At 69.4% G+C, this 55,573-nt stretch carries 61 protein-coding genes (2 of these 61 only partly in view); 49 read left to right on the top strand and 12 right to left on the bottom strand.

The features are described from left to right. The 12 genes from era to AVR91_RS25490 all read left to right on the top strand — a co-directional run. A protein-coding gene (gene era, locus AVR91_RS25545; RefSeq protein WP_016332464.1) for a GTPase Era crosses the window boundary here: on the top strand, positions 1-832 show its 3' portion. The gene continues 68 nt to the left of window position 1, outside the view; only the last 832 of its 900 coding nucleotides appear in the window; its start codon lies beyond the left edge, outside the window; the stop codon is at positions 830-832. Between the two features lie 156 nt (positions 833-988). Further along, on the top strand, positions 989-1,330 hold the full coding sequence (locus AVR91_RS25540) for a CD225/dispanin family protein (RefSeq protein ID WP_007034858.1): 342 nt from the start codon (positions 989-991) through the stop codon (positions 1,328-1,330). Positions 1,331-1,355: 25 nt separating this feature from the next. Continuing rightward, a complete protein-coding gene (locus AVR91_RS25535) occupies positions 1,356-1,706 on the top strand; it encodes a CD225/dispanin family protein (protein ID WP_016332466.1) in 351 nt (116 codons plus the stop codon). Next, on the top strand, positions 1,703-2,155 hold the full coding sequence (locus tag AVR91_RS25530; protein WP_063274622.1) for a DUF2752 domain-containing protein: 453 nt from the start codon (positions 1,703-1,705) through the stop codon (positions 2,153-2,155). The genes AVR91_RS25535 and AVR91_RS25530 overlap by 4 nt, the downstream gene beginning before the upstream one ends. Before the next feature lie 147 nt (positions 2,156-2,302). Then, on the top strand, positions 2,303-3,493 hold the full coding sequence (locus tag AVR91_RS44340) for an RDD family protein (protein WP_063274621.1): 1,191 nt from the start codon (positions 2,303-2,305) through the stop codon (positions 3,491-3,493). 55 nt (positions 3,494-3,548) lie between these two features. After that, on the top strand, positions 3,549-4,040 hold the full coding sequence (locus AVR91_RS25520) for a CD225/dispanin family protein (protein ID WP_063274620.1): 492 nt from the start codon (positions 3,549-3,551) through the stop codon (positions 4,038-4,040). A 34-nt stretch (positions 4,041-4,074) separates the two neighbouring features. Continuing rightward, positions 4,075-4,479 carry a CD225/dispanin family protein gene (locus tag AVR91_RS25515; RefSeq protein WP_063274619.1) on the top strand — a complete coding sequence of 135 codons (405 nt, stop codon included), beginning with the start codon at positions 4,075-4,077 and terminating at the stop codon, positions 4,477-4,479. A gap of 163 nt (positions 4,480-4,642) precedes the next feature. Beyond that, positions 4,643-5,404: a DNA repair protein RecO gene (gene recO / locus AVR91_RS25510; protein ID WP_063274618.1), complete on the top strand. Its 762-nt coding sequence runs from the start codon at positions 4,643-4,645 to the stop codon at positions 5,402-5,404. Between the two features lie 40 nt (positions 5,405-5,444). Continuing rightward, positions 5,445-6,266, top strand: coding sequence for an isoprenyl transferase (locus AVR91_RS25505; protein WP_007034865.1), 822 nt, complete (start codon positions 5,445-5,447; stop codon positions 6,264-6,266). Then, positions 6,263-6,685: a hypothetical protein gene (locus AVR91_RS25500; RefSeq protein WP_005158775.1), complete on the top strand. Its 423-nt coding sequence runs from the start codon at positions 6,263-6,265 to the stop codon at positions 6,683-6,685. Before AVR91_RS25505 ends, AVR91_RS25500 begins: the two co-directional genes overlap by 4 nt. Before the next feature lie 37 nt (positions 6,686-6,722). After that, on the top strand, positions 6,723-7,739 hold the full coding sequence (locus AVR91_RS25495; RefSeq protein ID WP_016332474.1) for a permease: 1,017 nt from the start codon (positions 6,723-6,725) through the stop codon (positions 7,737-7,739). Next, complete coding sequence (locus AVR91_RS25490; RefSeq protein WP_063274617.1) at positions 7,736-8,455, top strand: TIGR03943 family putative permease subunit; 720 nt, start codon at positions 7,736-7,738, stop codon at positions 8,453-8,455. Before AVR91_RS25495 ends, AVR91_RS25490 begins: the two co-directional genes overlap by 4 nt. A 71-nt stretch (positions 8,456-8,526) precedes the next feature. Here AVR91_RS25490 and AVR91_RS25485 read toward each other — a convergent pair whose 3' ends face one another. The 5 genes from AVR91_RS25485 to AVR91_RS25465 form a co-directional block, all read right to left on the bottom strand. Continuing rightward, positions 8,527-9,156, bottom strand: coding sequence for a pyridoxamine 5'-phosphate oxidase family protein (locus AVR91_RS25485; protein WP_063274379.1), 630 nt, complete (start codon positions 9,154-9,156; stop codon positions 8,527-8,529). A gap of 15 nt (positions 9,157-9,171) precedes the next feature. Beyond that, positions 9,172-10,056 (bottom strand): formyltetrahydrofolate deformylase, encoded by an 885-nt coding sequence (purU, locus tag AVR91_RS25480; protein ID WP_199754866.1) that lies wholly within the window; start codon positions 10,054-10,056, stop codon positions 9,172-9,174. Next, positions 10,034-10,693, bottom strand: coding sequence for a DedA family protein (locus AVR91_RS25475; RefSeq protein WP_063274380.1), 660 nt, complete (start codon positions 10,691-10,693; stop codon positions 10,034-10,036). The genes purU and AVR91_RS25475 overlap by 23 nt, the downstream gene beginning before the upstream one ends. 63 nt (positions 10,694-10,756) lie before the next feature. Next, positions 10,757-11,554, bottom strand: a complete 798-nt coding sequence (locus AVR91_RS25470; protein ID WP_063274381.1) for a hypothetical protein — start codon at positions 11,552-11,554, stop codon at positions 10,757-10,759. Beyond that, the gene (locus tag AVR91_RS25465; RefSeq protein ID WP_063274382.1) at positions 11,536-12,033 is read right to left on the bottom strand and encodes a DUF2505 domain-containing protein; all 498 of its coding nucleotides are present in this window, start codon (positions 12,031-12,033) and stop codon (positions 11,536-11,538) included. The genes AVR91_RS25470 and AVR91_RS25465 overlap by 19 nt, the downstream gene beginning before the upstream one ends. 26 nt (positions 12,034-12,059) lie before the next feature. Between AVR91_RS25465 and AVR91_RS25460 the strand changes: the two genes are divergently transcribed. The 7 genes from AVR91_RS25460 to AVR91_RS25430 all read left to right on the top strand — a co-directional run bounded on the left by AVR91_RS25460 (position 12,060) and on the right by AVR91_RS25430 (position 19,593). Continuing rightward, positions 12,060-13,112 (top strand): UDP-N-acetylmuramate dehydrogenase, encoded by a 1,053-nt coding sequence (locus tag AVR91_RS25460; RefSeq protein ID WP_063274383.1) that lies wholly within the window; start codon positions 12,060-12,062, stop codon positions 13,110-13,112. 137 nt (positions 13,113-13,249) lie between these two features. Then, on the top strand, positions 13,250-14,425 hold the full coding sequence (locus AVR91_RS25455) for a L,D-transpeptidase (protein ID WP_063274384.1): 1,176 nt from the start codon (positions 13,250-13,252) through the stop codon (positions 14,423-14,425). A gap of 115 nt (positions 14,426-14,540) precedes the next feature. Next, positions 14,541-15,353 carry an alpha/beta fold hydrolase gene (locus tag AVR91_RS25450; protein ID WP_063274385.1) on the top strand — a complete coding sequence of 271 codons (813 nt, stop codon included), beginning with the start codon at positions 14,541-14,543 and terminating at the stop codon, positions 15,351-15,353. A gap of 21 nt (positions 15,354-15,374) precedes the next feature. Next, complete coding sequence (gene mshA, locus AVR91_RS25445) at positions 15,375-16,679, top strand: D-inositol-3-phosphate glycosyltransferase (RefSeq protein WP_083715456.1); 1,305 nt, start codon at positions 15,375-15,377, stop codon at positions 16,677-16,679. Then, positions 16,676-17,191 carry a type III secretion system chaperone family protein gene (locus tag AVR91_RS25440; protein WP_063274386.1) on the top strand — a complete coding sequence of 172 codons (516 nt, stop codon included), beginning with the start codon at positions 16,676-16,678 and terminating at the stop codon, positions 17,189-17,191. The genes mshA and AVR91_RS25440 overlap by 4 nt, the downstream gene beginning before the upstream one ends. A 68-nt stretch (positions 17,192-17,259) precedes the next feature. Beyond that, positions 17,260-18,177, top strand: a complete 918-nt coding sequence (locus AVR91_RS25435) for a DUF4349 domain-containing protein (RefSeq protein WP_076857426.1) — start codon at positions 17,260-17,262, stop codon at positions 18,175-18,177. A 666-nt stretch (positions 18,178-18,843) separates the two neighbouring features. Beyond that, the gene (locus AVR91_RS25430; protein ID WP_043847866.1) at positions 18,844-19,593 is read left to right on the top strand and encodes a phosphoglyceromutase; all 750 of its coding nucleotides are present in this window, start codon (positions 18,844-18,846) and stop codon (positions 19,591-19,593) included. A gap of 86 nt (positions 19,594-19,679) precedes the next feature. Here AVR91_RS25430 and AVR91_RS25425 read toward each other — a convergent pair whose 3' ends face one another. Together AVR91_RS25425 and AVR91_RS25420 are read right to left on the bottom strand one after the other, a co-directional pair. Continuing rightward, complete coding sequence (locus tag AVR91_RS25425; RefSeq protein ID WP_063274387.1) at positions 19,680-20,597, bottom strand: hypothetical protein; 918 nt, start codon at positions 20,595-20,597, stop codon at positions 19,680-19,682. After that, the gene (locus AVR91_RS25420) at positions 20,594-21,241 is read right to left on the bottom strand and encodes a response regulator transcription factor (protein ID WP_063274388.1); all 648 of its coding nucleotides are present in this window, start codon (positions 21,239-21,241) and stop codon (positions 20,594-20,596) included. The genes AVR91_RS25425 and AVR91_RS25420 overlap by 4 nt, the downstream gene beginning before the upstream one ends. A 272-nt stretch (positions 21,242-21,513) precedes the next feature. On the opposite strand from AVR91_RS25420, the gene AVR91_RS25415 reads away from it, so the two are divergent. From AVR91_RS25415 to AVR91_RS25365, 11 genes are all read left to right on the top strand, one after another. After that, positions 21,514-22,746: a sensor histidine kinase gene (locus tag AVR91_RS25415; protein WP_063274389.1), complete on the top strand. Its 1,233-nt coding sequence runs from the start codon at positions 21,514-21,516 to the stop codon at positions 22,744-22,746. Beyond that, the gene (locus tag AVR91_RS25410; RefSeq protein ID WP_005167072.1) at positions 22,743-23,432 is read left to right on the top strand and encodes a response regulator transcription factor; all 690 of its coding nucleotides are present in this window, start codon (positions 22,743-22,745) and stop codon (positions 23,430-23,432) included. The genes AVR91_RS25415 and AVR91_RS25410 overlap by 4 nt, the downstream gene beginning before the upstream one ends. Before the next feature lie 330 nt (positions 23,433-23,762). Further along, positions 23,763-24,752, top strand: a complete 990-nt coding sequence (locus AVR91_RS25405; protein WP_063274390.1) for a Ppx/GppA phosphatase family protein — start codon at positions 23,763-23,765, stop codon at positions 24,750-24,752. A gap of 105 nt (positions 24,753-24,857) precedes the next feature. Further along, complete coding sequence (locus AVR91_RS25400) at positions 24,858-26,399, top strand: hypothetical protein (protein WP_083737727.1); 1,542 nt, start codon at positions 24,858-24,860, stop codon at positions 26,397-26,399. Positions 26,400-26,421: 22 nt separating this feature from the next. Continuing rightward, entirely contained in the window at positions 26,422-27,219 is a 798-nt protein-coding gene (locus tag AVR91_RS25395) for a sugar phosphate isomerase/epimerase family protein (protein WP_063274391.1), read from the top strand. Between the two features lie 141 nt (positions 27,220-27,360). Then, complete coding sequence (locus AVR91_RS25390; protein WP_016330916.1) at positions 27,361-28,191, top strand: thioesterase family protein; 831 nt, start codon at positions 27,361-27,363, stop codon at positions 28,189-28,191. Between the two features lie 24 nt (positions 28,192-28,215). Next, positions 28,216-29,025 carry a pyrroline-5-carboxylate reductase gene (proC, locus tag AVR91_RS25385; protein ID WP_063274392.1) on the top strand — a complete coding sequence of 270 codons (810 nt, stop codon included), beginning with the start codon at positions 28,216-28,218 and terminating at the stop codon, positions 29,023-29,025. A 213-nt stretch (positions 29,026-29,238) separates the two neighbouring features. Further along, positions 29,239-29,454: a helix-turn-helix domain-containing protein gene (locus tag AVR91_RS25380; RefSeq protein WP_016330918.1), complete on the top strand. Its 216-nt coding sequence runs from the start codon at positions 29,239-29,241 to the stop codon at positions 29,452-29,454. A gap of 145 nt (positions 29,455-29,599) precedes the next feature. Beyond that, entirely contained in the window at positions 29,600-29,701 is a 102-nt protein-coding gene (locus AVR91_RS25375; protein WP_007030867.1) for a 30S ribosomal protein bS22, read from the top strand. A gap of 286 nt (positions 29,702-29,987) precedes the next feature. Next, on the top strand, positions 29,988-31,037 hold the full coding sequence (locus AVR91_RS25370) for an NAD-dependent epimerase/dehydratase family protein (protein WP_063274393.1): 1,050 nt from the start codon (positions 29,988-29,990) through the stop codon (positions 31,035-31,037). Beyond that, positions 31,034-32,125: a lysophospholipid acyltransferase family protein gene (locus AVR91_RS25365; protein ID WP_063274394.1), complete on the top strand. Its 1,092-nt coding sequence runs from the start codon at positions 31,034-31,036 to the stop codon at positions 32,123-32,125. Before AVR91_RS25370 ends, AVR91_RS25365 begins: the two co-directional genes overlap by 4 nt. Positions 32,126-32,254: 129 nt before the next feature. Here the strand turns inward: AVR91_RS25365 and AVR91_RS25360 are convergent, their stop codons facing one another. From AVR91_RS25360 to AVR91_RS25350, 3 genes are all read right to left on the bottom strand, one after another. Further along, positions 32,255-33,157: an HAD family hydrolase gene (locus tag AVR91_RS25360; protein WP_016330921.1), complete on the bottom strand. Its 903-nt coding sequence runs from the start codon at positions 33,155-33,157 to the stop codon at positions 32,255-32,257. A gap of 96 nt (positions 33,158-33,253) precedes the next feature. After that, entirely contained in the window at positions 33,254-34,342 is a 1,089-nt protein-coding gene (locus tag AVR91_RS25355; protein ID WP_063274395.1) for a DUF5667 domain-containing protein, read from the bottom strand. Between the two features lie 109 nt (positions 34,343-34,451). Continuing rightward, positions 34,452-35,159, bottom strand: a complete 708-nt coding sequence (locus AVR91_RS25350) for a sigma-70 family RNA polymerase sigma factor (protein ID WP_063274396.1) — start codon at positions 35,157-35,159, stop codon at positions 34,452-34,454. A gap of 293 nt (positions 35,160-35,452) precedes the next feature. Between AVR91_RS25350 and AVR91_RS25345 the strand changes: the two genes are divergently transcribed. The 8 genes from AVR91_RS25345 to AVR91_RS25310 all read left to right on the top strand — a co-directional run bounded on the left by AVR91_RS25345 (position 35,453) and on the right by AVR91_RS25310 (position 44,133). Beyond that, the gene (locus tag AVR91_RS25345; RefSeq protein ID WP_143254092.1) at positions 35,453-36,937 is read left to right on the top strand and encodes an AMP-binding protein; all 1,485 of its coding nucleotides are present in this window, start codon (positions 35,453-35,455) and stop codon (positions 36,935-36,937) included. An 11-nt stretch (positions 36,938-36,948) separates the two neighbouring features. Continuing rightward, a complete protein-coding gene (locus tag AVR91_RS25340) occupies positions 36,949-37,185 on the top strand; it encodes a glutaredoxin family protein (protein WP_083737735.1) in 237 nt (78 codons plus the stop codon). 57 nt (positions 37,186-37,242) lie between these two features. Then, positions 37,243-38,778, top strand: coding sequence for a molybdopterin-dependent oxidoreductase (locus AVR91_RS25335; protein ID WP_063274399.1), 1,536 nt, complete (start codon positions 37,243-37,245; stop codon positions 38,776-38,778). A gap of 178 nt (positions 38,779-38,956) precedes the next feature. Continuing rightward, positions 38,957-39,784 carry a redox-sensing transcriptional repressor Rex gene (locus AVR91_RS25330; RefSeq protein ID WP_394329967.1) on the top strand — a complete coding sequence of 276 codons (828 nt, stop codon included), beginning with the start codon at positions 38,957-38,959 and terminating at the stop codon, positions 39,782-39,784. A 1-nt stretch (position 39,785) separates the two neighbouring features. Further along, complete coding sequence (locus tag AVR91_RS25325) at positions 39,786-41,093, top strand: glutamyl-tRNA reductase (protein ID WP_037332986.1); 1,308 nt, start codon at positions 39,786-39,788, stop codon at positions 41,091-41,093. Positions 41,094-41,100: 7 nt separating this feature from the next. After that, positions 41,101-42,048, top strand: coding sequence for a hydroxymethylbilane synthase (hemC, locus tag AVR91_RS25320; RefSeq protein ID WP_016330928.1), 948 nt, complete (start codon positions 41,101-41,103; stop codon positions 42,046-42,048). A gap of 60 nt (positions 42,049-42,108) precedes the next feature. Then, positions 42,109-43,641, top strand: coding sequence for a bifunctional uroporphyrinogen-III C-methyltransferase/uroporphyrinogen-III synthase (locus tag AVR91_RS25315; RefSeq protein WP_063274401.1), 1,533 nt, complete (start codon positions 42,109-42,111; stop codon positions 43,639-43,641). Between the two features lie 147 nt (positions 43,642-43,788). Beyond that, a complete protein-coding gene (locus AVR91_RS25310) occupies positions 43,789-44,133 on the top strand; it encodes a hypothetical protein (RefSeq protein ID WP_063823141.1) in 345 nt (114 codons plus the stop codon). 157 nt (positions 44,134-44,290) lie between these two features. Here AVR91_RS25310 and AVR91_RS25305 read toward each other — a convergent pair whose 3' ends face one another. Continuing rightward, a complete protein-coding gene (locus tag AVR91_RS25305) occupies positions 44,291-45,577 on the bottom strand; it encodes an Nramp family divalent metal transporter (protein WP_063274403.1) in 1,287 nt (428 codons plus the stop codon). 121 nt (positions 45,578-45,698) lie between these two features. Here AVR91_RS25305 and hemB point away from each other — a divergent pair, with 121 nt between their 5' ends. The 4 genes from hemB to AVR91_RS25285 are packed head-to-tail and all read left to right on the top strand — an operon-like array spanning position 45,699 to position 48,033. Beyond that, positions 45,699-46,670, top strand: coding sequence for a porphobilinogen synthase (hemB, locus tag AVR91_RS25300; RefSeq protein ID WP_076857424.1), 972 nt, complete (start codon positions 45,699-45,701; stop codon positions 46,668-46,670). A 10-nt stretch (positions 46,671-46,680) separates the two neighbouring features. Beyond that, entirely contained in the window at positions 46,681-47,232 is a 552-nt protein-coding gene (locus AVR91_RS25295) for a hypothetical protein (RefSeq protein ID WP_016330932.1), read from the top strand. Continuing rightward, entirely contained in the window at positions 47,229-47,681 is a 453-nt protein-coding gene (locus AVR91_RS25290; RefSeq protein WP_063274405.1) for a hypothetical protein, read from the top strand. Before AVR91_RS25295 ends, AVR91_RS25290 begins: the two co-directional genes overlap by 4 nt. Then, on the top strand, positions 47,659-48,033 hold the full coding sequence (locus tag AVR91_RS25285; protein ID WP_063274406.1) for a hypothetical protein: 375 nt from the start codon (positions 47,659-47,661) through the stop codon (positions 48,031-48,033). The genes AVR91_RS25290 and AVR91_RS25285 overlap by 23 nt, the downstream gene beginning before the upstream one ends. Before the next feature lie 340 nt (positions 48,034-48,373). On the opposite strand, the gene AVR91_RS25280 is transcribed toward AVR91_RS25285, so the two are convergent. After that, positions 48,374-48,865 (bottom strand): tryptophan-rich sensory protein, encoded by a 492-nt coding sequence (locus tag AVR91_RS25280; RefSeq protein WP_063272787.1) that lies wholly within the window; start codon positions 48,863-48,865, stop codon positions 48,374-48,376. Between the two features lie 122 nt (positions 48,866-48,987). Between AVR91_RS25280 and hemL the strand changes: the two genes are divergently transcribed. From hemL to AVR91_RS25245, 7 genes are all read left to right on the top strand, one after another. Continuing rightward, positions 48,988-50,292: a glutamate-1-semialdehyde 2,1-aminomutase gene (gene hemL / locus AVR91_RS25275; protein ID WP_063272788.1), complete on the top strand. Its 1,305-nt coding sequence runs from the start codon at positions 48,988-48,990 to the stop codon at positions 50,290-50,292. Beyond that, complete coding sequence (locus AVR91_RS25270; RefSeq protein ID WP_016330937.1) at positions 50,289-50,921, top strand: histidine phosphatase family protein; 633 nt, start codon at positions 50,289-50,291, stop codon at positions 50,919-50,921. Before hemL ends, AVR91_RS25270 begins: the two co-directional genes overlap by 4 nt. Then, entirely contained in the window at positions 50,918-51,499 is a 582-nt protein-coding gene (locus tag AVR91_RS25265) for a TlpA family protein disulfide reductase (protein ID WP_063272789.1), read from the top strand. The genes AVR91_RS25270 and AVR91_RS25265 overlap by 4 nt, the downstream gene beginning before the upstream one ends. Positions 51,500-51,635: 136 nt before the next feature. Then, a complete protein-coding gene (locus AVR91_RS25260; RefSeq protein ID WP_063272790.1) occupies positions 51,636-52,409 on the top strand; it encodes a cytochrome c biogenesis CcdA family protein in 774 nt (257 codons plus the stop codon). Beyond that, positions 52,406-53,986 (top strand): cytochrome c biogenesis protein ResB, encoded by a 1,581-nt coding sequence (resB, locus tag AVR91_RS25255; protein WP_063272791.1) that lies wholly within the window; start codon positions 52,406-52,408, stop codon positions 53,984-53,986. The genes AVR91_RS25260 and resB overlap by 4 nt, the downstream gene beginning before the upstream one ends. 5 nt (positions 53,987-53,991) lie before the next feature. Further along, a complete protein-coding gene (ccsB, locus tag AVR91_RS25250; protein WP_063272792.1) occupies positions 53,992-54,963 on the top strand; it encodes a c-type cytochrome biogenesis protein CcsB in 972 nt (323 codons plus the stop codon). Positions 54,964-55,042: 79 nt separating this feature from the next. Continuing rightward, on the top strand, positions 55,043-55,573 hold the start of the coding sequence (locus AVR91_RS25245; protein ID WP_063272793.1) for a MinD/ParA family ATP-binding protein. Its footprint extends 783 nt past the window's final position; only the first 531 of its 1,314 coding nucleotides appear in the window; its start codon is at positions 55,043-55,045; the stop codon falls past the right edge of the window.

Here is a 55,573-nt window from a genome sequence, read left to right as displayed (position 1 = left end):
GACCAACGCGCTCGTCGGCAGCAAGGTCGCGATCACCTCCAGCAAACCGCAGACCACCCGCCACGCCATCCGCGGCATCGTCCACCGCGACGACGCCCAGCTGGTGATCATCGACACACCGGGCCTGCACCGGCCGAGGACCCTGCTCGGCGAGCGGCTGAACGACATCGTCCACTCGACATGGTCCGAAGTGGACGTTGTCGGCTTGTGCGTGCCCGCCAACGAAAAAGTCGGCCCCGGTGACCGGTTCATCGCCGCCGAACTCAAGAAGATCGCCAAACGGACCCCCGTGATCGGCGTCGTCACCAAGACGGATCTCGTGAAACCCGAACAGGTCGCCGAGCAGCTGCTCGCCCTGCAGGAGGTCATGGAGTTCGCCGAGCTGATCCCGGTGTCCGCTGTGGACGGTTTCCAGGTCGGCGCGCTCTCGGACCTGTTGGTGCGGCACCTTCCCGAGGGACCGCAGCTGTATCCGGGCGGCGAACTCACCGACGAGCCGGAACAGACCCTGGTCGCCGAGCTGATCCGCGAGGCGGCGCTGGAGGGGGTCCGGGACGAACTCCCGCACTCGATCGCCGTCACCGTCGAGGAGATGCTGCCCCACGAGGGCAGAGACGACATGATCGACGTGCACGCGTTCCTCTATGTGGAACGTCCGAGCCAGAAGGGCATCATCCTCGGGCACAAGGGTGAGCGGCTCAAGGACGTCGGCGCGCGCGCCCGGCAGCAGATCGAGGGGCTCCTCGGCTCGAAGGTCTACCTCGACCTGCACATCAAGGTCGCCAAAGAGTGGCAGCGCGACCCCCGACAGTTGCGACGGCTGGGCTTCTGACTGAACGGAATGTCTCGATTCGGTCGCGGAGACCGGTTGATGATGTGGAACCGGACGGGTGACCTTAGAGTCTCAACCCTTGACTCCGGGGATCGCTGATCGGGCGGCGCGCCCGGGTCGGAGTTCGACATCTCATTCGTGAAGGGAAAGCGGTAAATGACCGACAACCAGGGCCTGCCCAACTACTCCGGCGACCCTCAGGGCGGTGGCGGCTTCAACAACCCCGGCCCGCCGCCCAACAACAACCTGGTGTGGGCCATCCTCACCACGATCCTGTGCTGCCTGCCCTTCGGTATCGTCGCCATCGTCAAGGCGAACCAGGTGAACACGCTCTGGGCGCAGGGCCAGCCCGCCGCGGCGCAGGAAGCGGCCGACGCCGCCAAGAAGTGGTCGATCATCGCGGCGATCGTCGGTGGCGTCCTCATCGTTCTGTACGTTGTCCTCGTCGTCGTCCTGGGCGTCTTCGCGGCCTCGGTGGACGTGAACAACTACCGCTGATCCCGGCGCTCGAGGGGGAGACCTCATGACCGACCAGTACCCGAACTACCCGCCCCCGGGCGGGCCACCGCCGCAGCAGCCGTATTACGGCGGCATGCCGAACTACGGACCCCCGCCGGACAACAACCTGGTGTGGGCCATCCTCTGCACGGTGTTGTGCTGCTTGCCGCTGGGTATCGTCGCGATCGTGAAGTCGAGCCAGGTGCAGACGTTGTGGTCGCAGGGCTTCCACGCCGAAGCCCAGAAGGCCGCCGACGACGCGAAGAAGTGGTCCATGTGGGGAGCGATCGCCACCGGCGGTCTTTTCCTGCTGTACATCATCTTCATCGTGGTGATGATCATCATCGGCGCGTCGGCGGGAAGCTTCACGCCGTGACGTCGTCCGTCTACACGGGATTCCCGGCGCGCGGGTTCAAAGCCAAGGCCCGCGCGCTGGGACCGCCCCTGGCCATCGCCGCCGGGGCGGGCCTCGGCTGTGTCGTCCTCTGGCTGGGCGATCCCACCACTCCGGGAGGGCCGCTTCCGGTCTGCCCCACCAAGACCCTGCTGGGCATCGCCTGTCCCGGCTGCGGCGGCATGCGCATGGTCTACAGCGCGCTGCACGGGGACATTCCCGCCGCGCTGCACTACAACGCGGTGTCCTTTGTGGTCGTTCTGCTGCTCGTCTGGAGCACCGTCGCCTGGGCGGTCGGCAGGCTCCGCGGCCGCGCGGTGGACAGCTGGCTGCACTGGCGCTGGACGCCGCTCGCGTTCGGTGTCGTGTTCGTCGTCTGGTTCGTCATCCGTAACCTGCCCTTCGCCCCGTTCACCTCGCTTTACGTGTGAGTGCCGGGCCGAGGCCCGGATCGTCGGTGGCACCGAGTACGCTCCCGCGCACCGGTCTGCTCGGTGTGTACCCATGCCGTACATTCAGCCCGGGCCGCCGCACGAGGCCCAGTGCTCCAGGGGCGAGGAACCAGCGAGGGGATTTCGATGACCACTCCCTACGGCCAGCAGCCGCCGGGACAGCAGCCGCCGCCCGGATCCGGGGACGGGCAGCAGCAGTCACCGCAGCCGCAGTCGCCGTACGGACAGCCGCCGTCGGGAGCGCAGCCTTCGCCGTTCGGACAGCAACCTCAGCAGGGTGAGCAATCTTCGCCGTTCGGCCAGCAGCCCGCGCAGGGCGAGCAGCCGTCGTCTCCGTTCGGTCAGCAGCAGCCACAGCAAGGCGAGCAGCCTTCGCCGTTCGGGCAGCAGTCGCAGTCACCTTTCGGCCAGCAGCCGAGTCAGCCGTTCGGCGCGCAGCCGCAGTCTCCCTTCGGTCAGCAGGGTCAGGCCTCGCCGTTCGGCCAGGCTTCCCAGTTCGGTCCGCAGACCACCTACGCCCACTGGGGCGTGCGCGCGGGCGCGACGCTCATCGACTTCGGCCCGATCGTCGTGCTGCCGATCATCGGCGCGATCATCGCGGCGACGGGGCTTGACACGGTCGGCCTGTTCATCGCCGGTCTCGGTTATCTCGCCGGGTTCGCCTGGACCGTCTACAACCGGTGGATCAAGATGGGCACCACCGGCCAGTCACTCGGCAAGAAGGTCCTGAAGATCAAGCTCGTCCGCGAGAGCGACGGCCAGCCGATCGGCCCGCTGATGGCCTTCGTCCGGGACCTGTGCCACAACCTGGACGGCTGGGTCTGCGGTCTCGGCTACCTCTGGCCGCTGTGGGACGAGAAGAACCAGACGTTCGCGGACAAGATCCTCAGCACCGTCGTCGTGCCGGGCGAAGCAGCCGCGGCGGCACCGTTCGGCCAGACTCCGGGATTCCCGGCGCCGCCGTCGTCTTCGCCGTTCCCCGCGCCGCCCGCGCCGTTCGGCCAGCCGCAACAACAGCCGCAGCAGCAGTCCCCGTTCGGTCAGCAGCCCCAGCAGCCGCAGCCGTTCGGACAGCAGCCGTCCCAGCCGTTCGGTCAGCCGCCGCAGGGAACCGCGGCGCCGTCACCGGAGTCCCAGCCTGAGCCGGCCCTGAGCGAGGCCGAGCCGACGCAGGTCCTTCGCCCGGGGCAGCAGCCCCAGCAGGCACCGTCAGGGTTCGACGAAGCCGAGCCGACGCAGAAGATCACCCCGGACCAGCTGAGGCAGCAGCTGCCCGGAGCGGATGGGCCGAACGGGCCCGGAACACCGCAACAGTAAGGAAAAACCGGCGGGATCCACCCGCCGGCAAATGCGACAAAAGTGGGGAACCCCGATGACGAACCCGTACGGCCAGCAGCCCGGCCCCGGCCAGCAGCCCTATGGCCAGCAGCCTCAGCCCGGATACGGACCCCCGTCCGGCGCCACGCCCGCGCCGTACGGCCAGCCTTCAGGCCCGAACCCGATGCCGTACGGCCAGCCGGCTCCCTACGGCCAGCCCGCGCCGTACGGTCAGCCGGCACCGTATGGGCAGCCTTCCCCGTACGGCCAGCCCGCTCCGGGTGGCATGCCCGGAGGCGGCGACATCAACTCGATCCCCGACTACAAGACCTGGGCGATCGTCAGCATCTTCTTCGGCGGGATCCTCGGCATCTTCGCGATCATGAAGTCCAACGAGGTCGGCACCTACAAGGCACAGGGCAACTACGCGATGGCCGAGCAGGCGTCGCGGACGACCAAGACCCTGTGCATGGTGGGCAACATCCTGGCAGGCGTCGGTTGCCTGTTCGGTCTGCTGTACATCATCATCGCCGCGGCTTCGTTCTGAGAACTCGAGTCAAGCTCTAAATCAAGAGGAACAGATGACCAACCCATACGGCCAGCCACAGCCCTACGGCCAGCAGCCGCAGGGCTACGGGCCCCCGTCCGGTGGCATGCCTGCCCCGTACGGCCAGCCGGGCTACGGTCCCGGAGGCATGCCGGGCGGCGACATGAACGCCATCAAGGACTACAAGGGTTGGGCCATCGCCTCGCTGTTCCTCGGAGGCGTCATCCTCGGCATCTTCGCGATCATGAAGTCCAACGAGGTCGGCACCTACAAGATGCAGGGCAACTACGCGATGGCGGAACAGGCGTCGCGAACCACCAAGACGCTCTGCCTGGTATCCACCATTTTGGGAGGCGTCGGCTGCGTGTTCGCGATCGTCATGATCGTCGTCATGATCGTCGCGGCATCGACAGTGAGCTGTTACAGCGGCTACTGCTGACAAGGGACATGCGGAAGGCACGAAGCGGGGGCGCCGTCGGTGCGCTCGCTTCGTGCCTTCAGACAACCCTGGACGTTCCTCTGCTGGGTCGTGGGCACCGGCTCGTCGCGACCGCACGTCCTCTGAAGCACTTCGGAGGACGTGAGATGGCAAGATGGATGGGGTGGTGAACCTCTATCGCGACACCGGAGTGGTGTTGCGGACGCACAAGCTGGGTGAGGCCGATCGGATCGTCACCCTGCTCACGCGGCGGCACGGCAAGGTCCGTGCGGTCGCGAAGGGCGTGCGTCGGACGTCATCGCGCTTCGGAGCGCGCTTGGAGCCCTTCGGGCACGTCGACGTCCAGTTCTACACCGGCCGCTCGCTCGACGTGATCACCCAGGTCGAGACGGTCGACGCCTTCGCGCTGCCGCTGGTGGCGGACTACCAGCGCTACACCGCCGCGAGCGCCATCGCCGAGACCGCGGACCGGTTGTCCGCCGAAGAAGGCGAGCCGGTGCTCAAGCTCTACATGCTCGTCGTCGGAGCGCTTCGCGCGCTCGCGGGCGGCGAACGGGACAGTTCCCTCATCCTCGACGCCTTCTTCCTGCGGGCCATGGCCTACGCCGGCTGGGCGCCCGCGATCACCGAATGCGCCCGCTGCGGCCTGCCCGGGCCGCACAAGGCGTTCAGCGTGTCCGCCGGGGGCTCGATGTGCCCGGATTGCCGGGTTCCCGGCTGTGTCCACCCCTCCCAGGAGGTGCTGACGCTGCTCGCGGCGCTCCTGCACGGCGAGTGGCCGGTGGCCGAGGCGTCGCTGCCGGTGCCGAGGCGGGACGCGTCCGGCCTGGTCGCGGCGCATCTGCAGTGGCATCTGGAGCGCCAGTTGCGGTCGCTGCCGCTGGTGGAGAGGCGTGCGCGGGAGACCAGCACGCAGGCGCAGTAGGGTCGCAGGCACAGATTTCACTCGATCAGGAGGCTCGAAGGTGCTGCGCAGGGGACGCGAGAACAAGGCGTCACAATTCGAACTTCGCGCGCCGGAGCCGCATCCGTCCGGTGCCCGGCCGCCGGAGATCCCCAAGGAACTCCTCCCGAAGCACGTGGCGCTGGTGATGGACGGCAACGGCCGCTGGGCGAACCAGCGGGGGCTGCCGCGGATCGAGGGCCACAAACGCGGTGAAGCGGTGATGATCGACGTCGCCAGCGGCGCCGTGGAACTCGGCGTCAAATGGCTTTCGGTGTACGCGTTCTCCACCGAGAACTGGAAGCGGAGCCCGGAGGAGGTCCGTTTCCTGATGGGCTTCAACCGCGACACCATCCGCCGACAGGTCGACTACCTCGGTTCGATCGGCGTCCGCATCCGCTGGGCGGGCCGCCGCCCCAAGCTGTGGGCGAGCGTCATCAAGGAACTGCAGGTCGCCGAGGAGAAGACCAAGCACAACACGGCGCTGAACATGACCATGTGCGTCAACTACGGCGGCCGCGCCGAACTGGGTGACGCCATGCGGCGGATCGCCCAGGACGTCGCCGACGGGAAGCTGAACCCGGACAAGGTCACCGAGAAGACCATCGGCAAGTACCTGTACCAGCCCGAAATGCCGGACGTGGACCTGTTCCTGCGGCCGTCGGGGGAGCAGCGGACGTCGAACTTCCTGCTCTGGCAGTCGGCCTACGCCGAGATGGTCTATCAGGACACGCTCTTCCCCGACTTCGACCGCACCCACCTGTGGCGGGCGTGCCTCGAATTCGCGAAACGGGACCGCCGCTTCGGCGGGGCCGTCGACAAGGCTTCCGAAGGGACCGCATGACCACCGAAGCAGCGGACACGGCGGCGTTGCTGACGTCGGCGCGGGAAGCCCTCGAGCGCTATCTCGAAGTCCACGTCGACGACGACGGCGCGCTGACCTTCTCGCACGCGGACGTCCCGTGCGTCATCCAGGCGACCCGGCTGGCCGAAGGGCTGACCGTGCTGAGCCTGACCTGCGTCGTCGCCTGGGATCTGCCGGACGACCCGGCGATCGCGGCCTCGGCGGCGGAACGCGCCGGACAGGGCCTGTTCGGGACGCTCGGGGTGGTGCGTTCGGAGAAGGGCATCGACATCACGCTGAGGTACGCGTTCCCGGCCGAGGGCATGGACCCCTCGCCGCTCGGAACGCTGCTCATGCTGGTCGTCTCGACGGCGTCGCAGCTGCGTTCGGACCTGCTGGGCACCGCACCCGGGGAGTGACCGCCGGAACGCTGGGTCACCTGGCATCATCGCGCGCATGGAAACCATTTCCAGAAGCGCCCCGGAGAAGAAGCCGGCCCGGCGGTTCAAGATCACCTCGATCGAGGTGCTCTGCGCGATCCTGCTGATCGCGATCCTCGGGCAGAGCTGGCTCCAGCAGGTGTTCGACGTGCCCGCGCTGCGGACCGGCTCGACCGTGTTCGTCGCCGTCTGCGTGCAGGCGCTGCCGTTCCTGGTGCTCGGGGTGCTGATCAGCGGCGCGATCGCGGCGTTCGTGCCCGCGCGGGTGCTGGAGAAGGTGCTCCCTCGCCGGGCCGGTGCGGCGGTCGGGGTCGCGGGCCTGGCCGGGGTCGCCCTGCCGGGGTGTGAATGCGCGTCGGTGCCGGTCGCGCGGCGGCTGATCGGACAGGGTGTCGCGCCCGCGGCCGCGCTGACGTTCCTGCTCGCGGCGCCCGCGGTGAACCCGGTGGTGCTGGTCGCCACGGCGGTGGCGTTCCCCGGGAATCCGGAAATGGTGTTCGCCCGGTTCGCCGGTTCGCTCGCCACCGCGATGGTGATGGGCTGGCTGTGGGCGAAATGGGGCAAGCTCGACTGGATCGCGGAGCGGGCTTTGCGGCGGCTTCCCGAAGTTCAGCACGGTTCGCGCTGGAAGACCTTCGCCGAGACCGCCCGGGCGGATCTGGTCGAGGCCGGCGGTTTCCTCGTCCTCGGCGCGATGATCGCCGCCGCGATGAACGTGCTGGTGCCCGCCAAGTGGTTCGGGGTGCTGGGGGAGCAGATCGTGCTCGGGGTGCTGGTGATGGCCGTGCTCGCCGTCGTGCTGGCGCTGTGCAGTGAGGCCGACGCCTTCGTCGCCGCGTCGCTGACCGCGATGCCGCTGCTGCCGAAACTGGTGTTCCTGGTGGTCGGGCCCGCGATCGACGTGAAGCTGTTCGCCCTGCAGACCGGCACCTTCGGCAAATCCTTCGCACTCCGGTTCGCCCCGGTGACGTTCGTGGTCGCCTTGTCCTGTGCCGTCGTTTCGGGTGTGCTGATCCTCGGAGGTGGCGCGTGAAACGCGAGACCCAGAACATCCTGCTGATCCTGCTCGGCGGCGCGCTGCTCAAGATCACCGTCAACGGCGACTACCTGCGCTACGTCAAACCCGCGCAGCAGCCGTGGATCATCGCGGGGGGCGCGGTGATGGTCGCGCTGGGCGCGGTCGCGATCGTCCGCGACCTGCTCTCCGCGCGGGCCGCCGCCGCGGTTCCCGGCGAGATCCACGAGCACAACGCCCGCTCGGCGTGGCTGCTGATGGTGCCGGTGCTGGCCGTGTTCCTGGTTGCACCGCCCGCGCTGGGCGCCGATTCGGTCACCCGCACCGAGGCCAGGGCACCGCAGAGCGCCGCGGCGAGCAACGCGGCCGCCTTCCCGCCCCTGCCCGCCGGGGACGTGGTGCCGCTGGAGGTCAACGAGTTCGTCAGCCGCGCGGGCTGGGATTCCAGTGGCTCGCTGAACGGGCGGACGGTGCGGCTGTCCGGCTTCGTCGTGCACAACGAGGGCAACACGATGCTGGCGCGGATGGTGATCGGCTGCTGCGCGGCCGACGCGTTCCCGATCACCGTGCGGATGGTGGGCGAGGGCGTGTCGGGCTTCGGGAACGACACCTGGCTGGAGGTCACCGGGACGGTCGTGCCGGGGACCGCGGTGCGGGAGAACAGCTACATGCCGGATCTGACGCTCACGTCGGTGCGGCAGGTGCCGGCGCCGAAGGACCCCTACGAGTACTGAGCCGATGCTATGAACGGTCCGTTCCTTGCAAAATTTGCAAGGAACGGACCGTTCATAGCATCGGGTGGGGCTCAGTACTGGGTCGTGAGCGCGCCTTCGGTCAGCGCCGCATCGAGCGCCTCCGCCGACACGTCCAGCTTCATCTGGTCACGGAAGATCTGGCCCGCGGTCGGCAGGCTCGACCGCTCCGGCCACGTCTCCGGCTTCCACAGCGACGACCGCAGGAAAGCCTTGGCGCAGTGCATGTACAGCTCTTCGACCTCGACCAGGATCGCCAGCGCCGGCCGCTTCCCCTTGACCACCAGGTCGTCGAAGAACGGCGCGTCCGCGACCAGTTTCGCGCGGCCGTTGATCCGCAGGGTCTCGTTCATCCCCGGCACCAGGAACAGCAGCCCGGCGTGCGGGTTTTCGAGGATGTTGGTCTGGCTGTCGAGCAGTTTGTTGCCCGGCCGGTCCGCCAGCACCAGCGTCTTGTCGTCGAGCACCTTCACCGAACCGGCGGGATCGCCGCGCGGCGAGACGTCACAGGTCCCGTCGGACGACGCCGTCGCCAGCAGGTAGAACGGCGAGTGTTCGATCAGCGTGCGCGCGTGCGGATCGAGGAAGGGGATGATCTTCCCCTTGGTCCGCTCGGCCGGGTGGCCGAGGTGCTCACGCAGCGCTTCGAGCGTCTCGATCACTTTGATCTCTGAGGTCCCCATGGCGACAGTGAACCACTAGAAGACGACAGTCCGGTTCCCGTGCACCAGCACACGCCCCTCCAGATGCCACCGCAGCCCGCGCGCCAGCGTCACCTTCTCGATGTCGCGGCCCTTGCGGACCATGTCCTCGACCGAGTCGCCGTGGTCGACGCGGATGACGTCCTGGTCGACGATCGGGCCCGCGTCGAGATCGGCGGTGACGTAGTGGCAGGTCGCGCCGATGAGCTTCACCCCGCGCGCGTGGGCCTGGTGGTACGGCCGCGCGCCGACGAACGACGGCAGGAAGCTGTGGTGGATGTTGAGCGCCCGCCCGGCCCACGCCTCGCACAGCTCCGGCGGCAGGACCTGCATGAACCGGGCGAGGACGACGGCGTGCGGGTCGTGCTCGTCGACGAGTTTCCGTACTTCGGCGAACGCCGGCGCCTTGGCGGCCGGGTCGCCGGCGGGGAACGGCACGTGGTGGAACGGGATGCCGTGGGCGCGGGTGATGTCACCCAGTGAAGCGTGGTTGCCGATGACGGCGGCGACGTCGACGTCCAGTTCGCCGGACGCGACGCGGCCGAGCAGGTCGTAGAGGCAGTGCCCGGCCTTGGAGACGAGGATCACCGCGCGGCGGCGCTCGCCGGTGTCGCTGACCTGCCAGCTCGACTCGCTCGAAAGCGACTCCGCGACCTCGGCGAAGCGCGTGCGCAGCTCGGCGGCGTCGAACGGAAGCGAATCGGCGCGGACGACCTGGCGGGTGAAGAACCAGCCGGTGTCCGGGTCCGTGTGATACGCCGCTTCGACGATCCAACCGCCGTGCTCGGCGAGGAAACCCGAGATACGGGCGATGATGCCGGTGCGGTCAGGGCAGCCGAAGGAGATCACATAGCGACGTTCAGGGTTCGACACGCACACCATTGTCGCTGGTCCCGGCCGCCGCGCGGCGCCGGGTCAGAATGCGCACCCGGACCCGCCGCCCGATCTCGATCGCCGCGACCAGCAGCAAGCCGAGCGCGAAGGAAAGCAGAAGGCCCTTCTCCGGTTCGTCCGCGAAGGCCGCTCCGCCGACGAGCCCGATCAGGACGCTGTACACCGCCCAGATGCCCGCGCCGAGGGCGTCGAGCGCGACGAACTTGCGTGGCGGATAGCCGAGGCTGCCGTTGGCGAGCCCGCTCGCGACGCGGCCGCCGGGCAGGTAGCGGGCGGCGAGGATCAGCAGGACCGCGTTGCGCCGCACCTGGATCTTCGCCCATTCGTAGCGTCGGACCCCGTCCGGACCGCGCTGCAGGCGGGCGAGTGCCCGCGGGCCCGCGGCGGCGCCGACGGTGTAGCCGAGACAGTCGCCCAGCCAGGCCCCGAGCGCGGCGATCAGCGCGAGTAGCGCCAACAGCGGGAAGTCCGTGCCGATCAGGACGGCGACGGTGATGACGGTGGTCTCGCTCGGCATGAACGGCAGGAGCGCGTCCAACCCGGACACGAGGAACACGATCACCCACAGCCAGGGCGATCCGAGCGTGCCCTCGAGCAGCCCGGTGACGTACTCCAGCAGTTCCACGGTTCCATGGTGATCACCGCAGGTCGCTTTGGGGTGACGGAGCGGGGTTCGACCGGTGAATTCCTAGTCCGGAGCCACGGATGACCACGGCACCGTCAGTTCACCCAGCCGCCACCGTGACGGCCGGTTCAGCACCGGCCAGCCCCGGGCGGTGAGCAGATGGACGGCGTGCGCCCAGCGGGCACGGACGCCGAAGTTCTGATGCGGCGCGGCCGTCGCCCAGCAGATGTCCAAAGTGGACAGTAGTTCGTGAACCCGTTCGCCGGGAACGTTGCGGTGGATGAGGATCTTGGGCAGTCGTTCGGCCACTGTGGACGGACGTTCCAGGCTGGCGAGATGGACCGACAGGGTCAGCGTGCGCGGCCCGTCGTGCCCGACGGCGAGCCAGGTGCTCAGCCGTCCGATCTCGTCGCAGGTGCCCTCGACGAGGAGCCCGCCCGGTGCCATCGCGTCCAGCATGAGCGACCAGGCGCCCGGGACCTCGGCTTCGTCGTACTGCCGCAGGACGTTGAACGCGCGCACCAGCACCGGTCGCGCCCCGGCCAGCTCGAAGCCGCCGCGCCGGAAATCCAGCCACGGCTTGTCGACGGCGGACTGCGCGACGGCGACCCGTTCGGCGTCCAGCTCCAGGCCCAGCACGCGGACGTCACGACGGACCGTGCGCAGCCATCGCGCCATCTCGACCGTGGTCACCGGTGAGGCGCCGTAGCCGAGATCCACCACGAGCGGCTCGTTCGCGCGGCGCAGGAGCCGCGTCACCCCCGGATCGCTCGCGAGCCACCGGTCCACCCGGCGGAGCCGGTTCGGGTTGGTCGTGCCGCGGGTCGGTGCCCCGACCGGTTTCAGCGCTCGGCCAGCCATTTCGCGACGAATTCCGCCTCGCGCTCCAGCAGCTTGGTGACCTGTTCGGCGATCACGCCCTCCAGCTTTCCGCCGACGAACGGGATCCGCACCTTGACCTGACCGCTGTTGACCAGCGTCGTCCGCTCGCCTTCGGCGGTCAGCGACGTCTTCGCGGTGATCTCGCCCGGCACGCCCGAGACCGCCGCCGTCGCGGTGCCGGTGTAGCCGTCCCCTGCCGCCTTCCAGCTCTGCTCGCGCTCGACGATCAGGTCGCCCCGGTGCAGTGTCCGCACGGCCGACGGGAGCTTGTCCGAGCTGATGCCCTGACGCAGCTTGTAGCGCACTCCGTCCTCGGCCGGGACGTACTCCAGCAGTTCCGCGTCGTCGCCGCCGATCTCCTCCAGCCGCGCCCGCAGCGCGGCCTCGCCGGCGACCGCGTCGAACGTGGTCGCGAGGTCTGCGGAGAACGCCGAACGGTGCTCGATACGGGAGGCCATGGCGCCAGACAGTACCGTTCACGGGCGTGAGCACTGCCGAAACTCCCACCCTCGCCGACCACACCACGTTGCGCCTCGGCGGTCCGGCCCGGCGTTATGCCGAGGCGAAGACCGTGCAGGCCCTGGTCGACGCGGTCCGCGAGGCCGACGAAGCGGGCGAGCCGGTCCTGCTGCTCGGCGGCGGTTCGAACCTCGTCGTCGCCGACGACGGTTTCGAGGGCACGGTGCTGAAGGTCGGCAACACCGGCTGGACACGTGACGGAGATCTCGTCGAGGTCGCGGCGGGTGAGAACTGGGACGGTTTCGTCGAGGGCCTGGTCGCCGAGGGCATCGGCGGGCTCGAATGCCTCTCCGGGATCCCCGGTTCGGTCGGCGCCACGCCGATCCAGAACGTCGGCGCGTACGGCTGCGAGGTGGCCGAATCCCTGGTCTCGGTCGATCTCTACGACCGTGCCACCCGCGAAATCCGCACGCTGACCGTCGAAGAGCTCGGTTTCGGGTATCGCACGTCGATCCTGAAGGGGACCGACGCGGGCGTCGTGCTCACAGTGCGTTTCAAGGTCAACGAAGACGGCCTCTCCGCCCCGATCCGCTACGCCGAACTCGCCCGCACGCTTGGCGTCGAGATCGGAGACCGGGTCCCGGCGGCCGAAGCACGCGAAGCGGTCCTCGGGCTGCGTCGCGGCAAGGGCATGGTCCTGGACGCCGACGACCACGACACCTGGAGCGCGGGCTCGTTCTTCACCAACCCGATCATCGGCGAGGCACGGCTGGCGAAGGTGCTGGCGGGCATCGTGGATGTCGTCGGCGAGGACGTGCGCGTGCCGCAGTACCCGGCGCCCGGCGGCACGAAGCTGTCCGCGGCCTGGCTGATCGAGCGGGCCGGGTTCGCGAAGGGCCACGAAGGGCCCGGCGGCCGGGTCTCACTGTCGACGAAGCACACGCTCGCGCTCACCAACCGGGGCAAGGCCTCGACCGAGGACCTTCTCGATCTGGCGCGCGAAGTGCGCGACGGAGTCGAGGCTCGCTTCGGCGTTTCGCTGCACCCTGAACCCCTGCTCATCAACTGCGCGCTTTGACCGAACAACCCCACGCCACCCTCGTGCGTCTATCCCTCTGAGGGGCGAGGGCGAGTTCCGTCGCCGCGGGTAACGTCGGAGAGGTTCCCGGCGCTGAGCGGGTAGAGGCTCGCGGGGATCTTCATGGGAGGTACACGGTGATCGAACGGCGCACGGTGTTCAAGGCCGCGCTCGCCGCGGGGGCGGCCATGCTGGCCGCCGCCTGCTCCAGCGAGGAAGGCGGGAGTGCCAAGCCGGAAGGCAGCGGTGGCGGAGAGCAGAACGCCGCCCCGGTCGCGAAGATCACCGCCGAACCCGCCGCCGACGCCAAGGACGCCTCCGTGGTGACGCCGGTCGTGGTGAAGGTCGCCGACGGCAAGCTCACCGAGGTCAAGGTCACCGGCGACAGCGGCAAGGACGTCAAGGGCGAGCTTTCCGCCGACGGGCTCACCTGGACCAGCACCGAGGTCCTCGGCTACGGCAAGACGTACACGTACGCCGCGAAGGCCACCGGCAGCGACAACAAGCCCGCCGAGTTCAAGGGCTCGTTCAGCACGGTCAAGCCGGCCAAGGAGGTTCGCGCCACGCTGAACCCGACCGACGACGCCGAGGTCGGCGTCGCGATGCCGATCAGCGTGAAGTTCGCGTCCCCGGTCAAGGACAAGGCTGCTGCCGAGAAGGCGCTCAAGGTGAAGACCGACAAGGACGTCGAGGGCTCCTGGGGCTGGCTGTCGGATACGCAGGTCGACTGGCGGCCCAAGGAGTACTGGCCCGCGAACATCAAGGTCAACGTCGAGGCGAAGCTCTACGGCGTCGCGCTCGGCGGCGGCGCGTACGGCAAGGCCGACGTGACCACCGAGTTCAAGATCGGCCGCAACCAGGTGGTCAAGATCAACACCCCGGACCACGTGATGAAGGTCTACCGGGGCGGGGCGGAATCGGCGAGCTACCCGTGCTCGAACGGCCTGGACTCCGACGTCCAGCGCAACACCCCCAACGGCACGTTCATCGTGATGACGAAGGAGCCGATGGCGCGGTTCGACAACGCGCGCTACGGCTACACCAACGTCAACAAGAAGTGGTCCTGCCGGATCTCGAACAACGGCGAGTACATCCACGAGAACCAGGACAACGCGGCGAACATCGGCAAGGCCAACACCTCGCACGGCTGCGTGAACCTGCTCGAAGCGGACGCCAAGAAGTACTTCGACTCGGCGATGATCGGCGATCCGGTCGAGATCACCGGTTCGAAACTGGGCAGCCCGACCAAATCGGACGTCAAGGACTGGTTCTACGACTGGAAGTCCTGGAAGGCCCTCTCGGCGATCAAGTAACCAAGTGACAAGGGCGCCGGTGGCCGTTCGGTACAGGTGGTCGTGAGTGGCGTTTCGCGTTCTAACCCGAAACGCCACTCACGACCAACCCGGCCGACCTCCTAGGCTGCGGTGCATGAAGACCGAGGTAGTCGGCTACGGCGGGACTCGCATCGGCTTATGGGTCGAGGGCGCCGAGAACACCCGTCCGATCGTGTTCGTGCACGGCTGGGCCCAGTCGGGCCGGGCCTGGGCGCCGCAGTTGGCGGATCCCGCGCTCAGCGAGCGGTTCCGCCTGGTCGCGATGGATCTGCGCGGTCACGGGGATTCCGAAGTGCCCTCCGCCGGCTACGACGATCCGCGGGTGTGGGCGGAGGATCTCGCCTCCGTTCTCGACTTCGCGGGCGAAGACGCGATCGTCGTCGGCTGGTCCTACGGCGGGCTGGTCATCACCGACTACCTCCGGGTGCACGGCTCGTCGAGGCTCAGCGGCGTCGTTTTTGTGGGCGCTATCACAGAAATCGGCAAGAACCGCCCCGGCGGCAAGGTCGGGCCCGCGATGCGCGACGCCATCCCGGCGGTGCTTTCGGACGATCCGGCGGTCGCGATTCCGGCGTTGGTGCAGTTCAGCGCGCGGATGACGGCGGCCCCGGTGTCCGGCACGCTCACCCAATCGCTGCTCGGCGCCTGCCTTTCGACGCCGCCCGCGGTGCGCTCCGCGCTGTTCCGGCGTGACGTCGGGAGCGAGGACGTCCTTCGCGATCTGGACAAACCGGCACTTATCGTCCATGGTCTCGCCGACGCTGTGATCGATCCGACGGCGGCGGAGTACGCGGCGGGGAAGATTCAGGGGGCCGTCGTGCGTTGGCTACCTGAGGTGGGGCATCTGCCGTTCGCCGAAGCGGCGGACGAGTTCGGTGAACTGCTGCGCGGGTTCGCCGATCAGTAGGACTTCGGGAGTGTTGACCAGGTGACGATCCCTCTGCACGGGTTCGACGCCGCGCCCAGGCGCGTCGCGGTGCTGTCGTTGCACACTTCTCCGCTGGAACAGCCGGGTACCGGCGACGCCGGGGGCATGAACGTCTACGTGAGCCAGACGGCCACCGAGATGGCCCGCCGGGGCGTCGAGGTCGAGGTGTTCACGCGGGCCACGTCCTCGGATCAGCCGCCGATCGCCGAACTGGCGCCCGGCGTGCTCGTCCGGCACATCCCGGCCGGGCCGTTCGAGCCGCTGGGGCGCGACGAGCTGCCCGCGCAGCTGTGCGCCTTCACCGCCGGGGTGCTGCGGGCCGAGGCGTTCCACGAGCCGGGCTACTACGACCTCATCCATTCGCACTACTGGCTCTCCGGCCAGGCGGGCTGGCTCGCCCGCGACCGCTGGGGCGTGCCGCTGGTGCACACCGCGCACACCCTGGCGAAGGTCAAGAACGCCGCGCTGGCCGAGGGGGACACCCCCGAGCCGCGCACCCGCGTGATCGGCGAGGAGCAGGTCGTCGAGGAGGCGGACTGCCTGGTCGCGAACACCCGCGTCGAGGCCCGCGAGCTGATCGAGCTGTACGAAGCCGACCCGCACGCCGTGCACGCGATCCCGCCCGGCGTCGACCTCGACCGCTTCACACCCGGCTCCCAGGCCGCCGCGCGACGCGCGCTCGGCCTCCCGACCGACGCGATCGTGCTGGCCTTCGCGGGCCGGATCCAGCCGTTGAAGGCGCCGGACGTCCTCCTGCTGGCCGCGGCCGAAATGCTGCGTGAGCGGCCGGAGCTGGCTTCGCGGCTGGTGGTGCTGATCGTCGGCGGCCCGTCCGGGACCGGGCTGGAGCAGCCGCAGGCCCTGCGCGAACTGGCCGTTTCCCTCGGGATCGAGGCGCAGACCCGGTTCATGCCGCCGCAGCCCGGCCAGTCGCTGGTCGACGTCTACCGGGCGGCCGACATCGTCGCCGTGCCGAGCTACAACGAGTCGTTCGGGTTGGTCGCGCTCGAAGCGCAGGCCTGCGGGACGCCGGTGATCGCGGCGGAGGTCGGCGGGCTGCCGGTCGCCGTCCCGCACGGTGTCTCCGGGTTGCTCGTGCCTTCGCACGACGCGAAGGACTGGGCGGGCGCGCTCGCGAACGTCGCGTTGCGGCCCGATCGGCGTGCCGAGCTTTCGGCCAACGCCGTCGTCCACGCGCGGCGCTTCTCCTGGCGCCGGACGACGGACCGCCTGCTGGACACGTACGCTCAAGCGACCGGCGCGTTCCGGCGTGCCCTCGAACAGCGCGCGGAGGTGGCGGTTTGACGCTCGACGAGACCTTGCGGTCCTCTTTGGACAATGCGGGCCTGAAATACGACAGGCGTGGCGAGGGAAAGTATTTCGTCACTTTGCCCGGCACCAAGAAGCTGCAGACCAACTGCTGGCTGGTCGCCGGTGACCACGCTTTCGCCGTCGAGGCCTTCGTCTGCCGCCGTCCCGACGAGTCCCATGAGGACGTTTACCGCTTTCTGTTGCGCCGCAACGCGAAACTGTACGGCGTGCACTACACCGTGGACGCGATCGGCGACATCTACCTGGTCGGCCGGTTCGGGCTGGACATGGTCACCGAGGCCGAATTGGACAAGATCCTCGGGCAGGTGCTGGAGGCCGCCGACGGCGATTTCAACACCCTGCTGGAACTCGGGTTCGCCGAATCGATCAAACGCGAATGGGACTGGCGAGTCTCGCGCGGCGAATCGCTGGCGAACCTTCAGGCGTTCAAACATCTCGTCGAGCCGTCGAACGGTCACGAGCCAGGGGCCTTGACCGACTCGTGACCCGGACGGTGCAACGGCACCGTCGTCCGTTCCGTCTCTTTCCGCAGCACTGGAGGGAGACGGTTTTCATGCACAAGAGGTTGAGATGGGTGGCGGCCGCCGGCATCGTGCTGGCGCTGGCGGGCTGCTCGGCGAACGATTCCGGCAGCAGCGAGTCGGCCGCGATGCCGATGTCGGCCGACACCAAGCAGGCGGCGCCCAAAGAAGGGGTGCCGAACAAAGAGGCGACCGACAGCAAGGCGGGTTCGGGTAAGGCGCCGGCGCCCGCGGGGCAGCCGGGGATCACCGACCGCAAGCTGGTGCGCACGGCGAGCCTGGAGCTCGCCGCCCCGAACGTCGCGGACGTGATCTCGCAGGTGCGCGTCATCACCCAGGGCGCCGCCGGCTACACCGGGCAGGAGAGCACGCAGGAGAAGCGGGCGTCGGTGAACGTCATCGTGCCCTCCGAGCGCCTCGACGGCGTGCTGGACCAGCTCGCGAAGCTCGGGAAGCAGCAGAAGCGCGAGGTCACCGCGACGGACGTGACCGAGCAGATGGTCGACGTCGAATCGCGGCTGGCGACCCAGCGGGCGAGTGTGGAGCGCATCCGCGCGCTGCTCGCGAGGGCGACGTCGGTTTCGGAGATCGCCTCGGTGGAGAGCGAGCTGACGAGCCGGGAAGCCGAACTAGAGTCGCTCCAGAAGCGGCGCGAAAGCCTGGCGGGCAGTGTCGCCATGTCGACGATTTCGTTGCAGGTGAAGGCGGAGACGGTCGCGGCGGCGGAGGAGTCCCGCAGCGGGTTCCTCGGTGGGCTCGCCGACGGCTGGGACGCGTTCCTGACCTTCGGCGGCGGCCTGCTGACCGTGCTGGGTGCGATGGCGCCGTTCGTTCTGGTCTTCGGTGTTCCCGCGGCCGCGCTGGTGTGGTGGCTGCGCAAGCGGCGGCGTCCGGCGGAACCCGCGATGGCGACCGCGTCGGATCTCCCGTCCGCGCCCCCGCTGGACTGAAGGCCGGCCAGGGCCCGAGGCCAGTGCCGGCGACGTCACGTGACTGAACGGACGACACGCGTGATCCGGCGGACGACACACGTGACTGGACGGACGACACGATCGCGACCGGAGTGTCGTCCGCTCAATCACGCGTGTCGTCCATCCCAGCACGCGTGTCGTCCCTTCGGCCACGCCAAACCGCCGCCCCGGCACCGGCAGGGGCTACCTGTCGCGAACGAGGTCCCCGAAAAAGAACAGGCGGGACGGCTCGAGGGAGGGGGGAGTCGCGATCTCGAGCCGCCCCGCTGAAGTTCCCGCCAAGGTGGACCCGGTGACGAGGGGGATGCCAACGGGGCCGGCGGGCGCCGCGACTCGGCAGGGGGGAGACGAGTCGCGGTCGTCACCCGCGTCGAGCCGGGGAGTGCGTGGAATCCGGCCGCGCGGGACTTAGTCAACCTGTCAGATCTCCACCTGTAATCACAAGACTACCGGTTACTCCGTTCGAGTGAACTTCGAAAACCGGGATAACGGAGTGCAGCCTGTTTTCCGGGGATCGGGACTTGTTGGCGACCCGTCTTCTGGACGGGTGAAGGTGTTACTCGCGGGTAACGCACTCTCCGTAGAAATAAAGCCAAGCGCGGCCCTCTGACCGGCGCTTCCGCTCACTCTGGCAGGCTGAACCCCATGGCTGAGCTTGGGACTCTGGTGCTGCTGCGTCACGGGCAGAGCACATGGAACGCCGAAAACCTGTTCACCGGCTGGGTGGACGTGCCGCTGTCGGAGCAGGGCGAGCAGGAGGCGCGCAAGGGCGGGCAGCTGCTCGCGGAGTCCGGCCTGCTGCCGGATGTCGTGCACACCTCGCTGATGCGCCGCGCGATCTCGACCGCCAACCTGGCGCTCGACGCCGCCGACCGGCACTGGATCCCGGTGAAGCGCGACTGGCGCCTCAACGAGCGCCACTACGGCGCGCTCCAGGGCAAGAACAAGAAGCAGACCCTCGACGAGTTCGGCGAGGAGCAGTTCATGCTCTGGCGCCGCTCCTACGACACCCCGCCGCCGCCGATCGACCCGGCCGACGAGTTCAGCCAGGTGGGCGACGCGCGCTACGCCGACCTCGGCGACGCCGCCCCGCTGACCGAATGCCTCAAGGACGTCGTGGCGCGGCTGCTGCCGTACTGGGAGTCCGAGATCGTGCCGGATCTGCGCGCGGGCAAGACCGTGCTCGTCGCCGCGCACGGGAACTCGCTGCGGGCGCTGGTGAAGCACCTCGACGGCATCTCCGACGACGCGATCGCCGGGCTCAACATCCCGACCGGCATCCCGCTGCGCTACGACCTCACCGAAGACCTCAAGCCGGTCACCGTGGGCGGGACCTACCTGGACCCGGAGGCCGCCAAGGAAGCCGCGGCCGCCGTGGCGAACCAGGGCCGGTAGCGCGCTCCGGTACCAAATGTCATGAAAGGGTCGTTCAGGACGTTTTTCGTCCTGAACGACCCTTTCATGACATCCGGGGCAGGGCGTCAGGGGAGGGCTTGGACCGACTCGACGCCCGCCGCCTTCCAGCCCTCGGGCAGCCGCTGGAGACGCAGGACGAGCGGCAGGTACTTCTTCGTCGTCTGCCCGGCCGCGTCCGTGACGTCCGACGTCGCGAAGAGCAGCACGCTCGCCTTGTCGTCCACGACCTCCATGACCGCGGTGGCCGGGTTCGGCGCCAGCGACGCCTTCGTGCCCCCGGACCGGATCTGGTTCAGCCGCCCCGCCTTGTCCTGCTGGAACTGGGTCAACAACTGCCCGGTCGACACGGACTCGTAGCGGGCGTACGTGCCTTCGGGGTCGGCCGGATTCACGTTCAGCAGGGCTTCCGCGACACGCAGGGCACCGTCCCGCGCGGAATCCCGCACCCGCGCGAACACCCGGTCACCCGCGCCCGGCTTCTCCGCCGCGGGCGGCGTGTCCGCCGGGTTCACCTTGATCTCGCCGATCCGCCAGCGGTCACCCTCGCGGACGGTCACGAGCAGCACCGACGCGACGCCCTTGCTGGTGGCACCGGCCCTGGTGCTGCTCTGGTCAAGGATGGTCAGCACCCGGGCCTTGTCCGGTGTCTGCTCGACCGCCGCCGAGAGGATCACCCTGGTCACGAGCTTGACCGGCTCGGCCGATTTCCGGACCTCGGCGAACAGCTTCGCCAGCTCGTCGCGCGCGCCCGGCGTCAGGTGGTCGGCGAGCGCCTTCTCGTAGGCGGGCACGGCCGTGCTGTCGTAGGAGAACGTCGCTTCGGCGGCCGTCTTCACCGCCGCGAGCACCGACGCCGTCTTCGCCGGATCGACCAGCGCGATGTTCGACGGCGGGGTCTCCGGTTCGGGCCGGGCGGTACCGGAGACCGTGGTGGTGCAGCCCGCGAGCGCGAGCAGCACGGCCAGCCCTGCCCAGCGCTTCACAGGAGACCGAGTTCCCGTGCCCGCGCGTCGACCTGCAGCCGCGATGTCACGCCGAGCGCGACCAGCAGCTCCGAGACGCGGCGCTGATAGGTGCGCACGCCCATGCCGAGGCTCTTCGCGGCCTTCTCGTCCTTGCAGCCGGTGGTCAGGAACTCGAGGATCTGCGGTGCCTCCATCCGGATGTCGGCGAACCGCGCGTCGAACGTCTCCAGGGTGGCGGACGCCCGCCAGGCGGTTTCGAACAGCGAAAGGATGCCCTGCACCAGCTCGGGGCGCGAGATGACGCTGTACGAGCGCACCGCCTTGCCCTCGTCGCCCGCCATGATCGCGACCCGCTCGTCGAGCAGGATCGTCTCGTTGATCTCCTCGGTGCCGATCCGGATCTGCGCGCCGAGACCGGAGAGACGGTGCAGGTGCTGCGCGGTCTGCTCGTTCAGCAGGACACCGGGGCGGTACAGCTTGCGGATCCGCTTGCCGTGCACCAGCCGTTCGCCCTGCCGCGTGAGCGACGGCCGCGAAAGCGCCCAGGTGTAGAGGTCGTCGGCCGCGCACGCGATGTCGGTCGCCGCGACGAACAGATGAGCCGTCCGGTCGAACAGCTCTTCTTCTCCGCGAATCAGGGAGATGTCACTGACGAGTTCCACGGCGACAGTCTTCCAACATTCCCCGGGGGCTGTGACGGGAACGTCGCTATTCGCCCGCGGATAATCACGACGAAAGTCGGGATCCGGGCATCACACGGCGACGATGTCCCCGGTTCGGGTGACCCGCCTCACCCAGGAGATCTCGGCCGGGGATCGGTCACGTGAACGGCGGCTGACCTGCAGGCGAACAGGGTGTCCCCAGGTGTCATAGGCATCACGAGTACGCGGCCGGGACTAGGCCAAAAGACTACCCGCGCGCTTACGATTCCCCTGTGACCACGCCTGTTGCACTCGCCCTGGCCGTCGGCGGACTGATCGTCGGTGTGGTTTTCGGCTTCCTGATCGCGAGGGGCCGCGCCCGCCGCGAGGAGCGGCGACCGACCGGTCCCACCGTGGCCGAACTGCTGGAACGCCTCGTGCGGTCCAGCAACAACGGCGTCGTCGTGCTCAACAAGTTCGGCGACATGGTCCTGCACAACCCGCGCGCCTACGAGCTGGGACTGGTGAAGGTCAACCAGGCCGATCCGCGGGCCCGCAAGGCCGCCGAGCAGGTGGTCGAGACCGACGAGCCGATGGAGATCGACCTTTCCCCGCTGGAGGCGAGGGGCCGCCAGCCCGAGGCCGTCCTCGGCGAGGTCCGTCCGCTCGGCGACGGGTTCACCGTGGTCGAGGCCGTCGACCACTCCGAGGCGATCCGGCTCGAAGCCGTCCGGCGTGACTTCGTCGCGAACGTGAGCCACGAGCTGAAGACGCCGGTGGGCGCGATCGCGCTGCTCACCGAGGCCGTCCTCGACGCCGCGGAGGACACCGAGGAGGTCCGCCGCTTCGGCGGCAAGATCCTCCGCGAATCGACCCGGCTCGGCCAACTCGTCACCGAGCTGATCGCGCTGTCGCGGCTGCAGGGCGCCGAGCGGCTGCCCGACCTGAACGTCGTCGAGGTCGACGCCGTGGTCCGCGAGGCGCTCGGCCGGACGACGCTTTCGGCGGAATCGGCCGAGATCACCATCACCACCGACGCGGCCAGCGGGCTGCTCATCGAGGGCGACCGGACGCTGATGGTCACCGCGCTGTCGAACCTGCTGGAGAACGCGGTCGCGTACTCGCCGGCGGGCAGCCCGGTGTCGATCAGCAGGCGGCTGGTCGACGGCAAGGTCGAGATCGCGGTGACCGACCGCGGCATCGGGATCGCCGAGGACGAGCAGCAGCGCGTCTTCGAGCGGTTCTACCGCGCGGACAAGGCGCGGTCGCGGGCGACCGGCGGCACCGGGCTGGGCCTGGCGATCGTCAAGCACGTGGCCGCCAACCACGGCGGTTCGGTCGGCCTGTGGAGCCGTCCCGGCACCGGGTCGACCTTCACCCTGCGCATCCCCGCGCACATCCCCGCCGAACCGGCCGCGCCCGTGAAACAGGCTCCGCCGGTGTCCCGGCCGGAGAAGACCCCCGAGCGGACACCCCGTCTCGTGGCAACAGGGCAAGAAAGCCCCGACCATGGAGGAAACCTGTGACGAGGGTTCTCATCGTCGAGGACGAAGAGTCGTTCGCCGACCCGCTCGCGTTCTTGCTCCGCAAGGAGGGCTTCACCGCCGCCGTCGCCGTGACGGGGCAGCAGGCGCTCGAGGAGTTCGACCGCAACGGCGCCGACATCGTCCTGCTCGACCTCATGCTCCCCGGCATGAGCGGCACCGACGTCTGCAAGCAGCTCAGGCAGCGTTCCGCGGTACCGGTGATCATGGTGACCGCGCGCGACAGCGAGATCGACAAGGTCGTCGGGCTGGAACTGGGCGCCGACGACTACGTCACCAAGCCGTACTCGGCCCGTGAGCTCATCGCGCGGGTGCGCGCGGTGCTGCGCCGCGGCGGCGAGCCGGGCTCCGAAGGCGACCTCGCCCCGCTCGTGCTGACCGCCGGGCCGGTGCGGATGGACGTCGAGCGGCACGTGGTGACCGTCGACGGCCAGGAGGTCTCCTTGCCGCTCAAGGAGTTCGACCTGCTCGAGTACCTGCTGCGCAACGTGGGCCGCGTGCTCACCCGCGGGCAGCTGATCGACCGGGTGTGGGGCGCGGACTACGTCGGCGACACCAAGACGCTCGACGTCCACGTGAAGCGGCTGCGGTCGAAGATCGAGCCGGACCCGGGCTCGCCCCGGCATCTGGTCACCGTCCGGGGCTTGGGCTACAAGTTCGAGACGTGAGCTGAAGGCCCGGCAAAGTGGTCAAGGGGTCGTGAGTGTTTTTGGTCGTTAGAACGACCAAAAACACTCACGACCCCATCGGAAACGGTACGAATAGGCATCAAACGGACATTTGCCTGTCGGAAAGTGTCCTTTGTGGACACCATTCGTCCAGGTCAAGCCTCCTGCTGTCTGCCCGTTCGGAGATCGAGTTCGGGACCGAGCGCTGCGAGATCACGACTGCCTTCGCCGATGGTCGATCGGGTAAGAGGCCTTCACGGGCGGACCGTGCGATACAGATCACGGTTACGGTTTCGTGACCTGATGTGGGGGCGGGTACCGTAGACGCTCGTGCGCCTAGGGGTACTCGACGTCGGTTCCAACACCGTCCACCTGCTCGTGGTCGACGCCCACCGTGGCGCCCACCCGACCCCGATGCATTCCGAAAAGGCCGTCCTCCGCCTCGCTGAGCAGATCACCCGCAACGGCGACCTGAGCCGCGCGGGCGCGGACAGCCTCGTCCGCGCGGTCGAATCGGCGAAGGCGGCGGCGGCCCGGCTGGGCTGCGAAGAGGTCATGGCGTTCGCCACCTCCGCGGTCCGCGAAGCCAAGAACGCCCCGAAGGTGCTGGCGAAGGTCCAGGAACAGACCGGAGTCGAACTCCAGGTGCTTTCCGGGATCGACGAGTCCCGGCTCACCTTCCTCGCCGTCCGCCGCTGGTTCGGCTGGTCGGCGGGCAAACTGCTCGTGCTCGACATCGGCGGCGGCTCGCTCGAGGTCGCGATGGGCCGCGACGAGGAGCCGGACCTGGCCGAATCGCTGCCCTTGGGCGCGGGCCGGACCACCCGGACGCGGTTCCAGAACGACCCGCCGTCCCGCTCGGAGCTCATCGCGACTTCGGTGTGGCTCGAAGAACAACTCGCCCCGCTCGCGAAGAAGGTCGCCAAATTGGGTGAACCCGATCGTGTCGTGGCGACCTCGAAGACGTTCCGGTCGCTCGCCCGGCTGACCGGAGCGGCGCCGTCGGCCAGCGGGCCGCATGTGCGCCGTACCCTGACCGACACCGCGTTGCGCCAGCTCATCGCGTTCATCTCCCGGATGACCGCACAGGACCTGGCCCAGCTCGAGGGGGTCAGCGCGAGCAGGTCGCATCAGCTGGTGGCCGGCGCGCTCGTCGCACAAGCCACCATGCGGGCGCTTTCCCTGGAAGAACTGGAGATCTGTCCGTGGGCGCTGCGAGAAGGTGTCATCCTTCGACGGCTGGACCATTCGAACGGTGCGGACGAGACTGTGGGCGGCAGCGCCCGACTGGACTTAGTCGACGGAGAACGGGCACGGTGAAGAGGTGACGGAAATGCGGATGACGGTGGATAGCGCGCGCGACGCCGCCGATGCCCCGTCGCGTGCCGGTTCGCAACGGCTGGAGCGCGCATTGGACAGCACGGTATGACGGACGAGACAGAGAGCGGCCAGCCACAGAAGACCGTGGCGGAGCTGCTGGCGCAGCATGGAGCCCAGCCCGAAGGCGGGCGCCGCAGGCGACGCCGCGCGGCCGACGACGAGGACGACGCTCCCGAGACCACTCGCGGACGGCGCGCGCCGTCGGTGAGCGACACCGCGCCGCAGGCGATCATCGACAGGGTGTCCGGCGACACCCCGCCGCCTGCCAACCGTCCCCCGCGCCGCGCGCGCCCGCAAGACTCCGGAGCGCGTCCGCTCCCGCAGCCGCAGCAGGACTCCGCGCCGCTGCCGGTGCCGCCGAACGCCCCGACCAGGCAGACGCCGCCGGTGCGCCCGCCGCAGGAGCAGAGCGGCTATCAGCAACGTCCGCCGCAGCAATCCGGTCAGTTCGTGCGGCCCACGCCGCCGCCGGAGCAGAGCGGTTACCAGCAGCGCCCGCCCCAGCAGTCGGGTCAGTTCGTGCGGCCGACGCCGCCGCAGGAGCAGTCCGGCTACCAGCAGCGTCCGCCGGACTCCGAGGGCCTGCCCCCGCGCGGCCGTCCGCGGCCACCGGGCCAGGAGGAGACCCGCGGCGCGGTGCCGCCGGTCCGCCGCCGTCCCGAGCCGCCCGCCGGGCCCCCTTCTTCGGGGCTCTCCGCGAGGCTCGACGGTGGCCTCGACGCCCCGGCCGAAGACGTCCAGGACCAGCTGGGACCGATGGCCAGCGGTGCTTTCGCGACGCCGCCCGCCCAGCCGGCGCGGCGCCGTCGTCCGGCCGCCCGGCCACCCCAGCCGAAGGCCGAGCCGAGCACCGAACAGTTCGCCGCGGTCGGCGAAGAGGCCGCGCCCGAACCCGAGCCCCCCGTGGAATCCTCCGCGTCGGCGGCACCGCCCGCCGGGCTCGCCGGCTGGCGCAAGCGCAGGCAGAAGGTGCAGTCCGAGGACACCGAGATCGGCGGCATCCCGCCGGTACCGCCCCCGGTCGCGCCCGTCGAGCCGGACCCCGAGCCCGAACCCGACCCGTTCGACGGAGGCCCCCCGACCATGGGGCATCCCGCGCCGATGCCCTTCGTGCCGCCGCACTCCCTCGACGACCGTGACCGTCAGGACAACCTCGACGAGTACGAGCGCGAGTTCGCCGACCCGGCGTATCCGGACGGCGGCCCGGACTTCGGCCGCGACGACTACGGCTACCGCGCGGACGAGTACGAGGACGACTACGACGACGACCAGGCCGAGGAGGCCGCCGAGGACCTCGAGCCCGCGGCGCCCGCCGAGAAGGCCTCGCCGGGGAAGCAGTGGCTGGCGCTGGCCGGTCAGCTCGCGCTCGGCGTCGTCGGCGGCGCCGCGGTCTGGCTGGGCTTCAACTGGCTGTGGGTGAACCTTCCCGCCGCCGCGCTGGTCGCCGCGTTGCTGGTGATCGTCGCGCTGGTGTGGATCGTCCGGAAGATCCGCAAGGCGGAGGATCTGCAGACCCTGGTGCTCGCGGTGCTGGTCGGACTGGTGGTGACGGTCTCACCGGCCGCACTCCTGCTGGTCGCCCGTTAGCGGTCTCGGGAAGAATGCCGGGATGGTTCAGCAGGTTCCGGTAGGCCTCTCGACGGCGTCCGTCTGGCCGTTGCGGGCGGGAGTGGCGTTCGAGCTGGCCGCCGACCTCGGCTACGACGGTGTCGAGGTGATGGTCTGGGCCGATCCGGTCAGCCAGGACGTCTCCGCGTTGCGCCGGTGGTCGCGGCGCACCGGGGTGCCGGTGCTGTCGATCCACTCGCCGTCGTTGCTGATCACCCAGCGCGTGTGGTCGCCGGACCCCGTGGTGCGCCTGCGGATGTCGGTGGAAGCCGCGCAGGAGCTGGGCGCGCGCACGGTCGTGGTGCACCCGCCGTTCCGGTGGCAGCGCCGCTACGGCGACGCGTTCGGGGACCTCGTCGACGAGCTCGAAGAGGCCAGCGGCATCGAGATCGCGGTCGAGAACATGTTCAAGGTCCGCCCGCCCGGTGGCTCGCGGACGTCGCGGGTGTCGGCGTTCCGGCCCTCGATCGACCCTACGGACGTAGGGTTTCGCCACTACACGCTCGACCTGTCCCATACAGCGGCAGCCGGGATGGACGCCCTCGCGCTCGCCGACCGGATGGGTTCCGGGCTCGCGCACGTCCATCTGGCGGACGGCACCGGACTCCCGAAGGACGAGCATCTGGTGCCCGGACGCGGCATCGAACCCTGCGCCGAACTGCTGGAAAAGCTCGTGAGCAGCGATTTCTCCGGACAGGTCGTGCTGGAGATCAACACCCGGCGATCGCCGAGCGCGGCGCAGCGGTCGCGAGACCTCGCGGAGTCACTCTTGTTCGCGAGGCTGCACCTCGGTCAGTGACAAAGATCGTCTCCAGGTGCGCAGAATCATTCCTCCCTGCGCTCGAGGCGCTGGTACACGTAAAGTTCCGACCGTGAACCAGCTGCGCTTGTTGATCTCCCGCACCCCGATGGATCGGCTCGTGGCCTGGGTCAGTGCTCGGTGAGCGCGACCGACGAAACGAGCACCTCCTTCGACGAGGCATGCGCGACGAGATCACTGGGTGACGGCACGTTCACGGCGGTACTCCGGACCGAATGGTCGATCGGTGGACACCCGCACGGCGGCTTCCTGATGGCCTTGATGGCGCGGGCCGCCCTCTCGTTCCTTCACGAACGCGGAGAGCCGCCGTCCGAGCCGCTCGCGATCAGCGCGGAGTTCCTGCACCCGCCGGCGGTGGGGCCGGTGTTGCTGCGCATGGACGTCCGGAAGGTCGGCAGGCGCGCCTCGGTCGTCGGGGTCCTGCTGGAGCAGCGGGGACGCAGCTGCGTCGAGGCCAGGGTGACCACCGGACGGCTGCCGATGCGGCGGCCGGAGTGGACCGACGTCCCGGCCATGGCCGCGGAACCGCCGCCCGGCGCGGTGCCCGTGACCGGTGAGACCTCCGAAGGTCTCTTCAACCTCGCGAAGGGCTGCGAAGTCCGGCTCGACCCGGCGAGTGTCGGCTACCTGCACGGCCGGATCGGTGATCCGCCGCGGATGCGGCTGTGGGTCCGGCCCCGGCACGGTCTCGCGGACCCGTACTTCGCCCTGCTCGCGAGCGACGTGAACCCGCCGGTGGTCTACAACCTCGGCCGGGTCGGCTGGGCGCCCACCGTGCAGCTGACCGCGTTGCTGCGCACCCGGCCGGCGCCGGGCTGGCTGCGGGTGATCGTCCAGAGCCAGTCGGTGCACGAGGCCTGGTTCGATTCGGACGCCCTCGTGGTCGACTCGCAGGGCAGACTGGTCTGCCAGGCACGGCAGCTGGCGCTTGCCCCGGCGCCTGGAGCCTGACGGCCGTTTGGCACGCTGAACGGCATGAGCGTGATCGCGGTTCTGGGTGCCGGGAAGATCGGGGAGGCCCTGCTCTCGGGCCTGCTGCACGGCGGGCACAGCCCGGACGACCTCCTGTTCACCGAGCGGTATCCGGCGCGCGCGGCGGAGCTGACCGAGCGCTACGGCGTGCACGGGGTCGGCGTCGCCGACGCCGCCCGCCGGGCCGACGTGCTGGTCGTCGCGGTCAAACCGCAGGACATCGAGCCGGTGCTGGACGAGCTCGCGCCGCTGCTCGGCAAGGAGTCGCTGGTGGTCTCGCTGTGCGCGGGCCTGCCGACCGCCCTGTACGAGCGCAGGCTGGCCGACGGCGTCCCGGTGGTGCGGGTCATGCCGAACACCCCGATGCTCGTCGGAGAGGCGATGAGCGCGGTCTCCGCGGGCGCGCACGCGACCGCCGAGCACATCGCGGTGGTGAAGGACCTGCTCTCGCACGTCGGGCAGGTCGTCGAGGTGCCCGAGTCGCAGCAGGACGCCGTCACGGCACTGTCCGGCTCCGGGCCCGCGTACTTCTTCTACCTGGTCGAAGCCATGATCGACGCCGGGATCCTGCTCGGCCTGCCGCGGGCGCTCGCCGGGCAGCTGATCATCCAGTCGGCGGTCGGGGCGGCGAAGATGCTCGCCGAGTCCGACGAGCACCCGGTGCTGCTGCGCGAGGCCGTCACCTCGCCCGCCGGCACGACCATCAACGCCATCCGGGAGCTGGAGAAGCACGGCGTCCGTGCGGCACTCCTGGCCGCCATCGAGGCCGCGAAGGACCGCTCGACCGAGCTGGGGCGCGCCCACGAGGGCTGAAGGGGACTTTCCCCGCATAACACGCGGCGAAGGACGCTTTCAGTGCATAAGACGCGGTGAAAGCGTCCTTCAGCCCCCGGATACGGGCCCATCCCGGTGACTCGCGTCGCTTTAGCCACACGTGTCCCGCTACTCTCAGGAGAGCACGTGCGTGTCGATACCACAGGTGGGGAAGCCTCGTGGCGCGACACGTGTCGAAGGACACGGTGAATCATGCCGCCGAACAAGAAGGATGACCTGCCCTCAGTGGGCCAGGTCCAGTTCCTGACGGTCGCCGAGGTGGCCACGCTGATGCGGGTCTCCAAGATGACCGTCTACCGCCTCGTTCACTCGGGCGAGCTGCCCGCGGTGCGCGTCGGGAAGTCGTTCAGAGTGCCCGAAAAGGCCGTACACGAGTATCTGCAGGGCGCGTACTTCGACGTGGGCTGAGGCTCGGTCCGCGGAGCACAACGTGCCCGCCCGAGGGCGTCTTCCGGGGCGCGAGTACCCTGGAAGACCGCTCGTGCCTGTGCGCTCCACCCGTTGGACGCTGCGCCGGGCAGCGTGACCGACGACGAAGGAAGGAGCGCTCACGATGGGCTCTGTGATCAAGAAGCGCCGTAAGCGCATGTCGAAGAAGAAGCACCGCAAGTTGCTGCGCCGGACGCGCGTTCAGCGTAGGAAGGCCGGCAAGTAAGACACAGCCGGTGAATGGCCCGTCCAGTTTCTGGACGGGCCATTCCCATTTAGTGGGCGGATTCCGCCCATTCGAGTGAGACGTGCATCCCCTCTGCGAGCAGCGGGTTAATAGCATGTAAGCGACGACTCGACTACCCCTAATGAGCGGTAACATCTCAAGGGCAGCCGCGCGATGCTTCCAGTGAGTGCAGGTACGCGCACACTCGGTCGATGGACCAGCACTCAAGGTCATCAGGACCCCGTGATCGAAAGTCCGAGAACCGCCCAAAGCCGCAGGGAGTCCTATGCCGTCGAACATCGTGCTCGTGACCGGGGTCGGGGGAGACCTTGGCGGGAAACTGCTCGCCAGACTCGGCAACAATCCGGGGTTCGAGCGGGTGATCGGCGTGGACACCACGCCCCCGCAGAAGTCGGTACTGCAGCGCATGGGGCACGCTGAGTACGTCCGCGCCGACATTCGCAATCCACTGATCGCCAAGGTGATCAGCACGGCCAAGGTCGACACCGTGGTGCACGCCTCGTGCACCGCGCATCCGGCGGGCCCGGCTCGCCGGACGGCGATCAAAGAGGTCAACGTCATCGGCACGATGCGGCTGCTGGCGGCCTGCCAGCGCTCGCCGCTCGTGCGCAAGCTCGTGGTGAAGTCGACGGCCGCCGTCTACGGCGCCGGCGCGCGCTCGCAGGCCGTGTTCACCGAGGATTCGGAGCTCATCCCCACCTCGGCCAGCGGCTACGCGAAGGACGCCGTCGAGATGGAGGGGTACGTCCGCGGGCTCATGCGCCGCCGTCCCGACATCACGACGACGCTCCTCCGGTTCGCCAACATCATCAGCCCGGAGATCGACACCGTCCTCTCGCGCTACTTCGCGCTGCCGGTCGTCCCGACCGTCTTCGGCTACGACGCGCGCATCCAGCTGCTCCACGCCTCGGACGCGCTGGCCGTCTTCGAACAGGCGACACTGGACGACGCGCCCGGCGTGTTCAACGTCGGATCCGAAGGGGTGCTCACCCTCTCTCAGGCGATCCGGCGCGCCGGGCGGGTGGAGCTGCCGATGCCCAGCGGCGTCGTGCCGTCGGTCGGCAAGCTGCTGCGCGGAGCGCGGGTGGTCGACTTCTCGGCCGACCAGGTGCGGCTGCTGAACTTCGGCCGCGTCGTGGACATCACGAAGCTCAAGAAGGACTTCGGCTACACCCCGCGGTGGACGACGCGGGAAGCGTTCGACGACTACATCACCGGCCGCGGGCTCCGGCCCGTGGTGGACGGCGGCAAGCTCGCCGGATTCGCGGGCAAGGTGCTGGTGGCCGCGGCGACCGGGCAGGCGGCGCACCGATGAGCAGGCCACACGAGAACTCTCACGAAGGCGAGGCGGAAAACGTGAGCGGCGCTGAAGCGCAGGTCATCCCGTTGCACGGCCCCGGCAGAGAGAAGCCGGACCCGGCAGCCCAGGCGGAACGGGATCTTCGCGAGTCGGAAGAAGCGCAGGAACATCTGGACTCCGAACGCCGGGCCGACGCGCCCGTCGTCGAGTTCCCCGGGGTGGCGCGGGTCTCGCCCGCCCGGACGCGGCCCGCCGACGCGGACCTCCTCCCGGATTCGCTCAGGACGGCGTTGGCGTTCGTGCGTGACCGGCTGACGGGTGACTACACCGTCGACGAGTTCGGCTTCGACGCCGAGCTCACCGAGACCTTGCTGTTGCCGCCGCTGCGCGCGCTCTACGAGAAGTGGTTCCGGGTCGACACGTTCGGCGTCGAGAACCTGCCCGCCGACGGCGGCGCGCTGCTGGTGTCGAACCACTCCGGCACGGTGCCGCTCGACGCGCTGATGACCGCCGTCGCCGTGCACGACCACGTCCCCGGCGGCAGGCACCTGCGCGGCCTCGGCGCGGATCTGGTGTTCCAGCTGCCGCTGATCGGCTCGTTCGCCCGCAAGTCCGGGCAGACGCTCGCCTGCAACGCCGACGCGGAACGCTTGCTGCGCAAGGGAGAACTCGTCGGCGTCTGGCCGGAAGGGTTCAAGGGGATCGGGAAGCCGTTCTCTTCGCGGTACAAGCTGCAGCGGTTCGGCCGCGGTGGTTTCGTCTCCGCCGCGCTGCGGACCGGGGCGCCGATCATCCCCGTGTCCGTCATCGGCGCGGAGGAGATCTATCCGAAGGTCGGGGACATCAAGCTGCTCGCGCGGGTGCTCGGCCTGCCGTACTTCCCGGTGACGCCGTTCTTCCCGCTGCTCGGCCCGCTCGGCGCGATCCCGCTGCCGACGAAGTGGAGCATCGAGTTCGGCGAGCCCATCCGCACGGACACCTACGACGCGGACGCCGTGGACGACCCGATGCTGGTGTTCACGCTGACCGACCAGGTGCGGGAGTCGATCCAGCAGTCGCTGTACAAACGCCTCTCGCAGCGGAAGAGCGTCTTCAAGGGCTAGAACCCGTCATTCGCGTGATCAGACCCGTAACTCGCGTGATTGGGGCCGCAACTCACGAGTTGCGGCCCCAATCACGTGAATGACGGCTTCAGACACGTGAGTTACGGCTTCAAGCACGCGAGTGACGGATCAGCGCTTGCGGTAGGCCATGCCCGCCGCGACGGCACCGGCCACGGCACCGACACCGAGCACCGACGGCACGCCGATCTTCGCGGCCTTGCGTCCGGTCCGGAAGTCACGGATCTCCCAGCCGCGTGCCCGCGCGACGTCGCGAAGACCGCCGTCCGGGTTCACCGCGACCGCGGTCCCGACGACCGACAGCATCGGGACGTCGTTCTGCGAGTCCGAGTACGCCGTGCAGCGCTTGAGATTCAGCCCTTCGCGTGACGCCAGCGCGCGCACGGCGTGGGCTTTCGCGCGGCCGTGCAGCAGGTCGCCGACGAGACGGCCGGTGTAGACGCCGTCCTTGGTCTCCGCGACGGTGCCCAGCGCGCCGGTGAGGCCGAGGCGCCGCGAGATGATGGCGGCGAGTTCGATCGGGGTCGCGGTGACCAGCCAGACACGCTGTCCGGCGTCGAGGTGCATCTGCGCGAGCGCCCTGGTGCCGGACCAGATCTTGTCCGCCATCAGCTCGTCGTAGATCTCTTCGCTGATGTCGGTCAGTTCCTGCACCGTGCGACCGGCCACAAAGGACAGTGCGCGCTCGCGGTGGGTCTTGATGTCCTCCTTGTTCTCCCGGCCACCGAGCCGGAATTTCACCTGCTGCCAGACGAATCCGGCCAGATCGGCGGACGTGAAGAACTTGCGCGCGGCCAGCCCGCGGGCGAAGTAGAAGATCGACGCGCCCATCATCATGGTGTTGTCGACGTCGAAGAACGCGGCCGCCGTCAGGTCCGGCGGAGCGGGCGGCGCGGGCGGTTCGAGGGCTTCGGCGGACGCGGTCGCCATGGCGGCCTCGGCCGACGCCTCGCCCGCGAGCTCGGCCAGCCGTTCGAGCTCTTGACTCTTATCCCTGCCCCGCCAAACTGACACGCACACCGCCTCCGGAATCCCAGGTGCCTGTGCACAGCGTAGCGAGCGGCCGACCACGCTGTCCCGGGTGTGGCGCCTGCCTCACGTGACACCGAGTCAGCCGATGATTATCGGCGGTAACCCCGGGATGAGCGGCGGAATGGAAACCAGCGGCGGCTTCGGCGTGGTGGTGGTCGTCGGCAGCGGCGGCAGGTTCGTGGGGCCGGGAACGGGCACCACGGGCGGCGGCGTGCCTCCGGTCGGCGGCGCGAGCGGTCCGGTCGGGGCCGCGGTGTCCACGGCGGACGACGGCGGAGCAGAGGTCACCGGCGCCGGCGACCCGGTCGGTGCCGACGACGGCGGGGAAGACGTCACCGGCGGCAGGACCGCGTGGGGGGAATCGGGGTCGCGGACGCAGTCACCGGCGGCCGGGACCGCGCCCAGTTCGTCGGAAGAGCCCGTGGTGATCGTGTAGCAGACCAGGCGCGAGCCGAGATCCGTCGTGCGCTCCTGGACCTTGTCGAGCAGGGCACGGGCCGCGGAGAACTTGTCGCGCGCCTCGGCGGGCGCGTGCTCGACCTGGAGACCGAGCCGGTCGGACTGGTTCCGCGCCCAGGTGCGGAGTTCGGCGAGCCGGGTCTGGCCGCCCTGATCGGTGACGAGCGCGGTCAGCCGCGAGACGCCGGCGCGCAGATCCGTCTCGAAATCGGTGAGGCCGGTGAAGTAGGCGTCGGTGGGCGCGCCCTGCCGCGTCAGTTCGTCGAGCTCGCCGACGCGGTTCGCGGCGAACTCGAGATGCTTCTTCGCCTTGTCCTGCTCGTCGAAGGTGAGCCCGAGCGAGGCCGATTCACCCGCTCGTTTGATGCCGTAGAGCGGATCGCCCGGCAACGCGTCCTTGGACAGCAACAGGGTGATCCCGCCGAGGGCCAGCACGAGCGCGACGGCGGCCGCGGCGAGATTGGCGACGGCGTGACCACGTCGCTTCGGCGCGGCTTCGGCTTCGGCGAGGCGTCCGGCGATCTCGTCGCGGATCCGCTGCCGGGTCTCCGCGTCGGGGGCGCCGCCGGCGCCGAGTTCGCGCAAGCCGCCGACGAGCGCGAGTTCGTGCGCGAACTCGTCGTCGTCCGGGGATGCGGTGCCGTCGACAAGGTCGGCGAAGCGGTCACCGTCCGCCCGCTCCCGCGCGAACCATCCCGGCACGCCCACGGCGAAGTCTCCATCTGCTCAGCCCGGTCCTGACACCGGTCTGGCAGTGAAAACGAGCGGGGACGCCCAAGGGTTACGGCAAGGCCGGGTGAGGGACAAATATGGAACTTTAACGCAGTCCCGTGGGCAGAAGTTGTGCCAAACGGCGTACCGCGCGGTGCTGAAGGGCCTTGATGGCGCCCTCGTTGCGCTTCATGATCGCGGCGGTCTCGGCGACCGAAAGCCCCTGCATGAACCGCAGCACGATGCACTCGCGCTGGTCCTCGCCGAGTTCGGCGACGCACCGCAGCAGTTCGGCGCGGGTGGCGCGGCTGATGGCCTGTTGTTCCGGGCCCGCGACGGCCTGCACGCCGACGTTCCCGATCGGCGCTCCGTTGGGCTCGGCGACCTCGTCGGTGACGACCTCGAGGCGGAACCGGCTCGACTTCACGTGGTCGAGGATGATGTTGCGCGCGATGGTGACGAACCAGGCGCCGACGTCACGTCCCTGGTAGCTCACCGACGTGATGCGGCGCAGCGCCCGGAGGAACGTCTCGCTGGTGACGTCTTCGGCCAGGTCCCGGTCGCCGAGGCGGAACAGGACATAGCGGTAGACGACGTCTACATAGCGGTCGTAGAGCCGCCCGAACGCGGAGGTGTCGCCACCCTGTGCGGCGCTGACCAGCTCCCAGGCTTCGGCCTTCGCGGCTTCGGCGGCGGCATCGTTCTCGGCGGTGTCGCTGACTTTGGGCCTGGGCGACGCCGCCGCGGGGAAACCGCTCCGGCGGAGGATGTGGCCCGCCAGCATCGAGACGGGATTGGGCGCGGGAAGAGTCACGGTTCACCTCCCGTTCCGGACAGGGAGCACCGGCCCGCATGTCCCACCGCCGCGTGGGCCTGCAAGATCTGCACGTCCGGACTCCCTTTCTCACCATCGAGTGATCAACACCACTCGACGACGCACAGCAGCATACGTGTAGTTACCGCGAAGTAGGTAGCGGTGCCGGGGTTACGGAACTGCGACGAAAGCGAGTGACCCCCATGACGGTGGCCGGGATGACAAACTGGCAACGCCGTCCACACCAGGGAAGAGGTTCGCAGTTGAGCGCGGAGCAGGTTGCCGATGCAGGTGTGCCCACTTTGCTCGCCGAGGCCGCTCGTCAGTGGCCTGGCAAGGTGGCCGTCCAGGAGACCGGCGGAGGCGTCGCGCTGACCTGGTCCGAACTCGACAACGCCGCCCACGCGCTGGCCCGCGCCCTGCTCGACGCGGGAATCGAGCGCGGTGACCGGGTGGCGTTGCGGCTGCCGACTTCGGCCGCGTTCGCCGTCTCGCTGTTCGGGGCGCTCCGGGCGGGCGCGGTGGTCGTCCCGGTCTCGCCGCAGGGGCCGGCCGCGGAGCTGAACGGGCTGCTGGAGCACAGCGGCGCGCGGCTCGTCCTCGAACGCGAACCCACCGACGAACTCCCCGACGGGGTGACAAGCCTCTCACCGCCCGTTACCTCGGATGGAGCAGCCGAACCGGTCGACGCGTCCGGCGCCGGTGAGGACATAGCGGTCATCTCGTACACCTCCGGCACGACCGGCCCGCCGCGCGGCGTGATGCTGTCGCACCGGGCGCTGCTCGCGAACCTCGACCAGCTGAGCCGGATCACCCCGGCGCCGCTCGTACACGGCGACCGCGTGCTCATCACCATCCCGCTGTTCCACGTCTACGGCCTCGGCCCCGGACTGCTGCAGACCACGGCGGTCGGCGCGACGGCGATCCTGTCCGAACGGTTCCTCGCCGAGCGCACGCTGGCCGACTGCACCGAGTACCGGGTGACGTCGATCGCCGGCGTACCCGCGATGTACGCCGAATTCGCCGCGATGGACCCCGAGGAACTCGGGCAGGGCCTGTCCACCGTCCGGCGGATGACCTCGGGCGCGGCACCGCTGCACCCCAAGATCCTCACCGCCCTCCGCGGCGCCACCGGACTCGACGTCTACGAGGGCTACGGCCTCACCGAATGCGCGCCCGTGGTCACCACGACCCTGGTCACCGGCTACCCGAAGCCCGGTTCGGTCGGACGGCCGCTGCCCGGCGTCGAGCTCCGGCTGGTCGACAGCGACGGCGACGCGGAGCCGGTCCCGCTGGACCCGGACGACCTCGGCGACGCCTTCGACGAGGACGGCGGCACCGGCCTGGTGTCGATCCGCGGCGCGAACCTGTTCTCCGGCTACTGGCCCGACGGCTCGCACGGTCCCGACGAGGACGGCTGGTTCCGCACCGGCGACGTCGGCTACCTCGACACCGACGGCGACCTGCACCTGGTGGACCGCGCCAACGACCTGATCATCGTGAACGGTTTCAACGTCTTCCCGCACGAGGTCGAGAACGTGATCTCGATGCTGGACGAGGTCGTCGAGGCCGGCGTCGTCGGCGTCGTCGACGAGCGGACCGGTGAGGCGGTGAAGGCCGTCGTCGTCCCCGCGCCCGGCGCGTCGCTCTCGGAACAGCAGGTCGTCGAGCACTGCGCCGAGCACCTGGCCGGGTACAAGGTGCCGCACACCGTCGAGTTCGCCGAGTCGCTCCCGCATTCGGCCACCGGAAAGCTGCGCAGGATGCGCCTCAGGTAAGGATGGGACGCATGGCGCACCACGTGACCGTCATGACCCGCACGGGTTGCCACCTGTGCGAGGTCGCGGAACAGGACATCGAGCGGATCTGCGGCGAGCTGGGCGTCGACTGGTCGGCCCAGGACGTCGACAGCGACCCCGAATGGCGGGCCGAATACGGCGACCGCGTCCCGGTGATCCTCGTCGACGACGCCGAGCACGGCTACTGGCGCGTCGAAGAGGACAGGCTCCGGAAAGCACTGGCGTAACAGTCTCGTAAGGGCGATCGGCCGACCTTCGAGCCCAACTGTGACGAAGATGGAGTCGTGGACGACGAACGCAGGCTCACCTTCCCGCAAGCCGCGCTGACCGGTCTCCTGTCCCTGGTGGCCGCACTCGGCGTAGGGCACCTCGTCGCGGGATTCGTCGGGTACACGGCTTCGCCGTTCGTCGCCGTCGCGAACTTCGTCATCGACCACAGCCCGCACGCGGTCGTCGCCTGGGCCGAGCAGACGCTGGAGACCTGGGACAAGCCCGTCCTGAAGATCGGCCTGGCCGTCGTGCTGGTGCTGTTCGCGCTGCTCGCCGGGCAGCTCTCGCGCCGGACGCCGCTGCCGGGTCAGGTGATCGTCGGTGTGCTCGGCGCGGCCGGTGTCGCCGCGGTCTTCGTCCGCACCGACCTCGGGCAGATCGCGCTGCTGGCGCCGGTGGTCGCCACCGTCGTCGCGCTGATCGTGTTCACGCGGCTGCATTCGTTCTTCCGCCCGAAGGTGTTCTTCGACGAGCGTGAAGGCGAAGGCCCGGACCGGCGGAAGGTGCTGATCACCGGCGCGTCCGTCGCGGCGGGGGCCGGCGTCGCCGCGCTGACCGGCCAGATCGTCGGGACCAGGAAGAACGCGGAGGAGTCGCGGGCCGCCGTCGGCAGGCTCGTCGCGGCGAGGACCGCGCCGCCGATCCCGCCCGACGCGGATTTCGCGAAACTCGGCACCCCGCCGTATCTCACTCCTTCGAAGGATTTCTATCGGATCGACACGGCGCTGGTGGTCCCGCAGGTCCGCACCGAGGACTGGAGCCTCCAGATCCGCGGGATGGTCGACCGCGAAGTCACCTATCGGTATGAAGATCTCCGCTCGCGGCCGCTGATCGAACGCGACGTCACCCTGTGCTGCGTCTCCAACGAGGTCGGCGGCCCGTACATCTCCAACGCGCGCTGGATCGGCATCGACCTCCGGGATCTGCTGAACGAGGCGGGCGTGAAACCCGGCGCCGAGCAGATGTTCGCGACCAGCGTCGACGGCTGGACCTGCGGAACCCCGGTCGAAGCCGCCCTGGATCCGCGACGTGGCGCGATGCTCGCCCTCGGCATGGACGGCGAACCGCTCCCGATCGAGCACGGTTTCCCCGCGCGGATCGTGATCCCCGGGCTCTACGGCTACGTCTCCGCCACGAAATGGGTGACCGAGCTGGAGATCACCACCTGGGACGAGCGCCAGGCGTACTGGCTCGGCCGCGGCTGGGCCAGGGAAGCGCCGGTGAAGACGCAGTCGCGGATCGACGCGCCCGGCTCGGCGGTGAACGCGGGCAAGGTCGTGGTGTCCGGGACCGCGTGGGCGCAGCACACCGGCGTCGCGAAGGTGGAGGTCCGGGTCGACCAGGGGCCGTGGAAGGAAGCCGTGCTGTCGGCGGAGACGTCGAAGGACACCTGGCGGATGTGGTGGACCGAGGTCGACGTCGCCGCTGGTCAGCACGAGATCGCCGTGCGGGCGACGGACCAGTCGGGCTACACGCAGACCCAGGAGATCGCCGGAACGGTCCCGGACGGCGCCACGGGCTGGCACAAGGTGACGGTCAACGCCCGCTAGAGAGACTGACCACAGCGTTCACCTGTGACTTTGTGCCTGCGTTCACAAGTGGCTACCGTAGATACGTCGCCTCCGAAAGCGCCCGGCATCGAACCGGACTCAGCGCGGCGGGTCAAGAGCCGATTTCCAGGTTCGGGCGATTCATGTCGTCAGCAGGGACCAGAGGGAGCGGACAAGCGTGGTGTCGCAACGAGGCCGGCGCACCCGGGTGACACCGGACGCCGACAACGCGCCCACCGCGGAGATGCCGGCCGTCGAGGCCACCTCCGAACCGGAAGCCGTCCGCGCGAAGTCGATCCCCGAAGCCGCCGTCGCCCGCCTCGCCGTCTACCTCCGTGTCCTCTCCGGGCTGGCCGAGCAGGGCGCGACGACGATCTCCAGCGAGGAGCTCTCGCAGGCCGCGGGCGTCAACTCCGCGAAACTGCGCAAGGACCTGTCCTACCTCGGCTCGTACGGCACCCGCGGCGTCGGCTACGACGTCCAGGTGCTGGTCAGCCAGATCGAGCGCATCCTCGGCCTGACCCGCAAGCACAAGGTCGCCGTGGTCGGGATCGGTAACCTCGGGCACGCGCTGGCCAACTACGGCGGGTTCCCTGGCCGCGGTTTCCCGGTCGAGGCGCTGTTCGACCTCGACCCCGATCTGGTCGGCGTCCCGGTCGGCGGCCTCCCGGTCTCGCATCTCGACGAGATCCCCAAAGTCTGCGCCGAACGGCAGATCTCCATCGGCGTCATCGCCACCCCGCCCACCGCCGCGCAGTCGGTCTGCGACCGGCTCGTCGCAGGTGGGGTGCAGTGCATCCTGAATTTCGCCCCGGTGGTGCTGCAGGTTCCGGCACATATCGAGGTTCGCAAGGTCGATCTCGCCGTCGAGCTGCAGATCCTGTCATTCCACGTCGCTCGTCGCGCCGATCTGGCCGCTAACGGCAACGGCGGAGCAGACGGTGGCCCCGGGGGCGCCGACAATGGCAGCGTGAACGGCCACGGCAACGGAATGGTGGTGCGCTGAAATGAGCGTGTTGGCGGTCGGGCTCTCGCACCGCAGCGCCGAGCTGAACACCCTGGAGCGCGTCGCGGTCCCCGCGACCGACGTGACCAAGGTGCTCCACGAGCTGCAGCAGGCCGAGCACGTCAGCGAGGCGATCCTCGTCTCGACCTGCAACCGCATCGAGGTCTACGCCGTCGTCGAGACCTTCCACGGCGGCCTGAACGACGTCTCCGACGTGCTCGCCCGCCAGGCCGGGATGCAGCCGGCGGACCTCTACGACTCGCTGTACGTGCACTACGCGGGCGCCGCGATCGAGCACCTGTTCTCGGTCACCTCGGGGCTGGACTCGATGGTCGTCGGCGAGACGCAGATCCTCGGCCAGATCCGCTCCTCCTACGCCACCGCGCGGGAGGCGGGCACCGTCGGCCGCACGCTCCACGAGCTGATCCAGACGACGCTGCGCGTCGGCAAACGCGTCCACACCGAGACCGGGCTCGACCAGCTCGGCGCGTCGGTGGTCTCCGAGGCGCTCGCCGCGGCCGGCGACATCGCGGGCAAGCACGCGCTGATCATCGGCGCCGGTTCGATGGGCGCGCTGACCGCGTCCCAGCTGCGCAAGTCCGGGATCGGCGAGATCACCATCGCCAACCGCACCGAGGCAAGGGCCGCCCGCCTCGCCGCCGCGAGCGTCGAGCAGGGAGTGCCCGCCAAGGCCGTCCAGATGAGCGGGATCGCGGACGCGGTCGCCGAGGCGGACGTCGTCGTCTGCTGCACCGGCGCGCAGGCCGCGGTCTTCACCGCCGCACACGTCCCGGCCCGTGCCGGGCGCCCGCTGGTCGTCTGCGACCTCGGCCTCCCGCGTGACGTCGACCACGACGTCGCCGCGCTGGCCGACGTCACCGTGGTCGACCTCGAAACCATCCAGCGCCGCATGCGGGAAGCGGGCACCCCGACCACCGAACGGCAGACCGCGAAGGCCACCGGCATCGTGCTCGACGAGGTGCGCGAGTACCTCGCCGGACAGCGCAGCGCAGAGGTCACCCCGACGGTGACGGCGCTGCGGCGCCGGGCGGCCGAGGTGGTCGACGCCGAACTGCTGCGGCTGGACAATCGCCTGCCGGACCTCGACGCCGGGGTCCGCGAGGAGGTCGGCCGCACGGTCCGCCGCGTGGTCGACAAGCTGCTGCACGCGCCGACGGTGCGGGTCAAGCAGCTGGCCGCCGAGACGGCCGACACCGACTACGCCAACGCGCTGCGCGAGCTGTTCTGCCTCGACCCGCAGGCGCCCGCAGCGGTGGCGAGTCCCACCGCAACGCCGAAAGACGAGTGATCATCCAGTGAGCAGAGTCATCCGCATCGGGACGCGCGGCAGCAAACTCGCCCTCGCGCAGACCGGCACCATCGCCGACGCCCTGCGGGCCACCGGGGCCGAGGTCGAGCTCGTCACCGTGACGACCCCCGGTGACAAGTCGTCCGCGCCGATTCCCACGATCGGGGTCGGCGTCTTCACTTCCGCGCTGCGCGAAGCCTTGCTGCGCGAGGAAGTCGACGTCATCGTGCACTCGTACAAGGACCTCCCGACGAAGCCGGAGCCGGGCATCACGCTCGCCGCCGTGCCGCGCCGCGAGGACCCGCGTGACGCGCTGATCGCCCGTGACGGGCTGACGCTGGGCGAGCTCCCGCCCGGCTCGACCGTCGGCACCGGCTCGCCGCGGCGGACCGCGCAGCTGCGCGCGCTCGGTCTCGGTTTGGAAATCGTGCCGATCCGAGGCAATATCGACACCCGCATGCGCAAGGTGAGCGACGGAGAGCTCGACGCCGTCATCCTGGCGCGTGCCGGACTGGCCAGGATCGGCCGGGCGGAGGAGATCACCGAGACCCTCGACCCGATCCAGATGCTGCCCGCACCCGCGCAGGGTGCGCTGGCGGTGGAGTGCCGGACCGGTGACGTGGACATCGAGCACCTGCTCGGGTCCACAGTGGACGATGAAGGCACCCGTGCCGTGGCGACCGCCGAGCGCGCGTTGCTCGCGGCGCTGGAAGCCGGGTGCAGCGCACCGGTCGGAGCGCTGGCGGAGATCGTCGAGGACCTGGACGCCGAAGGGCGGGTCGTCGAGCGGATCTCGTTGCGGGGCACCGCCGCCGTCGAAGGGGACGGGGACGCGGTCGACATGGTGCGCGCTTCCGCGCTCGCCGACAAGCACGAAGCCGATCAGCTCGGCCGGACACTGGCCGCCGAGCTGCTCGACCTGGGGGCCGGTGCACTGTCCGGCCCCGCCCAGTGAGTCAGAACGTTGAAGGTAGGGCCGCGCTCGACTGCGGCCGCTCAAGAGGAGAACGCACAGATGACCCCCGCGCGTAAGACCACCGGGCGTGTCGCCTTCGTGGGCTCGGGCCCCGGTGACGCCGGTCTGCTGACCGTCCGCGCTCAGGAGCTGCTCGCCAAGGCCGAGGTCGTGGTGACCGACCCGGACGTCCCTTCGGGCGTCCTGGCCTTCGCCGCCGAGGGCGCCGAAGTGCGCCCCGCCGTCGGCGAGGCCACCGAGGTCGCCAAGGACCTGGTGAACGAGGCCAAGGCCGGACGGCTGGTGCTCCGGCTCATCGCCGGTGACCCGCTGACCCAGCCCGCCGTCGTCGCCGAGGTGCAGGCCGTTTCCCGGACCAGCGCCGTGTTCGACATCATCCCGGGTGTCTCGCCCGGCGCGGCCGTCCCGGCGTACGCCGGTGTCGCGCTCGGTGGCACGCACACCGAGGTCGACGTCCGCGGCGACGTCGAATGGGCCGCGCTGGCCGCCACCCCGGGCCCGATCGTGCTGCACGCGACGTCGGCGCACCTGGCCGAGGCCGCGTCCGCGCTGACCGAGCACGGACTGGCGCCGACCACCCCGGTCGCGGTGACCTCCAACGGCACCATCAACACCCAGCGCACCCTCGACACCACGCTCGCCACCGTCGCGAACGAGGCGGGCGAGCTCGTCGGCCCGCTCATCGTGACCATCGGCCAGGCCGTCGGCCAGCGCTCGAAGCTGTCGTGGTGGGAGTCGCGCGCGCTGTACGGCTGGAAGGTCCTGGTGCCGCGCACCAAGGAGCAGGCCGGTGAGATGGCGGAGCGGCTTCGCGGCCACGGCGCCACCTCGCACGAGGTCCCGACCATCTCGGTCGAGCCGCCGCGCAGCCCCGCCCAGATGGAGCGTTCGGTCAAGGGGCTCGTCGACGGCCGCTACCAGTGGATCGTCTTCACCTCGACCAACGCCGTCCGCGCGGTGTGGGAGAAGTTCGAGGAGTTCGGCCTCGACGCCCGCGCCTTCTCCGGCGTGAAGATCGCCTGCGTCGGCGAATCGACCGCCGCGAAGGTGCGCTCGTTCGGCATCATCCCCGAGCTGGTCCCGGAGGGCGAGCAGTCCTCGGAAGGTCTCCTCGCCGAGTTCCCGCCGTACGACGACGTCCTCGACCCGGTCGACCGCGTGCTGCTGCCGCGGGCCGACATCGCCACCGAGACCCTTTCGGCCGGTCTGCGCGAACGCGGCTGGGAGATCGACGACGTGACCGCGTACCGCACCGTCCGGGCCGCGCCGCCGCCCGCCGAGACCCGCGAGATGATCAAGACCGGCGGTTTCGACGCGGTCTGCTTCACCTCGTCCTCGACCGTGCGGAACCTCGTCGGCATCGCCGGCAAGCCGCACACCCGCACGCTGGTCGCGTGCATCGGCCCGAAGACCGCGGAGACCGCCGTGGAGTTCGGGCTGCGGGTCGACGTCCAGCCCGAGAAGGCCGACGTCCCGCACCTGGTCGACGCGCTCGCCGAGCACGCCGCCCGGCTCCGTGCCGAAGGCGCGCTCCCGCCGCCTCGCAAGGCGAAGCGGGCCCGCCGCTCCTGACGATCTGTTGGTACGTGAAGGCCCCCTTCATTGCGCTAGGCGCAGTGAAGGGGGCCTTCACGTACTTTCGGTCCTAAGTGAAACTTTGTCGTTCGGGAAGCGGTGGGTCGTAGCCTCGGTGATTCCGACCATCACTGGGGAGTGATCATGAAATCTCTCGTTCTCGTCGCCGCTCTGGGCGCGATGGCCCTCGGCTTTCCGGGTACGGCGGCCGCCGCCACCTCCTTCGAGGTCTGCACCCCGGCCGGTTGCGCGGTCCAAAGCGTTCGGGGCACCGTCGATCAGGGCCGCGTGGTGGCCACGGTGTCCGACAGTTCGCCGGCCTCGGCGCTCATCGCCGAGTTCAGCGTGTCCCCGTCGGGTGTGCGGACGCGGGTCGTCGTCGACGACGGCGTGAAGCGTGCCATGTTCAGGCTGCCGGCCGATGCGGACCAGCTGATCGTGACGGCCTGCGGGGCCGGAGGATGCGCCAGCAAGTCCATTCCGCTGTAAGCCCTTCGGAGCACGGGCGTGGCGTGAGCGAAGGCGTGACTCGCGTGATCAGGGACGTAACTCGCGTGATTGGAGGCCGCACTCGAGAGTTCCGCCTTCAATCACGCGAGTTCCGCCTCTGGTCACGTGAGTTCCGCCTTCGATCACGGGCGTGGCTTCAGCTGAAGAACTTCACGACTTCCGTGTACGCCAGGTATGCGAACATCGCCAGGCAGATGCTCAGCAGCCCGTTCGACAGCCACCGCGAGCGCCCTTCTCGCGGCACCCGTGACGTATTCAGCAGCACCAGCAAGGTCGCCGCCAGGAACGGCATGAACAACGCGCCCAGCACGCCGTAGACCACGGTGAGCTGGAACGGCTGGTCCAGGAACAGCAACGCCATCGGCGGGAAGGTCAGCCACAGCACGTATCCGCGGTACGCGACACTGCGTTCCCCGGCCTTCTTCTCATACGTCTCAACGCTTTCCGTCACGTCCTTGGGCAGCCGCAGGATGCGCCACCAGTCGGCGAAGAGCAGGCTCACGCCGTGCCAGACGCCGATCACCGACGTGAACGAGACGGCGAAGAAGCCGATGAGGAACGGGATCCGCGCCCACTGCCCGTAATCCGCGGCGAGGGTGTCGCCGAGGAACAGCAGACCCTTGTCGCCCGAGATGATCTTCTGGCCCAGCAACAGTTCCGCGCCGACGATCAGCATCGCGATCACGAAGATCCCGGTCATCACGTAGCCGACGGCGTTGTCGGTACGCATCATCGGGAGCCACTTCGACGAACGCCAGCCCTTCGCGAGCGTCCAGTAGCCGTAGGCCGCCATGGTGATCGTGCCGCCGACGCCGCCGACCAGGCCGAGGACGTAGACGAGCGAGCCGTCGGGCAGGGTCGGGACGGCGCCCTTGAACAGTTCGGCGAAGTTCGGCACGACGAGGATCGCGGTGCCGACCACGGTCACGAACATGACGCCGACGAGCACCGTCATCAGTTTCTCGATGATCGCGTAGCGCCCGAACCACACCAGCGCGAAGCCGAGCAGGCCGCAGATCATCGCCCAGTACCGCACCGAGATCGCGGGGAAGAGCGCGTTCAGCGGCAGCCCCGACGCGGACATCGCGGTCGCGCCGTAGACGAAGCCCCAGATCACCGCGTAGATCCCGAAGTAGATCAGCGCCCAGATCCCGAGCGTCCGCCAGCCGGACAGAATCGTCCGGCCCGAGGTCAGATGCCAGCGGCCGACGGCTTCGGCCAGCGCGAGTTTGAAGATCGTGCCGACGAGCACCGCCCACAGCAGCGTGTACCCGAAACGCGATCCGGCCACCATCGTCGCGACGAGGTCGCCCGCGCCGACCCCGGTCGCCGCGGCCATGATCCCTGGCCCGACCTGGCGCAGCCGTGCGCGCCAGCCGACGGGCGGTTCTTCCAGTTGGTCGGTCACCGTTGAGCTCGACATGCCGTGGAAGGTAACCCACGTCACACCGCACGGGAATCGGACAAAGGTGACTCTTTACCGTTCCTTAGGAAAGGTTCGGCCGTTCACCGCCTCTCAAGCGGGCGGGAGTACCGTCGGGAGGGTGTTTCCCGAACATCGTCCCCGCAGGCTCCGTACCACTCCGGCGATGCGCAGGCTGGTCGGTGAGACGACGCTGCGCCCACGCCAGCTGATCCTCCCCATGTTCGTGGCCGAGGGCGCCGAAGCGCCCCGCCCGATCTCCAGCATGCCCGGGGTCGTCCAGCACACCCGCGACACGCTGCGCAAGGCCGCAGTCGAGGCGGTCAACGCCGGTGTCGGCGGGCTGATGCTGTTCGGCATCCCGAAGACGCGGGACGCCGAGGGCTCCGGCGCGATCGACCCGAACGGCATCCTCAACGTCGCCCTGCGCGACCTGAGGTCCGAGCTCGGCGACGCGACGGTCCTGATGGCGGACACGTGCCTCGACGAGTTCACCGACCACGGCCACTGCGGCGTCCTCGACGCCGACGGCGGTGTCGACAACGACGCGACCCTGCGCGTGTACGCGGAAATGGCTCTGGCGCAGGTGGAAGCGGGCGCTCATCTGCTCGGCCCGAGCGGCATGATGGACGGCCAGGTCGGCGTCATCCGCAGCGCGCTGGACCGCGCCGGGCACACCGACGCCGGGATCCTCGCGTACTCGGCCAAGTTCGCCAGCGCGTTCTACGGTCCCTTCCGCGAGGCCGTCGACTCGCAGCTGAAGGGCGACCGGAAGACCTACCAGCAGGATCCGGGCAACGTGCGCGAGGCGCTGCGCGAGATCGAGCTGGACATCGCCGAGGGCGCCGACATGGTCATGGTCAAGCCCGCCCTGTCCTATCTGGACGTCATCAGGGCCGCCGCCGAGGCGTCGCCGGTTCCCGTCGCGGCGTACAACATCTCGGGTGAGTACGCGATGGTCGAGGCCGCCGCGGCGAACGGCTGGCTCGATCGCGAGCGCACGATCCTCGAGGTGCTGACCTCGATCCGCCGCGCGGGCGCGGACATGATTTTGACCTACTGGGCCGCCGAAGCCGCAGCTTGGCTGGACTAGGCTGCCTCGCGTGAGCGACAGCAAAGCCGACGAAACGGACGACGAGCGCCGCAAGCGCGGGATGTCCCCGGATCCGATCCTGCCGGGCCAGAAGCCGCCGAAGATCGTGGTGCCGAAGCCGGTCGCGATCTCGTTCTGGCTGTGGATCGTCGCCGGCGTCGTCCTGGTGGCCGGGCAGATCGCCCTGCTGGTGCTGAAGGACGAACTGACCGAGGGCATCCTGAAGCAGATCAGGGAGAACCCGGTCCCCGGCCAGCCCGCCGATCCGGCGCAGGTCGCTTCCGGCGTGAACACCCTGCTGTGGATGCTGTTCGGCGGTGCGCTCACCTTCGCCGTCCTGTTCGCGCTGTTCGCGTACAAGGCCCGTGAGGGAACGCGGTCGGCCAGGACGGTCCTCACCGTGGGGGCGGTCTTCCTGGTGCTGGTGGAGCTGCTGATCCTTCGCGGTTCGCTCAACGTGTTCCTGCTGGTGTCCACGTTGCTGGTGGCGATCGCGCTGGTCCTCATGTACCTGCCCAGCGTCTCCGACCATTTCCCGAAGGTCGGGCGCACGCTGCCATGACGCCCGAGCCGCCCCGCTACGACGAACCCGGCGTCGGCTGGACGGCTTTGCTGTGGGCGCCGCTGTTCGCTCTCGCCGGGCTGCTCGCCGAACTGGCGACCGGCGGACCGGTCCATTGGCTCGCCTGGATCCTGGTCGCGGCAGGGCTGGTGGCGATCACCGTTCCTTGGGTCTACGCGCGCCGCCGGTACCTCTCGCTCGAAGTCACATCTGACGGCTACCGGCAGGGCAAGGAAACGCTGGAGGCGGCCCGGATCGCCGAAGTCCTCGAAGACGAAGCTCCGGTCGGCTCGCGAGTCCTCGGCGGCGGCTGGACCATCCCCAAGAAGTTCGGCGAAGTCGGCTTGAAGCTCGAAGACGGCGTTTTCGTGCGCGCTTGGGCGAAGGATCCAGACGCCCTTCGCGAGGCTCTCGGGGATTTGGTGCGTGCTCGCACCACAGAGTCATGAGAAACTGCTCACCGTGATCGACCTTCCCCAGCCGACCGGCGCCGATCTGTGGCCACCGGAGGACAGCAGGCCCGCGGCCCGGCTGCACAAACCCCTTCGCGCCGTGGTGGGGGCCGTGGAGCTGATCCTCGCCGCGCTCGCGGTGTGGGGCGCCTTCGCGTGCTGGAAGGCCGGTGTCGTCCCGGTCGTGATCACCTACGGCGAAACGACGACGCTCGAATCGCAGCGGTACTTCGGCGGCCCGCTCGCCGGCGCCATCGGGCTGGGCGTGCTGGCCGCGATCCTCGTGGTGGACGCGATCCGCCAGTTCCTCCTCGCCGTGCGCGCCAAGGGCCGCAAGCGCAAGGACTAGGCGCTGTCCTGAGTCAGAATCGCGTCGTGAGTTTTTCTGGTCTCGGGTGGCTGAAGGGGACTTTCACCGCATGTGACGCGGGTACAGCGTCCTTCATCGCGTCAGACAAGGGGACTTGTGTGAATGCCGCAAGGGCCCGGCTTCGGCAGTCGAATGTCTGTCGGGGTCGTGAGTGATTTTGGTCGTTAGAACGACCAAAATCACTCACGACACCGTCATCTCGGGGAACCTCACCTGCCCGGCCCAGGCGCAAACGGCCGGATGTCGATACAGACCTACGGCGCGAACTAACGACCGGAGTTTGTCCGGTTGTGAGGGGGGCGCGCTTCAAGCGCAAGGACTAGTTGAGCCAGACGACGGCGGCGTTGACCGCGGTCGAGTACAGCAACCACAGCAGATACGGCACCAGCAGCCACGCGGCGAGCTTCGACCGGCGCCCGAACTCCATCATCGTGACGGGCACCATGAAGTCCAGGACGACTACGTCGGCCAGGGCCAGCGCGTGCGCTCCGCCGGCGAAGAACAACGGCGTCCACAGCAGGGTCAGCAGCAGGCAGACGCCGTAGAAGGCGAAGCCGCGCGTCTCGCCGTCGGTCCGCCAGTAGCACCAGCCCGCGATGGCGACCAGGAGGAGCAGGGCCGTCCACGTCGGACCGTAGAGCCAGCCCGGCGGCGCCCACGAAGGACGGAGCCACGCGTTGTGCGTTTCGGAACGGGTGGCCACGGCAAGCGCCGCCACGACGCCGACGATCGCCGACACGGCGATGAATCCGGCCAAGGCCTGCCAGCGCAGGCGACGGTGGTGGGTCGGTGGTGGCGGCACCGTGGACACGTGGATTCCTCCGCGAGGGTTTCGGCGGGAGTGCTTCCCACCCTAGTGGGCCTGGTCACGCCATGCCCGGAACCGCGAGGACTCGGCGGCGGGTGTCATCCGGGATTTGCGAGACTGGGGACGTGACTACCGGAGTCGATCAGTCCAAGGCATGGTTCGAACGAGCGAAGGCCGCGATCCCGGGCGGGGTGAACTCCCCGGTGCGGGCCTTCAACTCCGTCGGCGGCACCCCGCGGTTCATGGTGCGCGGTGAGGGGCCGTATCTCTGGGACGCGGACGGCGCCCGCTATGTCGATCTCGTCTCCTCGTGGGGGCCGATGATCCTCGGGCACGCGCATCCGGACGTCGTCGCCGCCGCGCGCGAAGCCGCTGTCGACGGGCTGTCGTTCGGCACCCCGACGCGCGGCGAGGTCGAGCTCGCCGAAGAGATCATCGCCCGGGTCGAGCCGGTGGAGCGGGTGCGCCTGGTCAACTCCGGCACCGAGGCGACGATGAGCGCGATCCGGCTGGCCAGGGGATTCACCGGCCGGTCGAAGATCATCAAGTTCGCGGGCTGCTACCACGGTCACGTCGACGCGCTGCTCGCCGAAGCCGGCTCCGGTGTCGCGACGCTCGGCCTCCCGACCTCGCCCGGTGTCACCGGTGCGCAGGCGGCCGACACGATCGTCCTGCCCTACAACGATCTCGACGCGGTCCGGAAGTCCTTTGTGGACAACCCGGACTCGATCGCCGCGATCATCACCGAAGCCGCCGCCGGCAACATGGGTGCCGTCGCCCCGATCGACGGTTTCAACGCCGGGCTCAAGGAGATCGCGCACGAGCACGGCGCGCTGCTGATCATGGACGAGGTGATGACCGGGTTCCGCGTTTCGAAGGCGGGCTGGTTCGGCCTCGACGGTGTCGCCGGCGACCTGTACACCTTCGGCAAGGTGATGTCCGGCGGATTGCCCGCCGCGGCCTTCGGCGGCCGCGCCGACGTGATGGCGAAGCTGGCCCCGGGCGGACCGGTGTACCAGGCGGGAACCCTGTCCGGGAACCCAGTCGCCGTCGCCACCGGGCTCGCGACGCTGCGCGCGGCCGACGACGCCGTGTACGCGGCCCTCGACGCCAACGCGAAGCGGCTCGGTGACCTGTTCGACAGGTCGCTGACCGAGGCGGGCGTCACGCACACCGTGCAGTACGCGGGCAACCTCGTCAGCGTGTTCTTCAGCGAGAACCCGGTGACGAACTACCCGGGCGCGCAGGCCGCGGAGACCTGGCGGTTCCCGGCGTTCTTCCACGCGCTGCTGGACAACGGCGTGTACGCGCCGCCGAGCGCGTACGAGGCTTGGTTCGTCAACGCGGCCATGGGCGACGCCGAGTTCGAGATCATCGAGTCCGCGCTTCGCGTGGCCGCCCGCGCCGCCGCCGAGGCGGTCCAGGCGTGAGCGCGACGACGATCGTGCACCTGCTCCGCCACGGCGAGGTGCACAACCCGGACAAGATCCTGTACGGCCGCCTGCCCGGCTTCAAGCTCTCCGACCGCGGACAGCGTCAGGCGCTGACGGTCGCCGAAGCGGTCGCGACGCACGACATCACGCACGTCGTCGCTTCGCCGCTTCAGCGCGCGCAGGAGACCGCCGCGCCGATCGCCGCCGCGCACCGGCTCGACGTCGAGACCGACGAGCGGCTCATCGAGGCGGACAACCAGTTCGAGGGCGAGCGGGTCGCCGTCGGTGATGGCGCGCTTCGCGAGCCGAAGCACTGGCCGAAGCTGGTCAACCCGTTCCGGCCGTCGTGGGGTGAGCCGTACGTCGAGATCGCGCACCGCATGCTCGGCGCGATCCACCGCGCGCGGCGGGCGGCCGAGGGCCACGAGGCTTTGTGCGTCTCGCACCAGCTGCCGATCTGGACCGTGCGGCGGTTCCTGGAGGCGAAGCGGCTCTGGCACGACCCGCGTAACAGGCAGTGTTCGCTCGCTTCGCTGACCAGCCTGGTCTTCGAGGGTGAGGAACTCGTGCGGATCGTCTACAGCGAACCCGCGGGCACGACCGACCCGAAGGTGACCGGCGCATGAAGCGCGCGCTGGCCGCCATGGCGGTGCTGATGCTCGTCGTCACCGGCTGCACCACCGGCAAGGACGCCGTCGTCACCGGCGGCTCGTTCAACTTCGTTTCGCCGGGCGGGAAGGTCGACATCACCTACGACGTCGCGGAGCGCCAGCCGTCGCCGACGCTGTCCGGCGACGACCTGATGAACGAGGGCAAACAGCTCTCGATCGCGGACTTCCCCGGCAAGGTCATCGTGCTGAACCTGTGGGGCCAGTGGTGCGGGCCGTGCCGGGTCGAGGCGCCGGAGATGCAGAAGGTCTACGACCAGACCAAGGCGTCCGGCGTCCAGGTGGTCGGCATCGACCTGCGGGACAACGACCGGGCGCCCGCGCAGGACTTCATGCGGGACCGGAAGCTGACGTATCCGTCGATCTACGACCCGTCGGGGCGGACGCTGCTGCAGCTCTCGGGTTATCCGCGCAACATCATCCCGTCGACGATCGTGCTGGACAAGCAGCACCGCGTCGCGGCCGTGTTCCTGCGGGAACTGCTGGCGTCGGACCTGCTGCCGGTCGTGCAGCGCCTGGCCGCCGAACCCGCCTGACCCAACGCGCGGATCGCGTTTAGCCCGCTAAACGCGATCCGCCCACCGGGACCAAGGTCCTGACCGGGTGCGACGTAGGTCCCGTTGGGCCAGCCCCGGCGCTTTCACTCCGACCACACTGCCTACGCTCCTTTGCGTGAACGGTGTTACCGAGCTGGCGCTCTCCGGGCCACTGCTGCTCGCGGCGGGTGTGGCGCTGCTGGCCGGGACGATCTCCTTCGCGTCGCCGTGCGTCGTGCCGCTGGTGCCCGGGTATCTCGCGTACCTGGCTGCGCTGGTCGGCGCGGACGCCCCCGCGGTCAGCGCCGACGAGGAGCGCAAGAAGGGCCGTTACGCCGTCGTCGGCGCGGCGGCGCTGTTCGTGCTCGGGTTCACCGTCGTCTTCGTGGTGACGCTGGGGACGCTGGTGTGGATCGCCGACGTCGTCGCGCTCAACATGGACCTCATCCAGCGCCTCGGCGGCGTGCTGACGATCGCGATGGCGCTGGTCTTCCTCGGCTGGATCCCGGGGCTGCAGCGCGAGTTCCGTTCGCATCACGTGCCGCGCGGCGGACTGTGGGGCGCGCCGGTGCTCGGGGCGGTGTTCGGGCTCGGCTGGACGCCGTGCATCGGGCCGACGCTGTCCGCGGTGATGTCCATGGCCAGCGCCACCGGCGGCGCGGCGGCGCGTGGCTACGTGCTGATCCTGGTCTACTGCCTCGGCCTCGGCCTGCCGTTCCTCCTCATCGCGTTCGGCGCCCGCTGGGCCGTCCGCGCCACCGACTGGCTGCGCCGCCACGGCCGTCAGGTGCAGGTCTTCGGCGGCGTCCTGCTGCTGGTCGTCGGCGTCCTGCTGGTGACCGGGCTGTGGGGCGACATGACCGGCTGGATCAGGAACACCCTCGTGACCGACATCAGGCTGCCCTTGTGACCACCACCGAATACCGTCAGACGCCGTTGAAGCGCGTCCTCGCCTTCCTGCGCAACACCTGGCGCGGTCTGACGTCGATGCGCACCGCACTGGTGCTGCTGTTCCTGCTCGCGCTCGCCGCGATGCCCGGCGCCCTGCTGCCGCAACGGAACCTCAACGTCGCCAAGACCGACGAGTACATCGCCGCGCACGGCTGGTGGGGCGAACTGCTCGACCGCTTGCAGTTCTTCGAGGTCTACGGCAGCGTCTGGTTCTCGGCGATCTACATCCTGCTGATGGTCTCGCTCATCGGCTGTCTCGCGCCGCGCAGCTTCGAGTACGCGAAGGCGATGCGCGCGAAGCCGGTGCTCACGCCGCGCAAGCTCTCGCGGATGCCGCATCACGTGTCCACCACGACCGACCGGACGCCCGAGACGGTCATGACGGACACGCACACGCTGCTCAAAGGCTGGCGCCGCGTCGAACGCGAAGAGGCCGACGGAAGCCGAAGCATCTCCGCCGAACGCGGATACCTCCGCGAGACCGGCAACCTCGTCTTCCACTTCGGCATGCTCGGCCTGATCATCTTCTTCGCGCTGGGCAAGATGTTCGGTTACGAAGGCCAGGTCATCGTCCAAGCCGACGGCAGCCCGTGGTGCAACTCCGGCATCCTCGGCTACGACACCTTCAACGCCGGGCTGCGCGTCGACGGCACCGACCTCAACGGGTTCTGCATCCGCCTGAAGGACTTCGAGGCGCGCTACACCGAGAACGGGCAGGCGAACTACTACCACTCCAACATGGAGTACCAGTCCGGCGAAGACCTGCAGACCGGCGCGTGGAAGCCGTACGGGCTCGAGGTCAACTCGCCGCTGCGTACCGCGGGCGACCGCGTCTACCTGCTGAACTTCGGTTACTCCCCGAAGTTCACGGTGACCTTCCCCGACGGCACCGTGCGCACCAACATCACGCCGTGGCGTCCCGCCGACGAGCCGACGAAGCTCTCCGAAGGCGCGACCAAGATCGACCAGCCGGGCATCGCCGACCCGATCGAACGCCGCACCCGGCAGCTCGCGATCACCGGTCTGCTCGCCCCGACCGCGTTCCTGCACGGCAACGTGCTCACGTCGTCGCGGCCCGAGGCGAACAAGCCGGCGGTGGCCGTCGACATCTACCGCGGCGACCTCGGCCTCGACGCGGGCCGCGGGCAGTCGATCTTCCAGATCGACCAGTCGCTCGTCGCGGACGGCAGGCTCAAGAAGCTCACCCGGCAGAACCTGGACCAGGGTCAGGAGACCGTGCTGGACGACGGCACGAAGGTCCGCTTCGACGGTGTCCAGGAATGGGTCGCCATCCAGGTCTCGCACGACCCCGTGCAGGGCTGGGTGCTGGTCTGCGCGGTCGCGATGCTGATCGGGCTGGCGGGATCACTGCTGGTCAAACGGCGCCGGGTGTGGGTGCGGGTGACCCCGGCGCGTGAAGGTGAGACGGGTACCGTGATCGAGGTCGCCGGGCTGGCGCGCACCGATCAGGCGGGCTACGGCGAAGAGTTCCAGCGGATCAGCGACAAGCTGGTCCAGGGGCAGAGAGGCAACTAGAGGTCATGCCGATCAACGAGACGCTGTCCCAGTACAGCGACTACTCCTACACCACCGCGGCGGCGATCTACGTCCTCGCGCTGATGTTCGCCCTCATCGAGCAGGGCTTCGGCGCGAAGGGCCGTCTCGCGGCGGAACGCAGCAAGCAGAAGGCCCGCGAACTGGTCGGCGCGGGCGGTCCGCCGCCTGCCTACGGGACGCCCGTCGAGACGCCGCGCGAGGTCGGCCGCCCCGAGCGCATCGGCCGTATGGGCGCCGCGCTGCTGGTGCTCGCCGCGCTGCTGCACCTGGCCGCGATCGTGCTGCGCGGATTCGCCGTGCACCGCGCGCCGTGGGGCAACCTCTACGAATACGGCATGGCCACGACCTTCATCGCCGTCGTGACCTGGCTCGTCATCATGCGGAAGTTCCCGGTCCGCCACCTCACCGGCTTCCTGCTGCTGCCGGTCGTGATCCTGATGTTCGTCAACGGCACGATGCTGTACACGACGGCCGCGCCGGTGCAGCCCGCGCTCCAGTCGTACTGGCTGATCATCCACGTCTCCGCGGCGATCATCGGCTCGGGCGTCTTCCTGGTGCCCGGCGTCGCGAGCGTCCTTTACCTCTTCCGCGCCGCGCACGACGACAACCCGGCGAAGTTCGCCAAGTTCGCCCCGAAGCTGCCCGCCGCGGACGTGCTCGACCGCATCGCCTACCGCACCACCATCTTCGCCTTCCCGATCTTCACCTTCGGCGTGCTCTGCGGCGCGGTGTGGGCCGAGGCGGCGTGGGGCCGGTTCTGGGGCTGGGACCCGAAGGAGACCGTCGCCTTCGTGGCGTGGGTCGTCTACGCGGCGTACCTCCACTCCCGTGCCACCGCGGGCTGGCGCGGGAAGCGGGCCGCGATCATCAACATCGTCGGCTTCTCCGCGACGATCTTCAACATGTTCTTCGTGAACCTGGTGACGTCGGGGCTGCACTCCTACGCCGGGGGCTGACCGTCGCCGCTGCGCGCGACCCGGCTACCGTCAATACTGAGGTAATGGGGGAAGACGTGCGCGGAGGAGGAATTCAGCGGTGACCGGACCCAGCGAAGAATCGGCTCCTGGCCACCCCGAACCGACCGAGAGCGCCCAGCCCTCGGAGATGTTCTCCGAGGACAGGACGGACTCGGCGCCGCATCCGGCCGCGAGTGGTTTCGAGGCCGAGCCGACCCAGGTCGTCCAGCCGCAGTACCCGCAGCAGGGCCAGTACCCGCAGCAGCAGCCCGCTCCGCCGCTGCCGCAGCCTTCGCAAGGGCAGCAGTATCAGCAGCCCTACGACCAGAACCTGCCGCCGTTGCACCCTCAGCCGCAGCAGGCTGCCCAGTACCCGCCGCCTCAGCAGCAGTACGCGCCGCCGCCGCAGCAGCAGGCGGTGCCGGGGCTTCCGCAGCCGCAGGGCAGGCACGCGCTCCCGGACGAACTCGCCACCGCGAGCCTGGTGAAGCCGCAGAAGCGCAAGCCGCAGTCGGGCTGGCGCAAGGCGCTCTACGTGGGCACCGGAAAGCTCGTCAACCCGGGGGAGAGCCCCAAGGACACGCGCAAACGCGAACTGATCGCGCAGATC

Source organism: Amycolatopsis keratiniphila subsp. keratiniphila, assembly GCF_001620365.2.
In the GTDB taxonomy this organism is placed as follows: domain Bacteria; phylum Actinomycetota; class Actinomycetes; order Mycobacteriales; family Pseudonocardiaceae; genus Amycolatopsis; species Amycolatopsis keratiniphila.
Note: the sequence above shows the minus strand (reverse complement) of the source record. Positions and strands in the feature narration are given on the sequence as shown.

What these genes read in the sequence shown, in the direction of transcription:
- AVR91_RS25540 (WP_007034858.1), top strand. Translation starts at nt 989, where the DNA reads ATGACCGACAACCAGGGCCTGCCCAACTACTCCGGCGACCCTCAGGGC.
- AVR91_RS25535 (WP_016332466.1), top strand. Translation starts at nt 1,356, where the DNA reads ATGACCGACCAGTACCCGAACTACCCGCCCCCGGGCGGGCCACCGCCG.
- AVR91_RS44340 (WP_063274621.1), top strand. Translation starts at nt 2,303, where the DNA reads ATGACCACTCCCTACGGCCAGCAGCCGCCGGGACAGCAGCCGCCGCCC.
- AVR91_RS25520 (WP_063274620.1), top strand. Translation starts at nt 3,549, where the DNA reads ATGACGAACCCGTACGGCCAGCAGCCCGGCCCCGGCCAGCAGCCCTAT.
- AVR91_RS25515 (WP_063274619.1), top strand. Translation starts at nt 4,075, where the DNA reads ATGACCAACCCATACGGCCAGCCACAGCCCTACGGCCAGCAGCCGCAG.
- AVR91_RS25500 (WP_005158775.1), top strand. Translation starts at nt 6,263, where the DNA reads ATGACCACCGAAGCAGCGGACACGGCGGCGTTGCTGACGTCGGCGCGG.
- AVR91_RS25495 (WP_016332474.1), top strand. Translation starts at nt 6,723, where the DNA reads ATGGAAACCATTTCCAGAAGCGCCCCGGAGAAGAAGCCGGCCCGGCGG.
- AVR91_RS25485 (WP_063274379.1), bottom strand. Translation starts at nt 9,156, where the DNA reads ATGGGGACCTCAGAGATCAAAGTGATCGAGACGCTCGAAGCGCTGCGT.
- purU (WP_199754866.1), bottom strand. Translation starts at nt 10,056, where the DNA reads ATGGTGTGCGTGTCGAACCCTGAACGTCGCTATGTGATCTCCTTCGGC.
- AVR91_RS25470 (WP_063274381.1), bottom strand. Translation starts at nt 11,554, where the DNA reads ATGGCTGGCCGAGCGCTGAAACCGGTCGGGGCACCGACCCGCGGCACG.
- AVR91_RS25465 (WP_063274382.1), bottom strand. Translation starts at nt 12,033, where the DNA reads ATGGCCTCCCGTATCGAGCACCGTTCGGCGTTCTCCGCAGACCTCGCG.
- AVR91_RS25450 (WP_063274385.1), top strand. Translation starts at nt 14,541, where the DNA reads ATGAAGACCGAGGTAGTCGGCTACGGCGGGACTCGCATCGGCTTATGG.
- AVR91_RS25435 (WP_076857426.1), top strand. Translation starts at nt 17,260, where the DNA reads ATGCACAAGAGGTTGAGATGGGTGGCGGCCGCCGGCATCGTGCTGGCG.
- AVR91_RS25430 (WP_043847866.1), top strand. Translation starts at nt 18,844, where the DNA reads ATGGCTGAGCTTGGGACTCTGGTGCTGCTGCGTCACGGGCAGAGCACA.
- AVR91_RS25400 (WP_083737727.1), top strand. Translation starts at nt 24,858, where the DNA reads ATGACGGACGAGACAGAGAGCGGCCAGCCACAGAAGACCGTGGCGGAG.
- AVR91_RS25395 (WP_063274391.1), top strand. Translation starts at nt 26,422, where the DNA reads ATGGTTCAGCAGGTTCCGGTAGGCCTCTCGACGGCGTCCGTCTGGCCG.
- proC (WP_063274392.1), top strand. Translation starts at nt 28,216, where the DNA reads ATGAGCGTGATCGCGGTTCTGGGTGCCGGGAAGATCGGGGAGGCCCTG.
- AVR91_RS25380 (WP_016330918.1), top strand. Translation starts at nt 29,239, where the DNA reads ATGCCGCCGAACAAGAAGGATGACCTGCCCTCAGTGGGCCAGGTCCAG.
- AVR91_RS25375 (WP_007030867.1), top strand. Translation starts at nt 29,600, where the DNA reads ATGGGCTCTGTGATCAAGAAGCGCCGTAAGCGCATGTCGAAGAAGAAG.
- AVR91_RS25370 (WP_063274393.1), top strand. Translation starts at nt 29,988, where the DNA reads ATGCCGTCGAACATCGTGCTCGTGACCGGGGTCGGGGGAGACCTTGGC.
- AVR91_RS25365 (WP_063274394.1), top strand. Translation starts at nt 31,034, where the DNA reads ATGAGCAGGCCACACGAGAACTCTCACGAAGGCGAGGCGGAAAACGTG.
- AVR91_RS25340 (WP_083737735.1), top strand. Translation starts at nt 36,949, where the DNA reads ATGGCGCACCACGTGACCGTCATGACCCGCACGGGTTGCCACCTGTGC.
- AVR91_RS25325 (WP_037332986.1), top strand. Translation starts at nt 39,786, where the DNA reads ATGAGCGTGTTGGCGGTCGGGCTCTCGCACCGCAGCGCCGAGCTGAAC.
- AVR91_RS25315 (WP_063274401.1), top strand. Translation starts at nt 42,109, where the DNA reads ATGACCCCCGCGCGTAAGACCACCGGGCGTGTCGCCTTCGTGGGCTCG.
- AVR91_RS25310 (WP_063823141.1), top strand. Translation starts at nt 43,789, where the DNA reads ATGAAATCTCTCGTTCTCGTCGCCGCTCTGGGCGCGATGGCCCTCGGC.
- AVR91_RS25305 (WP_063274403.1), bottom strand. Translation starts at nt 45,577, where the DNA reads ATGTCGAGCTCAACGGTGACCGACCAACTGGAAGAACCGCCCGTCGGC.
- AVR91_RS25290 (WP_063274405.1), top strand. Translation starts at nt 47,229, where the DNA reads ATGACGCCCGAGCCGCCCCGCTACGACGAACCCGGCGTCGGCTGGACG.
- AVR91_RS25265 (WP_063272789.1), top strand. Translation starts at nt 50,918, where the DNA reads ATGAAGCGCGCGCTGGCCGCCATGGCGGTGCTGATGCTCGTCGTCACC.
- ccsB (WP_063272792.1), top strand. Translation starts at nt 53,992, where the DNA reads ATGCCGATCAACGAGACGCTGTCCCAGTACAGCGACTACTCCTACACC.